This is a genomic window from Flavivirga spongiicola, from assembly GCF_030540825.1.
Lineage (GTDB): Bacteria > Bacteroidota > Bacteroidia > Flavobacteriales > Flavobacteriaceae > Flavivirga > Flavivirga spongiicola.
Genome location: NZ_JAUOEO010000001.1, coordinates 2,803,018 through 2,860,688, shown reverse-complemented (window position 1 = coordinate 2,860,688; position 57,671 = coordinate 2,803,018). Strand labels below are relative to the sequence as shown.

Below are 57,671 nucleotides of genomic sequence, written 5' to 3'. Positions count from 1 at the left end.
CCCTATTGAAGTCCAGGAGAAGATGGCAAAAACTATGGCCAATAGAAATATAACTATGGGGGTGTTTGTGGCTCATAAGATTCACTGGAAAGCACCTAATCTGGCAAGTGGCAATTTAGACAAGCGTCAAGAATTTTTAAACGACATTAAAACATCTATTGAGGTAGCTAAAAGAGTTCATGCTAAATGGATGACCGTTGTGCCTGGTCATGTAGATTTAAGACAAAATATCCATTACCAAACAGCTCATGTTATTGAAACACTAAAACAAGCATCGGCTATTTTAGAGCCCCATCAAATAACCATGGTATTGGAACCTTTAAATTTTAGAGATCATCCCGGTTTATTTTTAACAGAATCACCACAAGCATTTCAAATATGTAGAGCAGTAAACTCGCCTTCCTGTAAAATATTATTTGATATTTATCACCAACAAATCCAAGAAGGAAATTTAATTCCGAATATTGATACATGTTGGGACGAAATTGCTTATTTTCAAATTGGTGATAATCCTGGTCGTAATGAACCAACTACAGGGGAAATAAATTACAAGAATGTATTTAAACATATTCATTCAAAAGGGTTTAATGGTATTTTAGGGATGGAACATGGCAATTCTATAAGTGGTAAAGCTGGTGAATTAGCAGTTATTGAAGCTTACAAAACATCTGATAGTTTTTAAATATTAAAAAATGAAAACAAATCGTAAAACAAACAACAGAAGGTCTTTTATTAAGAAAGCTGCTTTAACATCCTTAGGAATTTCTATTATTCCTAGACATGTTATGGGTCAAGGATTTATTCCCCCAAGTGACAAACTAAATATAGCTATTATAGGTGGTGGTGGTAAAGGTTATTCTGATGCAGTAAACACGTGGAATAATGGCGCTTCTAATATTGCAGCTATTTGTGATGTGGATTGGAATCAGTCAAAAAGATTGATGGATAAATTTCCTAATGCTTTAAAATATCGCGACTATCGCAAGTTGTTTGATGATATAAAAGATATAGATGCTGTTACAGTTTCTACACCGGATCATACTCACGCTGTAATAGCCATGGCTGCCATAAAATCAAACAAACATGTATATGTACAAAAACCACTGACTCATAGTATACACGAAGCCAGAATGCTTACAGAAGCAGCTAATCAATATAAAGTAGTTACTCAAATGGGTAATCAAGGTGCTTCTGGAAATGGTGTTAAACAAATGATCAAATGGTTTGATGAAGGTAAAATTGGTACGGTAAAGAAAGTTCATGTTTGGACGAATCGGCCTGTTTGGCCTCAAGGCATTGAGACACCTGTAGATAAGCCAGCATTGTTGGACGGTTTGGACTGGGATACCTGGGTAGGACCTGCAAAAATGGTCGACTACCATCCGTTATACCATCCGTTTAAATGGCGTGGCTGGTGGAATTTTGGTACAGGAGCTTTGGGAGACATGGGATGTCACTTAATGGACCCTCCTTTTAGAGTATTAGGATTAGGCTACCCTACCGAAGTTGAAAGCAGTGTAGGTGCTATTTTTAAAAAAGATTGGACACCTGAGTATTTACCTGAATCTTGCCCACCTTCTTCAAGAACACAATTAAAGTTTCCTGCCTCAGCTAAAAATGCATCAGAAATTACATTAACTTGGTCTGATGGTGGCCTAAGACCATTTCATCCAGACTTGGTCCCTGCAGATCATCCTATTGGGGATAACGACAGTGCTAATGGTGTCATCATGATTGGAGAAAAAGGCATCATGACCTGTGGCACTTACGGAAGATCTCCTAAAATTTATTTTAATAATGGCGAACTCTTAACTTTTAAAGATACGGAAGAAAATAAACTACCAGAAAACGGGCATCATACCTCTTGGGTTGAAGCTTGTAAAGATGGTTTCGGTAAAACGAAACATAAAGCATTAACGTCTTCATTTAATTACGCAGGTCCTTTAACCGAGAGTGTTTTAATGGGCAATCTTGCTATTAGAAGTTATAATTTAAGAAAACCCAAAGGAAATAGGTTTGAATACCCTGGACGTAAAAAGTTATTATGGGATGGCAACAATATGAAGATCACAAATTTTGATGAAGCCAACCAGTTTGTAAAAAGAGCCTATCGCAAAGGTTGGACTTTATAACGTACCAATAAACCAATGAAGTCTAATCAACCATTAAGTAAACAGAAAAAAATTATTAATTTTATTCTATGTGCCCTCTTCATCATTTTTGCTCTTTTACAATTAAATGATCCTGATGGTATTTTATGGTTTTCTATTTATTTTATTGTGGCAATCACGTGTCTATACAATAGTTTTAAACCTATTTCTAGACCATTTTTAATTCTAATACTTATCGCTTTATTAGCCTATGCTGCATTTCATTTCTCATTATTTATTGATTATTTAAAAACAGAAGATAAAGAAGAAATTTTTGGCGAAATGGTTTACGATAAACCTTATTTAGAAGGTACTAGAGAATTTATAGGGCTATTAATAGCAGCTTTAGGCATCATGTATCAAATAAAGATTAGAAAAAGGCAGTAATTAATCGATACTATTGAATTATCTCTATTTTTTTTATGATTCAAGCCTTACTGTTTTTCAAAGAAAAATAAAAACTTAAAATCTGTTTTTCAAATTAAAATATGAATAAAATTATAATACGTTTTATGCTTACAATAACAAGCATGTTTTGTAATTCTGTTTTTTCTCAAAATAATATTAGCGGAGAAGTAAAAGATAGACATGGCAATGCTTTAGAAGGTGCAAATATAATTTTAAGCTCTTCAAATTATCAAAGTACAACTAACACTGAGGGATTTTTTAAAATTGAAAATATCACCTCTAACAACTATAAAATAACAATATCACATTTAGGGTACAAAACAATTGAGCAAACTATTGAATTAAAAGGAAAAGACATAACACTTTCTTTTGTTTTAGAAGATGATTTGCTAAGCTTACAAACCATAGTAGTTACAGGCACTTTTGATTCTAGAATGCAATTAGAATCTAGCACCTCTGTAAGTATCCTAAATTCAAAATCAATTCAACAAAATTATCCGCAAGGAACTGCTAGCTTACTTCAAAACATTCCTGGCACATTTACAGATGCATCTGCTGGCGAAGTTTATACAAAAGTATATACACGAGGTATTTCAGCTTCTGCTGAAGATGATACGGGTTGGTATTATGTGTCTCTTCAAGAAGATGGACTTCCTGTTAGTCTCGTTCAACATTCATATTATAGTCCAGATCTTTTTCATCGTTTAGATTTAACCACACAAAAAGTAGAAGCACTAAGAGGTGGAAGCTCTTCTATTACAGCACTCAATGCGCCTGGAGGTATCTATAATTTTATATCGAAAGGTATTAGAAACGAATTTGGTGGTGACATTCAATTAACAAACGGTTTTCAAGGAGAAGGAAATTCTCTACACAAAATAGACGCTAATATTGGTGGTCCTTTAGGCAATAATTGGTTTTTTAATGCAGGTGGACATTATAGGCATGATGATGGTGCTCGAAATACAGATTTCCCATTCAGTAAAGGCGGTCAATTCAAATTTAATGTCATAAAAAAGAATGCTAATGGGTATCTGAAATTTTATGGTAAAGTATTAAACGATAAAACAAATAGATATACTGGTGTTGCTGCTGTAAACTGGAACAACCCTACTCCTGCTTTTGGGCAAGATTTCGGGTCAACCTCGCTATTAATGCCTAGTTTTAATGCTAATATTCCTGATGGGAGAAACCTCACTCAAGGCGCATCAAACAGCTTTGATCCTTCACAAGGAGTTCACGCAAAAGATTTAGCCTTCGGGTTTGATATATATCAAGATTTAGGTAATAATTGGTTATTAAAAAATAACATAAAATTCTCTACTAAAGATGCCAATTGGCAAACTTCAATAAGCAATGCATTTGTTTCTTTAAATAACCCACTAGCCTATTTTATTAGTGGCGCTGGTTTCCCAATTGGTCAGGTTGTTTTTAAAGATGCACAATCAGGCATAGAGCTTGCACGTCTTAACAACGCAGGAATTTTAGCAGGACAACCTATAGAATATTTAACTAGTAATGCATTACCCAATGATGCCATTATGGGAACTTCTGCTTGGTACAAAGAAAACAAAGCAGATGAATTGATGAATCAATTTACATTACAAAAAAAATTAGAAAACCATAATATTACAACAGGTTTTGCTTTAGGGTTTTCTGATACATCTTTATTCACTCAAGGGAGTTTTGCTTTTGTAACATACGAGCCTAACCCAAGGCTACTTCAAGTAACACTTGAGAATCCAGGAGATCCAGTAATTCAACTATCCGACTCCAATGGTATTAGTAATTATGGTGGCTTATTTTTTGTAAATTCCAGAGCGAAAGTAAGTCAAATATCAACTTTTATTAATGATAGATGGAAAGTTTCTGATGCTATTCATTTAGATTTAGGATTACGTTACGAGACCATTAAGCATAAAGGCAGTAAAGATCGTTTTGCTCCGTTTACACAAGATGGAGGTTTAGATGGGAATAATAATACAGCTTATGATAATGGCATTTTAGCTCCAACAGGTGAAAAAGATAATTTCAATTACAATTATAGCTACTTATCTTTTTCAGGAGGTATTAATTATAAAATTGATGATGATGGCGCTTTATTTGCTAGGTTTTCTCAAGGAAATAAGGCTCCAGAATTAAATTATTATTTCAATAACTTCTCTAATGTACCCATTAACAAAAAAGGAGAAATACAAAAAATAAATCAGGCAGAAATAGGTGTTAAGTATAATCTTAAAAACTTCTCTTTTACAAGTACACTATTTTGGAGTCAGCTTAAAGATATTGGTATTGCAAATTTTGAATTTGATTCTAGTGATAATAGTATTTTTTATACCCCAATACAGTTTAACACTTCAAGAACTATAGGCTTAGAGTGGGAAAGTGTTTATTCGCCGGTTCAAAATTTCATCCTTCGTTTTAACGGAATCATTCAAAATCCAAAAGCCACTGAATGGAAAGTTTATGATGCAGCAGGTTCGGTTGATACAAGTGATGACAGTATTATAGATTATTCAGGAAATATATTACCATTTAACCCTAAGTTAATGTTTAATCTTAGTAATGAATATCAAAAAGATAAAATTTCAGCATTTATTAAGTGGCAATTTATGGGCAAACGCGATGGCAACGTTTCTAATGGTTTTAAGCTTCCCGCTTATAGTATCTTTAACGTTGGTGCCGGGTACCAAATAACCAAACAATTATCAGCAGACCTATTGGTAACAAATCTTTTTAATTCAGAAGGGTTAGCCAACTTTTTTGGTGCTAATAGTTTTGGTGCTAATGCAAATGGAGCTACACCAGATTTTATAGCAGCCAATCCAGATACTAGTTTTGTGGTTTTTCCTGTTTTGCGTAGAAGAGCCTTATTAAAATTAAATTATAGCTTTTAGTATATATATTAGATAAAATAAGCATCTATAAAATCTTAAAAAGCCTGTTGAGTTTTTACCTTTTCAGGCTTTAATATTTAAAAACGACTCGTGCGAAATCGTTTTCCCGTTAATAACTTTTTGATTTACAGCCACTTTTCAGTAGATCGCCTCTGTTTTTGCACAAGTTTTTAAATTAGATTTGTAGACCTTGTTTTATCTCGAATGTTATTATCAAGATTAAGGTAAAAGAAATAACTTAAAATAAGCTTAAACATGAAACCGAAAACAACTATGAAAAGCATCGCTGAAGAGCTTGGTGTTTCTGTTTCTACGGTTTCAAAAGCATTAAAAGACAATCCGAGAATAAGCAAAGAAACTCGAGAAAAAATACAAGCTTTTTCTAAATTACTTAACTACCAACCCGATGCACGCGCCATAAATCTGCGTAAAAATGTTTCTAAAGTTATTGGGGTTGTTATTCCAGAAATAACAAATCATTTCTTTACAACAGTTATTAAAGGCATTGATTATATGACAAAAAAACGAGGCTATCAAGTAATGATTTGTTTGTCTAATGAATCCTATATAGAAGAAGTAAAGAACATAAAACTTCTAACTTCAGGCAGTGTAGATGGGTTATTAATTTCTATTTCTTCGGGCACACAAAAAAAGGGAAATTACGACCACCTATTTAACATAAAAAACAATCAATTACCTATGGTTTTATTTGATAGAACTGAAGATTTTATAGCCTGTGATATGGTAAAAGCTGATGATGTAGGTGGGGCTTATAATGCCACAAAAACGTTAATTAAATCTGGCTGTAAACGTATTGCTCTAATTAACTTTAAACCTTATATCAATATTGGAAAAGAACGCAGAATGGGTTATTGCATGGCACTAGACGAGTTTGGCATCAAAGAAAATAATTCATTACTTTTTGAAGTCGATGAAGAAAAAGATCTTTTTAAACAAATTGAAAAGGTCTATAATTTAAACCCGCTCCCAGATGCCATTTTTGCTGTTAAAGAAGATTTCGCAGCCGTTGCTATAAAATTGGCCTTAAAAAAGGGTTTAAAAATACCCAAAGATATTTCATTAATAAGTTTTGTAAATGGTTTAATTTCTGAATACTCATCGCCTTCTATAACAGCTGTTATTCAACATGGCTATAATATGGGGAAAATGGCGGCAGAATTATTAATCGATAGAATTGAAAACAAAACCTCGGAAAAACCTTATGAAACTAAAGTCATTGCAACACGTTTAAAACATCGAGATTCAACAAAAAAAGCAAACTAATTTAGCTATGTATTTACTGGGATTAGATATTGGTTCTTCATCTATCAAAGCAAGCTTATTACAAGCTTCAGACGGTGTCGTAATTGCGCAAAATTTCGAACCTAAAGACGAAATGAATATTATTGCTCATCACAATGGTTGGGCTGAACAAGATCCAGAACTTTGGTGGAACTATGTAAAATCAATAGTTCCTAAATTAATAGAAGATGTACAAATTGATAAGTCGCTTATAACTGCTATAGGAATTTCTTATCAAATGCATGGTCTCGTTTTAGTCGATAAAAACAAACAAGCTCTTAGACCATCAATTATTTGGTGTGATAGTCGTGCATCAGAAATTGGTAAAGAAGCTTTTAATACTTTAGGACATAATTATTGCTTAGAAAATCTTTTAAATTCTCCAGGTAATTTTACCGCATCAAAACTAAAATGGGTTAAAGATAATGAGTCTGAAATTTTTGAACGCATATATAAAATAATGCTTCCAGGTGATTTTATTGCTATGAAATTAACAGATAAAATCACTACTACTGTAAGTGGCTTATCTGAAGGTGTTTTTTGGAATTTTAAAGAAGATAAAATCTCGCAGACACTTTTAAGCCATTATGGTCTAGAAGACACATTAATTCCAGAAATTCATGATACTTTTAGTTCGCATGGAACAATTACTAACGAAGTTGCAAATCAATTAGGACTTCCCGTTGATATTCCTGTTTCTTACAAGTCTGGAGATCAACCTAACAACGCCTTATCTTTAAATGTATTGAAGCCTGGTGAAATTGCGGCAACTGCAGGGACCTCTGGTGTTATTTATGGAGTTGTTGACGATATAAAACCCGATTTACAATCACGTGTTAATGTATTTGCTCATGTTAATCATAAGGTTGAGCAACCACGATATGGCGTATTAGCCTGCATTAATGGCACAGGAATATTAAATGCGTGGCTTCGGAAAAATATAACCAACGGATTAAGTTATTCTGAAATGAATGAATTAGCAACAACTGTGGATATAGGATCAAATGGGTTGCAAGTGTTTCCTTTTGGGAATGGTGCAGAACGAATTTTAGAAGATGCAAATATTGGTTGCACATGGAAACATCTTAATTTTAACATACACAAAAAAGCTCATTTATTACGCGCAGCGCAAGAAGGTATTGTCTTTTCTTTTCAATATGGAATTAACATAATGAAATCCATGGGATTAAAATTAGATGTTATTAAAGCAGGAAATAGTAATATGTTTCAAAGTAGCATTTTTAAAGAAACTTTGGCTACTCTATCTGGAGCACAAATAGAGATATATGATACAGATGGTGCCATTGGCGCAGCTATAGGTAGTGGTATTGGTGCTGGGATTTATAAATCTTCAGACGAAGCTTTTAGCCGTTTTCAAAAATTAGAAACAATTCAACCAAATAAGAAAATGCAATCTAAATTAAAAGATGCCTATCAAAATTGGGAAAAAGAATTACAAAAAAATAAAATAATCTATAACCAAAAAAACATATCAAAGTGAGCGCATATTTTCCAAAAATTAATAAAATTAAATTTGAAGGAAGACATTCTAAAAATCCTCTTTCTTTCAAATGGTATGATGAAAACCAAGTCATTAATGGCAAAACAATGAAAGCCCATTTAAAGTTTGCTGTTTCTTATTGGCATACCTTCTGTGGCGAAGGAGGAGATCCTTTTGGTCCAGGAACAAAAATATTTCCTTGGGATACAACTAATAATGACCCTTTAACCGTTGCAAAACATAAAATGGATGCTGCTTTTGAATTTATTGATAAACTTAGCATTCCTTATTATTGCTTTCATGACACTGATTTAGTAGGCGATGGAAGTGTTTTTGAAATTGAAAAGCGTTTACACAAAATAGTACCCTATGCCCAAAACAAGCAAGCAGAATATGGTATTAAATTGCTTTGGGGTACGGCAAATGTATTTTCTAATCCTCGATACATGAATGGTGCTGCAACAAATCCAGATTTCAATGTATTAACTAAGGCTTCGGTACAAGTCAAAAACGCTATTGATGCCACTATAGCACTCGGAGGTTCTGGCTATGTATTTTGGGGAGGCAGAGAAGGTTATATGTCGTTGCTTAATACCAACATGAAAAAAGAAATAGAACACTTAGCTATGTTCTTAACCAAATCAAGAGATTATGCCAGAATTCAAGGTTTTAAAGGCACATTTTTTATTGAACCCAAACCCATGGAACCTACCAAACATCAATATGATTTTGATGCAGCTACCGTACTAGGCTTTCTTAATAAATATGATTTGAATAATGACTTTAAATTAAACTTAGAAGTTAACCATGCAACATTAGCAGGACATTCTTTTGCACATGAACTGCAGGTGGCATCTGATGCTAATATGTTAGGAAGTATTGATGCTAATAAAGGCGATTATCAAAATGGTTGGGATACTGATGAGTTTCCTACCAATATATATGAAGTTACAGAAGCGATGATGATAATATTGCAAAACAATGGATTTGAGCACGGTGGTATTAATTTCGATGCTAAAACAAGACGAAATTCTACAGACATGGAAGATTTATTTATCGCACATATTAGTGGTATGGATACATTTGCAAGAGCCCTTGTAACTGCAGAAAAAATACTCTCTGATTCTGTATATCTAGATATGAAGAAAAAAAGATATGATTCGTTTAACTCTGGACCAGGTAAAGATTTTGAACAAGGCAAACTCAGTTTGCTAGACCTAAATATGCTAGCTTCAAAGCATGGGGAACCAGAATTGAAAAGCGGCAAACAAGAATTATTAGAGCAATTAATAAACAGCTACATATAACAACAAGTATTTAATTAAACTTAATTTTTTTAAAATGAAACCTAAATTAATAAAACCCCTTTTGATTCTAATCGTAACTATTATGTTGGGATCATGTAGTAGAAAGGAGAAAAGAATACTTGTTTTTAGTAAAACTGAGGGGTTCAGACATGGTTCTATAGAAACTGGAATAAATGCATTAATAAAACTAGGTGAAGAAAATGATTTTAAAGTCGTTGCTACTGAAGACTCTACTTATTTTGTAGAAGATTCATTAAAACAGTTTTCTGCAGTAGTTTTCTTAAATACAACAGGCAATATTTTAAATTACGAACAGCAAGCCGATTTTGAACGCTATATACAAGCAGGCGGTGGCTTTGTAGGCATACATGCTGCTACCGACACCGAATATGAATGGCCTTGGTACAACAAACTTGTAGGTGCTTATTTTGAAGGGCATCCAAGAATACAAGAGGCAACACTTAATGTGGTAGATAAAAACCACAAATCAACCATGAACCTTGAAGATACTTGGGTAAAAAAAGATGAGTGGTACAATTTTAAAAACATCAATCCAGATATTAACGTACTAATTACTATAGACGAAACCACTTATGAAGGTGGAACTAATGGAGAAAACCATCCAATCTCTTGGTATCATAATTTTGATGGAGGTCGTGCTTTTTACACAGAAATGGGACATACCAATGATACATATACAAATCCTTTATTTTTAAATCATTTATTAGGAGGTATTATATATGCTATTGGTAAAAATAATTTAGATTATAGAAAAGCAACATCAGATCGTGTACCACCAGAAAATCGTTTTGTTAAACAAGTTTTAGATCTTAACCTTAATGAGCCTATGGAGTTGGATGAATTACCTGAAGAAGGTATTTTATTTATTGAGCGCCGTGGTGCATTAAAATTATTTGATTTTAAAACAGAACAGACCGAAACCATTGCTCAGATAGATTTGTTTTATGGAAATGAGGATGGATTACTTGGTTTAGCAGTAGACCCAAACTACAAAAGGAATCATTGGATTTATTTGTTTTATTCAGCTCCTGGAGATGAACCATTGCAATATGTATCTCGCTTTGATCTGATTGACAAAACATTAATTCTTGATTCTGAAAAAATACTCCTCAAAATTCCTACTATAAGGGAATGCTGTCATAGTGGTGGCGCCTTAGAATTTGGTCCAGATGGAAACTTATTCATTACTTCAGGGGATAACACAAACCCTTTTGAATCCTCTGGCTATACTCCTATTGATGAGCGCCCAGAACGCGCATTATGGGATGCCCAAAAATCAGCTGCAAATACAAATGATTTAAGAGGAAAGATATTAAGAATTAAGCCTGAAAAAGATGGCACCTACTCTATTCCTAAGGGAAATTTGTTTCCTGAAGGCACACCAAACACCAAACCTGAAATTTACGTCATGGGTTGTAGAAATCCTTTTAGACCGTCTATTGATAGTGAAACAGGATATCTCTATTGGGGCGATGTTGGTCCAGATGCAGGAACAGAAAATCCAAACAGAGGGCCCAAAGGCATGGGTGAGTTTGACCAAGCAAGAAAAGCAGGGTTTTGGGGCTGGCCATATACTAGAGGAAATAATCAAGTATATAACGATTATAATTTTATAACTCAAGAATCGGGAGCAAAATTTGATCCCAATAATTTAGTCAATGATTCCCCAAACAATACAGGTTTAAAAGAACTGCCTGACGCACAAGAATCATTAATCTGGTATTCTTATGATAAATCAGAAGAATTTTCGTGGCTGGGAGTTGGTGGTGTAAACCCAATGGCAGGACCAATTTTTCATGCTTCAAATCATCCCAATGCAAAAGACAATAGTTTTCCTAAATATTTTGAAGGAAAACTTATTGTATATGAATGGATGAGAGATTGGGTTTATGTAGTTACACTTGATGAGAATCATAATTATAAAAAAGCAGAACCGTTTATGCCCAATACCGAATTCTCGCATCCTATGGACATGATTTTTGGGAAGGATGGTACTTTGTATGTTTTAGAATATGGTCAAAAATGGAATTCTCAAAACTTAGATGCCCGCTTAAACCGAATATCTTATATAAAAGGAAACAGAAAACCCATAGCAAAAATCATTAACGATAAAGAGGTTGGTTCAACACCATTGACTGTTCAGTTCTCAGCATCAGAATCCTTAGATTATGATAACGATAAGCTAACTTACAAGTGGTCTTTTACTAATGATGAAGTACAATCAACAGAAGTAAACCCTTCATTTACCTTTAATGAATCCGGGACTTATACTGTAAGTTTAACAGTGACTGATCAAAAAGGAGAAACGAATACTACGGAAACTAAGCTTTTGGTAGGTAACGACCCGCCAGAACTAACCATCCAAATAGACCCTGAAAACACATCCTTTTGGGATTATAAAAAAGTAAACTACACGGTAACTGTAACAGATAAACAAGATGGTAGCACTACAGATGGTTCTATTGATACCAATAAAATAAAAGTCACTTTAGATTATATTCCTGAAGGAAACGATTTAATAAAGGCCACTTTAGGGCATCAGCAAAACACAGTCCCAGAAGGCAGAAAACTTATAGATGGAAGCGATTGCAAAGCCTGTCATGCCGAAAAAGAAAAGGTAAATGGACCTAGTTATATCGAGATTGCAGAAAAATACACATCCGATGATGCTGGTTATTTAATCAGTAAAGTTATAAAAGGAGGTACTGGTGTATGGGGAGAAACTATGATGTCTGCTCACCCACAATTAAACCAGGGTGAAGTTGAAAAAATGATTAAATACATATTATCACTAAAGCCAGATAACACTCCTGCAAAAAAGCAATTGCCAATAAAGGGCTCTATAACATTTGATAAACATATAGGGAGTAAAAATGAAGGCATGTATGTCTTAATGGCTTCTTATTTAGACAATGGCAACGAAGACCAACCAGAATCTAAGCTATCTACTAGGGAGCAAATTATTTTTAAAACACCTAAAATTGAAGCTGAAGATGCTATTGAGAAAAGTAATGGCCTTGGAAGTTGGAGTGCTGATGGACAAAACCTCGTAGGTTCTATTGTTCATAATTCATATTTAAAATTTGACACGCTACCTTTAAACGGTTTAGAAAGTATAAAACTATCTGCGTTTTTTGCAGGCAACTATGCTTATGAAGGTGATGTTGAAATTAGAGAAGGATCGCCTAACGGAAATCTTATTGGTAAAACCCACTTAAAGTATTTCAACAAAGATAAAGGCCTCATGAAGTATTATAAAATACCTGTAAATCCAAAAACTGATAAGGCTTCACTATACCTTGTATTTAAAAATGAGACCGATAAAGAACAATATATCGCAAATATGAATTGGATATTATTGAATTATAAACGCTAGTCGTTATTATAAATCAAAAAAGGGTGTCAATTAAAATTGACACCCTTTTTTATTGAAAAATATTAGTTACGTGTAAAAATTTTGAAATCTAGTGAAGACCCTATTTTTAAACCATCACTTCAAAGAATTAATCCAAGCTGCTATTTTAAGAGCCTCTACCTTTGGAACCTGAGGCATTGGTGCCATAGGTGTTGCGTACTCTGGCCAGTTTTTAGGCTGTGGATTATAAATAAGTTTCACCATTTCCTCATCAGTATAATTACGTTTTGCAATTAATTTAAAAGAAGGCCCGACGAGTCTTTTTTCCTTATGGTGACATGCCACACAGGTATTATTAGTTAAAAGAGGTTGTACTTGCGCATCAGTTAAAACAGTTTTCCTTTTTTTGGTTGCTGCAGTTTTGCTAACTCTAGGTTTTTTAACCACTTTCTTTTTAATACTAGATGATCGTTTTGTTGAAAGCTGAGATAATTCTAGCCTGTCACCTTCTGCTATATTATTTAATGTATAGTAAAATGTTGGGTGTAAAGTTAACTGACCAGATTCTTTTTCCTTAACACCTGGCAAGGTCATTTCGTGCACATAAAATGGTCTTAAATTATCTGTTACAATACGAACCTTGTAACCATCTTCACTAACTTTAACACCTTTTAAATTAATAGTTTCCAAATTTGCTTGTGGGCTACCATAAGCAGCATGATATTTATATATATAACTTTTGCCTTTGTAAGAATCCAAATCTTCAGCAGAACTTTTATCAACAGGCTTTGTGAACTCTATCTCAAAACCATCAGGCATCGATTTTACTGTTTTCATTTCAAAAGGAACGCGACCTGTCCATGTAAGGTATTCTAAACCAGAATTTGTAGTTCCAGCCGATCCCCAACCTCTATTGGTTTCCCCAACAAAAAGGTTTCCGCTTTTGTCAAAATCCATACGCATCACACCAGACTGAAAGCCCGATCTAAAATCGAAAGCAACGCCTTGATATTCTCCTTTTACTTTTTCAAGAACCACACGCATTATTTTACTCTGCCCCATATCACCTATTAATACTTGTCCGCTGAATGGTCCAAATTTACCTTCAGTTTTATCTACTTTCACTTCCGAATTTGAGATTCCTAAAATTCCATGTGGTAAAACTACAGCTGGCAATTGCATTTCTGGAAAAGATTCTTTTGCTTCATAAACAAAATCTGGATCTTCCTCATCAATAATATTTTCAGGCTTTACGTAGCGTCCATTTTTTTTAACTTGACGCATATCTATTTTAGCATAAAATTCCGCTTCAGTAAGTTTTATAGGAGAATCTTTATGTCCACTCCATTTAAGTCCAGCAGGGTGTGCAGTAACCACTCCTTTAGGCAAATGCCATAACCCTCCAGAACCAACCCAATCTCCTTGGTTATCAGTATAGAACAATTCTCCATCAATAAGGCCATAACCAGCAGGAGAACGCATTCCTGTTGCCCAAGGTTCCATACGTCCGTCTTCATAAATTTTCATCGTCCATCCTCGCCATGGCACACGACTTTCTCCTCGCCACCATTCTTCACTTCCAAAAGCGACATTGGCAGTTACAAAAAATGCATCATCTGGAGCTAAAACGGGCCCAAAAGAATATTCGTGATAGTGTGTTGATAATGGCCATGCATAAATGGTTTGATAAACATCAGCAATTCTATCTCCATCTGTATCTACAAGCTTAGTAAGCTCTCCTCGCTGAGCTGTATATAATGCCCCATCTCGATAGGCTAACCCTAATGGTTCGTGCAGCCCTGAAGCAAACTTTATAAATTTAGATGGGGTGCCATTACCCATGGTTGGGTTTTCAATAATCCAAACATCGCCACGTCTGGTACAAACGGCTATACTTCCATCAGGAAGCGACAATACGCCTCCACCTTCAACTTTAATACCTTCGGGAGTAGGCACTTTAGTTATACGATAATAATCTTCCTCTTTAGGAGTATTTTGAGCGATTATAATTTGAGTAAAACCAATAACAACCAGTATGATTACGATTTTAATACTATTATTAACTTTATTATGAATTATTTTGTTCATCATGTCTACCAAATTATTTCATATTTAATTTTACTACCATCAACAGGAATTATCAATTCTGTTTCTCCATTAACTTCTCGTACTACTGGTGTCTGACCCGTTAATACCTTTACATAATATTGCTGCTCTTCTACAAGATAAGAGCCGTCAGTCATTTTTTTCACTTTGCCAGAAGCTAATTTGCAAAACCAGTTTGTTAATCCAGATTTTGAAAATTGAATATCATTGACAACATAATTATTGTTGCTATCTAATGTTATCCTATTTTCAATATCAACATCTTTATATCGATATTTAAACACTGGTAACTCAGAAGCTTTATCAATTGTATAACCTTTAGGAACGAAATCCGGAGCTATTCCTGTATCTGGAAAAGCTTCATTCAAACTTGAAAGTTGAGCTATAGGCTGGTTTAAAAAAGTCCATTGTACAGCTCCTTTTGGTTTAAACGATCCATCCCCTCTACTATGCCACATGGGTGTTGCATCAACAAAATCGCCACGCCAAACTCCAACAAGGTTTCCTGCTCCTAAATCGTAAACATAGTTTACGCCTTCAGGTGTGCCTACACCTATGGTGTGCGATAGGCGTTTTCCATCTCCATTAAAACTCACAAAAGCTCTTAACAAGCGTGGTTTAGAATCTGGTTGAACAAAAATTGGAGATACCGTGTTTATGTTTGGAGGGTAAGAATCGTAGGTATGAAAATCTTTCGAATTTGTCGATTTACTCTTAATTGATAGTCCTAACCGTGGCGCTCTCCAACCAGCAGATTTAATATTGATTAGAAGAAACTTATGTTCTCCTTTTGTTAATTTCATATCTCCTTTTAATAACCCTTGTCCGCTCGAAGAATTATCTTCTACAATTTTTTTGTTATCAACAATTAATTTAACACCTCCTGTGTAACCAACATTAATAGTGTAAGTATCTTCCTCTCCAATACTTAAATTCCCTATATACATGATGCCATATTCATCTTCTTCGCCGGTACTAAGAACATCAATATTATTAGCCTTACCAGACGATACTTTAGCTCGATCATTTAATTCGTCTAATCCTTTAAAAGCTCCTTTGTAAGTAACGTATGAAAGCGATGCTAGTGATACCGAAGATTCTTTTAGTAATTGGTATTTAAAATTCCTAATTGCAACTGGCCCATGGTTTCCTTGAATTAACAAAGGTCCTTTTGCTACTTCGTTCTTTTCAATTGGACCGCCGGTATATGTTGAAACCTCAACATTACTATGAATTCGAACACCATTTAAATCTACTGAAATAAATTTGGCATTTGAAATTTTTTCACCAGCCTCATTAAAACGTGGTGCTTGAAAATGTACTTTATATTTTTGCCATAATCCAGGAGCTTTTGATGCATTACTAGTTGGTGGAATGCCTCTAAAAATTTTATCTTCATCTGTTTCCCAATTATTATGAAATCCACCCATATCAGAACCTAAGGGATTTTTAACACCCCAACTATCTTTTAACTGCAATTCATATCTGCCTTGAAAATAAATACCAGAATTTGATCCTTTTGGAAGTAATACTTCTAACTCCAATAGTAAATCTCCATGTTCCCAATTGGTAACTAGGGCATCATTTTTTTCTTTATCATTTATATTTAAAAGAATGCCATTCCCAGGAGTTGACTCAATTGCTTTAAACGGCTCTACAGCATTCCTTTTTTTCTTCCCTCTTCTCCTTTTCTTTTTTGAATCGCGTTCTTCTTCTTGCTTACGATGCACATCAATATGCCTATTTACCTTTACATCGCCTACAATTTGCCAATTTCCAGCCTGTACTTTAAAGTCGTTTAAATTGTCAAGTTCTACTTGTTCTTGAGCAGATAAGTAAAACCCAAAAAGAACAGCAATTATTAAAAGTTTGGTTTTCATAAATTACATCTAGTTAAATCATCTAATTTAGTTATTTATCTAAATATTAATGTTCAGTATTATTCACTGAAAAAAATTGCACTAAATTATAAACAAAAAGTCTGAGGTTTTAAATCTCAGACTTTTTGTTTACAGACGGAAAGTTTTTTTAATTTACTCTACAATAAATTCACCTTTCATGATAGCATAATGCCCTGGAAAACCAGATAAAAAATCGTATCGAAAACCTGTCTGCCGACAGGCAGGCAAATAAATTTTCGACAAAAAAAGCTTCTCGATACAAAATTCTTCCAGAATTTCACTCGAACTGACATAAATTTTCTTATCCAAGATTTACGTTAAACAAGTTAAATTTTTAAACTTTTAAACAATGCTTCTAATTTTGGATCAGATGGGTCTGGTGCATCGTTATCAATGATATTTCCACTAGGGTCTAATAAAATGAATCTAGGAATTGATGAGATGTTGTATTTATTTATAAAGCTAGATTCAAAAGCATTGTCTGCAATAAGCTGTATTCCTGTCAGGTTCTCTTTTGCAACCAATTCTCTCCATTTTTTATAATCTCTTTCCTTATCAGCAGAAATACTAACAAACAGAATATTTTTGTTATGATATTTCTTTTCGATTTTTTTCAAGTAAGGCATTTGCCTCATACAAGGACCACACCAAGTTGCCCAAACATCTATAAATACGTATTTGCCTTTAAAGTCTTCTAGAGAGGTTGTTCCTCCATTATAATTTCTATAATTAACAAATTTTGGAGACGGATTTCCTTTTGCTGTTGACTGTAAGTTTTGATAGACCTCTGTCATCCTTGACGCATAAGTGCTGTCTGCTGCTACAATAACATACTTTTGAAAATAGGCGTCCATATCTTCTACTTTTCCCATCGCCATTTTAACACTTCCAAAAATTAAACCGTTTCTAATAGCACTATTCTTAATATCTTTAGCTGCTTCTAAATAAGCAAACTCACGACTTATGTTATTTGCTTTAGCAATTTCTATCGATTTTACTGTCATGTACACTTTAAGCAAACCTCTATATTGCTTTGATTTTAAAAAATCCTCTTCATTCTCTAAAGACAACATTTTTAACTCATTCAATATGTTTTGCGAAGGCTTATATGAATTATTATCAGTCATTATATGATTGCCAACATACTTTTGTACAAAGTCTAAGTATAGATATTCGATTTCTCTTTTTTCTTTTGCTATGTAATCTTCAGGCAAATTTTTAGTTTTGGTTAAATTGTCTAGCATTTTATCTCTATGAGACTTCATCGTTTTTAAAAAGGAGGATTCATCCTTATCATAAGCACTAATTCCTTCATTGTAAAACCCTTGCTTTAAAATAGCTCGCTTTCTTTGATAAATACTTTTTTCAAAACCTTTTCCTCCTAGCTTTAAAGATTCATGTACATTATCATCATCAAAATTAATAACAATGTTGTTTCCTTGTTCTAGATCAAGATACACTTTAGACTTTCCTGTAGATAGCACATAATTTCCTTTGTCAACTTTAATTGTATCTTTAAAAGTCCCATCCATATTAAAGGATATATCTTTTTTCAAAGAGCTGCCATGTGATAAAGACATTTTATGACTAGTATCTACATTGAGTATCTTTCCTGATAATATGACATAATCTACAGGAGCCTTCTTTGTTTGGCAACTTGTAAAGACTAATGTAAGTATGACTATTATGTATAAATTTTTCATTAAATTCTTTTTACTAAATACTATACTTATTAAACAACTCTTTCAATCTAGGGTAAGAAGGTCTTGGTGCGTTTGCACTAATAATTTTTCCCTCTGGATCTAGTAAAATAAAAACAGGAATGCCTCTAATTCCATAGTCACGAATAAATTTTGATTTAAAATCATTATCAGCGATGAGTTGTACACCTCCAAGCTTTTTATCTTTTATCATTTTCTTCCATTTATCTATGTATTCATGGCTATCTAAAGCAATACTAACAAATTCGATATTTTTACCATGATACTCTTTTTCTAGTTTTTCCAAATGAGGTATTTCATCAATACATGGCTTACAACCTGTTCCCCAAATATCTATGTATACATATTTTCCTCTAAAATCATCTAAAGAGGTTGTTCCTCCTGCATTATTTATATAATTAAAAAACTTAGGTGAAGGTCTACCTTTACTCGTTTTTAATAGTGATTTATAACTTGCGGTAATCTTATATATTTTCGTAGAATCTGTCTCAAGTGTTAGATATTTTTTATAATAAGCTTCTATATCATCTGTGCGAACTAACCCGCCTCTTACTCTAGCATTTAGTAAATCTGCTTTAATAGCCTCGCTTTTTACCTTTTCAATTGTTTCAAGATATGCTATTTCCCGGTCTATATTTTTTTCTTTAGCTAATCTTTGAGATTCTTCATTATAATACTTTTTAGCCAAAATTTTATAAGCTTCTGAAAATCCATAGTCAGATTCATCTGTATAAATAATCTCATTTAATTCATTTAGAAAACCTTCAGAGAGCTTAGAAGTAATATTTCTATAATTTTTACGCGCTTTCGAATAATTAAGAAGGCTCACTAAATATTCAAAATGAAGATTTTTTTCTTCACTTATGGAATAATTTTGAGGTAAGTTTTTGGCTTTTTTTAGGTTTTGTAACATCGTTATTTTTCTTGCTTTTATTGCTCCTAAAAACACGTTCTCTTCTACACCATACTTTATCTTACTGGAAAAGTTCACACTTTCTTTTGTAAATAGGTACTCACTAATTTCAAACCCTTTACCATTAAAGTTTAAAGTGTTTTTGACGTCTTGATCATCAAAATTTATAACGATATTGTTTCCTTTGTTTAAATGAAGAAGTGCTCTAGATTTTATAGCCCCTAGACTATATAAGCCATCTGGAATTTTTAAGGTATCATTAAAAGTACCGTTCTGATTTAATTTAATTTTTTTTATTACAGAACGTCCTTTATTTAACTTAAGACTATCGATATTATTTGCATTAATAATTTTTCCTGATAGCACAACATAATCTACAGGAATTTCTTCTTTGCAGTTAGTAACAATTAAGGCAAGTAATAGTATTAGACCTAATTTTTTCATTATATTAATTTTTGTTAAAATTTATGATTGGAATTTTTAAATTCAGAGCAATGTTTTATAAACTTAATTCTGTAAGTATTTCTTTTAGCTTAGCGTTAGAAGGTCTTGGTGCTTGTGAATCCACTACTTTTCCTTCGGGATCTAATAAAATAAACCGCGGAATGGCCCTAATCATATAATCTGATATAAATTTTGAACTAAAGCCATTGTCTGCAAACAATTGAACACCTCCAAGCTCTTTTTCTTCTACCATTTTTTTCCATGTTTCATGAGCTCTCTTATGATCTACAGAGATACTTACAAATTCAATATTCTTGTCATGGTATTCTTTCTCAATCTCCTTTAAAAATGGTATTTCTGCTTTACAAGGACCACACCAGGTTGCCCAAACATCTATATACACATACTTCCCCTTAAAATCATCTAAGGACGTAGTGCCTCCAGCATAATTCTCGTAATCTGTAAATTTAGGAGACGGGTTCCCTTTGCTTACCAACGACAATTTATCATAGCTTTTAGTTATGTTTTCTATATGCGTACTATCTGTAGCAAACGACATATACGTTTTGAAATAATTTTCTAAGTCTTTGGTTTGTGTAATATTCAGTTTTGCAGCATCATAAAGCAAGTCGTTTCTAATAATATCATTTTTAATCTCACCAACCGCTTGAAGATAAGCTATAAAAAAATTCACCTTTCCTTGTTTAAGTATTTCTTGCGATCTTTTATTGCAGCGCATTTTCACTAAGGTCTGGTAGTTTATTGAAAATAAATAATCTTCTCCATTTTCATATGATAAACCATCTAATTCTTTTAAAAATCCTTCAGAGGTTTTAAACTTTTTATTTTTTGTATAAGACCTATGGATGCCTGGATACCTATCCAAATTTCCTAAATACTCATAATGTATATCTCTTTTTTCCTTTTCAATATACTCTTCAGGTAAACCTTCAGTGTTTTCTACATGAGTTATTAAGGAGTCTTTTGCTGATCTAATCAATTTAAGATATGCTGCTTCTTCTAAACTGTACATCTCTGATTTTTGTGTTAACAACCTGGCTTTCATTTCAGATTTCTTCTTAATATATGCGATCTTTTCAGAACCTTTCCCGCTAACTTTCAGCGTGTTTTCAAAATTGTTATTATCAAAATCAACTTTCATATTATCGCCTTTGTCAATATGAATTGAGGTTTTATTTTTACTTGTTGCCAGCGTATAAAATCCTGATTCAACCTTTAAGGTATCTATAAAAGTGCCTGCCTCTGTTAATTCTATATATTTTACTAAAGAGCGCCCTTTAACAAGTGCTATTCTACCTCCAGTTGTATTCGTTATTTCTCCTGTTAAAATGGCATAATCGACAGAGGGTTGTTTTTTACAACCCATCATTATTATTACTAAAGTGAAAAGGAGCACCAGACTTAGTTTTTTCATTATATTCTATTTTGGTTAATGTTTTTTAGTGAATTAAATTATTTGAATAGTAAAAAATAACTTTCATTCGTGACGTAAAGTCCTTAATTTACCCCTAGATAATATGGCTTAGTTTTTTTAATATTTTTAAAAGAGGATTATAATTGAAGAAAATGTATTCATTTCATTAATGAATTTTACAAACAAAACCATACACTTATCATGCAATCACCGCACAAGAGTCTACAGATATTTTAGAGAAATTACCTGATAATTATAAGAAACGTAGTCCTAATTATATTGATGATTTCTAAAAAGATTCGAAATTGATTATCAAAGTAAAGAAATATGATACTTTCAAAAATATTTTAAAATTTTAACCTTTTGAAGACTTTTCTAATAAGGATAAAAAACAAATCACCGTCTTCAAACCCGGCACGTATTTTCTTAAAGGCCGTACTCATTAGTGACTCTACAGTCTTAACAGAAATTTCCAATTTTTCTGCAATCTCTCTATGTTTATAGCCTTCTTGTTTGCTTAATAATAAAACTTCCTTACACCGAGGAGATAATGTATCTACAAGAGTCTTTATTCTATCAATTTTTTCTTGAAATTCTGACGAATCCTCTATGTCTATATGCTCAGTTAACATATCATATTTTAGGGATTCCAGATACTTCTCTTTTTGTTTATCCTTTCGAAATTCATCTATATAATTGTTATATACAGACCTATATAAATATGATTTTAGAGACGTATTTATAGTAATGTTATGCCGTTTTGTCCATAGTTTTATAAAAACACTCTGGACAATGTCTTCTGCTTCTGGCATTTGTTTAACGAATTGTATAGCATAATAACACATGGGTTTGTAATGTAAATCAAAAAGCATTTGTAATGCTTTATCGTCATTTTGTTTTATAAGTTTCCATAAAACCTTTTCATCCATATGTATTATTTTGAGAGAATTAAAAAATACTTCTTTTGCAAATATTAAAAAAAAAACTAATATTTATATAGGGGTAAATTAAGGACTTTACGTCACAAATGAAAATTACGAAATAAATTTAAAGCTGCTGCATGAAAAAATTAGTTATTAAATATTTAACCGATACTATTTCAGAAACAGAATTAAAATCTCTGATAGAATGGGTGCAGCATTCGAAAAAAAACCAAGATCAATTTAAAATATTGCTAAATGCCAACCATAAACTTGATATGGCAAATAGGCCTATAGATGCTGAAGCAGCTTATAAAAATCTTCTTAAAAAGATAGAAGTTAAACGCATACCGATAATAAAAAGCTATCAAACCGTTTTCAAATATGCAGCAGTAGCCATTATTTTTTTAGGAATGGCTTATTTCTATCAGCAAGGCTATGTTGAAAGTGAACCAAAGCTCGTTATCCCTGATGAAAGCATTACATTATTACTAGATAATGGAGATGTTAAAATTCTTAATAAAGGAGAAACCATTCAAGTTACTGATGTTAAAGGCAATATTCTTGGAACCCAGAAAGGAAACCAATTAGTGTATAATAAGGAACTTAAAGTAGAAACATTAGTTTATAATACAATAACAGTCCCTTATGGTAAACGTTATGAAGTTCAGTTGTCTGATGGTACTCATGTACATTTAAATGCTGGTACTTCATTAAAATACCCAATTAATTTTATAGAAGGGAAAAAAAGACAGGTGTTTTTAGATGGAGAAGCTTATTTTGATGTATCTAAAGATGTCAATAATTCATTTGTAGTAAACACAAATGAAATTGATGTAAGAGTATTGGGAACGCAATTTAATATATCATCTTACCCCGAAGACGAAAATGTTACTACAGTATTGGTAGAAGGCTTAGTAAGTTTATACAATAGTAATGAAGATTATAACCCGGAAACAGCAACACTTTTAGATCCAGGGTTAAAAGCAAAATGGAATAAGAAAACAAATCATATAGAAATTACAAAAGCTGATATAGAAATGCATACGGCTTGGATAAATGGCAAAATTATATTTAGATATACACCGTTTAAAAATATCATAAAAAAATTAGAACGCCATTATAACGTAGAGATTATTAATAATAACAAAGCATTAGATGATCAACTCTTTGCTGCCAGTTTCGATATTGAAACTATTGAGCAAGTTCTTGAATCTTTTAATATTAGTTATGCTATAGACTATAGCATTAAAAACAATCAAATAATAATTAATTAAAAAGACTGCCTGTGAAGAAATAAACTTATACAATAAACAAAATTGCTAAGATCTACAAGGTATTTATTTTCTCTTAAAAACAGAAAAAAAACACCAAAAAAAAATTGGAAGATGCTACGAACATCTCCCAATGGTATTGTAGTGATTAAATTAATTAACCACATATAACATATAACAAAAATATGAAAAAAGTTATTAAGTTAAAGAGCAATCCCTCTTTTTCATTAAAATTTGACTTAAAAATGAAACTTACTACACTCTTATTGATAGTTTCTTTATTTCAGCTTCAAGCTAATGAAGCATATAGTCAAAAGAATAAAATTACTCTAAACCTTGAAAACGTAAGTGTTGAAAATGTATTAAATAAGATTGAACAACTTACAGAATTTAAGTTTTTATATAATTATAGTGAAGTAGATTATAAAAAAATTGTCTCAGTAAATGCTAAAAAGGAGAGAGTTTCATCTATTCTAAAAAAATTATTTCTAAATTCTGATGTTTCCTTCAAAATTTTAGAAAAACAAATTGTACTAAAGCCAGTAAAACAGCTTTTAAATGTACCCCAACATAAAGTATCTGGTAAAGTTGTAGATAAAGACAAGGTACCGATTGCAGGAACAAATGTTAGGATAAAGGGCGCTAAAAAAGGTGTTGTGACTAATTTTGATGGAAGTTATTCAATTATCACAGATGAGCAAGCAACATTAGTATTTAGCTATTTAGGATATATTTCTCAAGAAATAAAGATAGGAGGTCGAAATAAGATTGATGTTATGTTACAAGAAGACATCTCTAAACTTGACGAAGTTGTTGTTACGGGTATTGTTACTAGAAGTAAGGAAAGTTTTACCGGTGCAGTAACAACTGTAAAAGGAGAAGAATTAAGAGCTATTGGTAATTTAAATTTAGTAGAGAGTTTAAAAACGATAGATCCTTCCTTTATTATATTTGAAAACAGGAGCTTAGGGTCAGATCCTAATAATTTACCAAATATAGAAGTTAGAGGGCAAACAAGTATTTCTACAGATAACTTAAGAGATGAATTTGGGAATGATCCTAATCAGCCATTATTTATTTTAGATGGATTTGAAACGTCTTTAAGAACTATTGTCGATTTAGATATTAACCGTATTGAGTCTGTTACCATTTTAAAAGATGCTTCTTCTACGGCGTTATATGGTTCTAATGCGGCAAATGGTGTTATTGTTGTAGAAACTAAAAAACCTAAATTAGGTGAGCTACAAGTTAGCTATTCTTCAGATTTTAGAATTGAGATGCCAGACTTATCAGACTTTAACTTAATGAATGCCAGCCAAAAGTTAGAATACGAAAGGCTATCGGGGTATTGGGATCGTGGTGTTAGCACTACGTCTTCTCAATTTGATAGAGGCAAGCATTATAATGCTGTTTTAAAAGAAGTGACTCGAGGTGTCGATACTTATTGGTTAAACGAACCTCTTAGAGTTGGTACCACTTTAGGGCATTCTCTTTCTGCTAGTGGGGGAGCTGAAGCTTTTAGATATGGTGTAAGTTTAAATTATAGAAAACAGCAAGGACTTATGATTGGTTCAGATCGTACTACCTGGGGAGGTAATATAAGAATGAACTATCGTAAAGGAAAATTAAACATTTCGAACAACCTTAGTATAAATGGTGCAGAAGGGCTTGATTCACCATACGGGTCTTTTGCTGCATTTTCCAGAACGAATCCGTATTTCAGAAAAACTGATGAGAATGGAAACATTACAAAATACTTAGACATAGAAGGATATTTTGCTAATGATGGTGTATTTATTGATAACCCATTATACCGTTCTACTTTAAATAATTATGGTAAAAATAATAGTCGAAATATAGCTAATAATTTACAGGCTATTTTAAGTTTTTCTAATCAGTTTAGAATACAGGCAAACCTCCAGCTTTCTTCAGGTCTTAACACTAGTGAAAATTTCGTATCTCCACAAGACCCTTCATTTAGAGAAAGTATTATTAGTGAGCGAGGTAGATATACTAATACGCGAACCGATAGATTTACATACAGAGCCAATATTATGACGACTTATGCTAATGTTTTTGCAGAAAAGCATAGACTTACTACCAATATAAGAGGGTCTGTAGAGCATTCTAAAAATAAGCTGCTAGGTATAGGTGCTTTAGGGTTTCCTGTAGGAACTAACGGTAACCCAGCATTTGCTTATGATTATATACCAGAATCATCTCCAAATACCTCAGAAAGAGTTGATAGACGTGTAAATATATTAGGGAGTTTAAACTATTCTTATGATAATATTTATTTATTTGATGCGACCTATCGTTTAGATGGTTCTACAGTTTTTGGTTCTAGTAATAAATATTCTCCTTTTTGGTCTGTTGGTTTAGGTTGGAATTTGCACAATCAATTTAATATGAGCGATAAAATTACGATGTTTAAGTTGAGAGGAAATATTGGTTCAACAGGAAACCAAGGCTTTGCTGCATTAAATACTGTAGCTTTATATCGTTTTATTAATGATGTTAACATTTTTGGACAAGGTGCTAAACTACAATCAATAGCAAATCCAAATTTAAAATGGCAGAGTGCTTTAGATACCAGTTTTGGTTTAGATATCGCTTTTAAAAACAGAATAAGTACAACCATAAACGGATTTGTTAGAAGATCAGACCCTTTAGTAGCTAGTATTAACTTACCTTCTTCAACAGGAGTTTTTCAATACCCCATAAATGTTGGGTATTTAGATACAAAAGGACTAGAAGCCAGTATAAGATTTTCACCTCTTTATAAACCAAACCAAAAGTTAATTTGGAATTTAAGATTAACAATGGCTGCAACAAAATCTGAATATGGTGGTTTTGGCGATTTCCTTAGAAGTTTAGATGATGCAGGAAGAGCTGCAATAACCGGTAGTTCTGAAACTGATAATATTCTAGAAGCTATAGAAAATGGCACGGCCTCTAGATTTTTATTACGCTATAGAGATGGGTACAGTCCAAACGATATGTGGGCATTAGAATCTTTAGGGATCGATCCAGGAAACGGTAGAGAAGTGTTTTTAACAAAAGATGGAGAAACAACTTATGAATATGATATAGAAAATGAGAAGGTTATGGGGAATAATAGACCTACTGTTGAAGGTGTATTTGGTACAGATTTTCGTGTTGGAAACATCTCTTTGGGGCTTAATTTTCGTTACCGTATAGGAGGAGATGTCATTAACTCAGAATTATATAACAAAGTAGAAAATATCTCTGAAGGCCAAAGAATATTTAACCATGATGTAAGAGCCTTAACTGAAAGGTGGCAAGAACCGGGAGATGTTGCTAGGTTTAAAGCGATTGATCAATTTGATAACACTAGAATTTCTTCTCGATTCATTCAAGAGGAAAATGTACTTATAGCAGAGTCGTTTAATATGGCTTATGATTTTAGAGATACTCAATGGGTTAAAAGTCTTGGTCTAAGCCAATTGAGATTGACTGCGTTTATGAATGATATTTTCCGCATATCTTCTATAAGAACAGAACGCGGTATTCGTTACCCATTTGCACGAACTATTTCTTTAAAACTAAATGCTAATTTTTAATTATAAATATTAAAAAAGATGAAAAAATACTTAAAAAATATTACGGCAGTATTAGTAGGATGTATTTTATTTACTTCATGTGATGACTATTTAGATGTAAAGCCAGAGAATCAATTTTTAGAAGACGGTATGTTTTCTACGCCTTCTGGAACCCAAACAGTTTTAAATGGGATTTATTTAGATATGACTTCAGGGTCTCTTTATGGAGGAGGGTTAACTATGAGTACTGTTGATATTTTCGCACAGCTTTACAACACAGATACGTCTACTCCACATAAGTATAAAGAATATAAAGATATTAATTATACAGCAAGTAATGTAAGGGGAGCTTTGGATAATATATGGACTTCTGCTTATGTAAATATTTTAAATATAAATAATTTTATAAAACAGGTAGAAGCTCGTGATAACCTTTTACCAGAAAAGGAAGAAAACATATTATTAGGTGAGGCCTATGCATTACGAGCCATGCTTCATTTCGATTTATTAAGACTGTTTGGTCCAATATATGTTAAATCACCAGAAGACCCCTCAATTCCTTATAATGTAGATGTACAAAGTACTATTACTCCTTTATTAAAGGCAAGTGAGGCTATGGAAAAAATTCTTGCAGATTTAACGAGTGCTGAAACATTTTTAGAAAATGATCCTATCAGAGAATTTGGTAAAATAAATGTTTCTCAAGAAGAACAGTTAGATTCTGATGACCCATTATATAAGTATAGAGAATCAGATTTTTATAGGTTTAGAAATAAAAGGATGAATTATTATGCAGTAAAAGCATTACAGGCGAGAGTTAATTTATATGCAGGTAATAATACTGCAGCATTAACAGCAGCCAAGTTGGTTATAGAAGAAGCTTCTGTGTGGTTTCCTTGGACACCTTTTAAAGAGGTAATTTCTGCAGGAGCTAACCCTGATCGTATTTTTTCTTCAGAAATAATTTTTGGATTAAATAATAATGATTTGTACAACCAACAAAGAGATTTGTTCGCAGCTTCTTTAGATGAAGTTGGTATTTTAGCTGCTAAAAGTAAATTAGATTTCTTTTTTGAGGGTAATGACAATGATTACCGTAGGTTATCATCGTGGGCATTGCCAGTATTAGGAGAACATTCGTTTCCAACATTTTTCAAATATGCAGATGTACATGACCCAAAGATGGGCTTTAGATTTTTTCAGCCTCTTATAAGAATGAGTGAAATGTATTTAATTGCTGCAGAATTGGAAGCTAATGAAGCAGATGCTTTAACTTATCTTAACGCACAGAGATTTAACAGAGGGATTCCTGATATAGACCCTGGAGCAGATATTCAAGAAGAAATCCTTAAAGAATACAGAAGAGAGTTTTATGCAGAAGGTCAAATGTTCTTCTATTATAAAAGAAAAAACATTTCTGAAATTCCTAATGCAAACTCTTCTAGAACTATAGAGATGGGAGATGCAGAATATGTTGCACCACTACCAGATTCAGAATCTAATTATCGCAATAATTAAAATTAATTATCATGAAAAATTATATCAAAAAAATTGGTATCATGTGTCTTGTAGTATTTTCTATAATGGCTTGTGAAACAAAAGAAACTATGGTTTATGAAGGGAAGGATGTTATTTATTTTTCTCAAGCTCTAGAAAGAAGATTAGATAGCATTCCTATAAGCTTTGCTTTTGACTTAGAAGAAGTTACAGACAAAATAGTAGACGTTAAAGTTCGCGTACAAGGTTATACCACATCGTATGATAGAATAGCTAAAATAGAGGTTCTAGATGATCAAACAACTGCCACTGAAGGTGTACATTTTAACTTACCAAGGGAAATAACAGTCCTTAAAGACAGTGTTTATGCTGATATTCCCGTAGAGTTTATAAGAACTGACGATATGGAAACGGAAATTTTTAATTTAAAGTTTAAATTGGTTCCTAATGATCATTTTGAAGTTAAGGTTACTGGAGATCAAACTTCAAGTAATTCTAAAACAAGTAGACCAGTTGTTTATGATGAATTTGAGATTAGTGTTTCAGACCAATTAGTAGAACCGAGTATATGGAATAGGTTTATGGTGTATTTATTGGGTGATTTTTCACGTAAAAAAGTATACTTATTTGCAGAAGTAAACGAAATAGCAGTTCCCGATTTTAGCAGGTTCCCTAATTTGTCTACAATTTTTAATCAAACAGCTAAATTTAAAAGTTATCTAAATGCTCAAAAAGCAGCAGGAACACCGGTTTTAGAAGATGATGGGACCGAGATGATTGTACCATGATAGTACGTGTACGGAATTAAAAATAACATAAAAAATAATAAAATGTTTAAAAATATAAAAAAACAAATAGCGTTAATTTTTTGTACTAGTTTGTTGGTGGTGTCATGTTTGGAAGATGAAGGAAATTACGTTTATACAGAAGTAGATGAAATAACATTTGAAGGTGTAGAAGAGTCTTATTCTATAGCTAGATATGATGATTTTAAAGTCACTCCAGATTTAAAACATACAAAAGATTCCAATAATTATACTTATAAATGGTTCATTGATGATGGGGGCTATGATTCTGAGATAATAGCTGAGACCAAGGATTTAGATATTGAGAATTTGGATTGGGCTCCGGGTAAGCATGATATTTATTATGTTGTAACTGATGAAGATACGGAAATAGAATACGAATATCGTTTTACGGTAGAAGTATTAAACCCTTTTTACGAAGGTTGGCTTGTTTTAAGTGAAGAAAATGGAGGGTCTCGACTAGATATGATTTCTTATTTATTTGAAGAATATACAGTAAAGAATGATGTACTTAGTATTGCCAATTCCGAATTAGAATTATCAGGAGTTCCAGAATCCCTTATGATATATCAATGGGATCGTCGTGTTCTTGGTATTTATATTACTACTTCAGGAAATGGTACGGTTAGACTGACTCCAAATACATTCGAAACGTTTAGAACTTTAAGTAGTGAGTTTGCATCAGATCAGCCAGATGATCTTAAAGCAGATAATCTGGTTTCACCATATCCAAATTATGGATACGCTGCGGCAAATGGCAATATATACCATTGGTTTTCAGTTTGGCATATTAGATATAACCAACCTATTAATATAATTGATGGTACGCCTTTTGTAGCGTCTCCTTATATTGTAAAAGGTGCTCCTTTTAGTACAACAGGTTATGATGATACAAATAAAAGATTTGTTAGATTTTCTGGTTTTCGAGCATCATCTGGTTTAATGGCTCCAGAGGCTAGTACATTATTTGATTATGATACAGGAAAAGACCTGATATATATGACGCAAAGTAAATACAATGGTACCAGAGCTTTTGCTTTTTTGAAAGATCCAGTAGATTCAAAACATTATCTGGCAATATTTTCGCCTAATAAATATACACAGTATCATTATGGTGAAATTACGGCTACAGATTTTGATCAGGCTACAAGTTATGCAGTTAGCCCGGATTTTGGCTATATTTTCTATGCAGTTGGAGGCAAAGTATATCAATATGATTTTACTCAAGATAAAACGACATTGATGATAGATAGACCTGAAGAAGTAACCTATTTAAAATTCAATGAGTTTAATAAAAGTAATGATAGGTATGATTTGTTGAGTAGTCAATTAGTTGTTTGTACTCATAATGGTTCTGCAAATGGTGGTGTAGTAGAGTTTTATGATGTACCACCTGTAAATGGTCAAATTACTTTAGAAAGTTCTTATTCTGGATTTGGAAAAATCAAAGGAATAGGGTATAGAGACAGATAGAAAATTGACTAATCCTAAATAACTGTTACAGGTTTATACAAAGATAGTTTTTAAATCTCTGAGAGTTTCGGCTCTTGGAGATTTCTGTTTTTATAGGTTCTGATTCTAATATTTTTTTGTCCATGCATTTGGTTTGGTGTTAGACCAATGCGGTCTGTATTGGCAAATAAAAGTAATCCTTGCCAGTTCTATACTTGGTTTAGTTATTTCTAGAATGAGTATCATTTTTTGGTTTCAGGCACTGTTTGTATATTTATCCGCATATGCCAAAATTACTTTTTAAGTTTATGTTCTTCCTAAAAATTCTAACACTAATTTTAATCTGTTTTATTCTAGCCCTTCTCCAGAACGATCAGATATTGTATTAGATGGTTTTGAACATGGAGCCTACAAAAATTGAAACATTCAAAAGAGTTTATATATAAAGCACATATCAAAAGATTCCCTTAAACCTAAGATTGAAAATGTTCGCGGTAAGTTTGTTGCTGCCTCATTTTTAGATAACGATACAGCTAATTTGTATCCAGAAAAAAATCACGTCAAAATATAGGAAATAGCTAAAGCACCATTCACTTTCTCCAAGCGTCTTCTGGCTCGTTCTCTAAAAATGTATTCAATACATTTTCTTTACATTTCGTCCTGCGCTTAAAGCTTCGTTTTGCATCTCCACTCCTGCACTCATTATTTCTAAATTTTGACCTTTTAAACTGCGTCTAAATTTCAAGTTAGATGTATGTTTCCGTTTTCAATAACATCTTTTCTTGATACTTTAAACCATATATAAGATTTCATCTTAATCCCGCCTTTAACTGGCTATGAACACTGCTATCAAATACTGAGACTCGTAGTATATCTAAAACCCTACAATTCCAAATTCTACACTTCTTAGATCAACCAAATTTTTGATTAAACATAACTTTTGAGCATGATCCTAACTTTTCTTATCTGTTGTTTTTAATATTTTATTTACAACGGTTTTTATATGTGCTAACGAAATAGCCAATGAGCTTACTCTGTTTCTACGAGCAATGTTAATACCTATGACTTTCCCTTGTAAATTAATTACTGGTGTACCACAATCACTAGGTAATATAGACATATCGTGTGTAAAAGCCTTAGGGAAATCATCTCTTATTTTAGTAGTTTTTATACCTCCTGCCACATGATTTTTCATATAATCTACACGTTTTCTACCCAGCACCACTTCTATATCTTTCTCAGCCCCACCTCTTAAAATGGTAGCAATTACTTTTTCATTCGGCTTTGTTTTAGAAAGCGCTCTACGTAAATCCTTTTTTATGTTTATTGCTACCTCATTAAATTTTACAATCTCATCTCCTGCCAATATACCTGCTTTATTCGCTGCTTTTCCTTCGATAGTTCTTTTTACGATAACATTCTCTTTTTCTTCAAATTCAACTCCTAAATCTCCAGTATCTTTTGTCTTAATTTTTCTTGATTCTAAACCAAAGATACCAGACCAGGCAATATCACCTTTACTTGAAACTGTACCTAATAACTGCCCAGCTTTCTCTGCACTATTTATATCTAAATTTATAGCATTTAATTTTTCCCTCGTTTTTATTTTTAACACAACAAGGTCATTAACAAGATCCCTACCAACCATTTGCGCTTGTATTTTATTTCCGTTATGTAAAGTACACTGTATTGAATTATTTCCTATTTGAGATGACTTTGCTATAATATAGCCCTTCTTATTAATAAGGGTTCCTTGGGTTTTAAAAGCATCGCCATCTAATATACTTTCAATAGCAACAACAGCTTTATCAATGTCGTTTCTTTTTTTAGATAAAACCTTACTAATAGTTTCTTTACCTCCTTTTAATACAAACGGTTTTTCTTTTTCAGTTACTTCAACAGCTGTACTTTTATAACGGGATTTAATATTCCCAAACGATTCCCCATTAACTAATTTATCCCAATGCTTTTTCACATTATAAACGGAGGCATAATAATTTTCATTAATTGCACTATTAACATAGCTACAAACTCCTATGACTTTCCCATTTAAATCAAATATTGGTCCTCCAGAATCTCCAGGCATCATGATACATGATGTTTTTAAATAATCTCCATTAGTTACTCCTTTATAAAAACCTATTCTTCCAATAGGAGGGCGTTCTTTTTCATCAGATGCAGGATGGCCCAACATTAAACAAGCCTCATCTTTAGCTAAATCTATAGGGGTTCCTAGCTCCGAAAAAATAAACTTCTTATCAGATTCTATTTTCATTAATCCATAATCGGCTATCTTATTTTTCCCTAAACAAGTCGCCGTATATACTGTGCCATCATAAAGTCTTATTTTTCCTTTTCTTTTTTCAACTGCAGCAACAACATGAGCAGCAGAAAGAACATAACCATCTTCCGATATTAACACGCCAGTCCCTGCAGCACTCCCAACCTCTACTCGTACAGTACTTTTTAATAGTTTATCATAAATATCTAAAACCTGTTGCTGTATTTCTTCTACTCTTTTTTCATCATTGTAAGTAGTAGACTGTGCTATTATTGTATTACATCCTCCTCCAAAAAACAGAAGAAATATTAAATAGCTAATCATTAAAATACTATTTCTTTTTTGCGGCAATAACTTCATTATTTTAAATTTTATGATTCACTTAGTCTATGACGTATGAAAACTATTCCCCCACTAGTAGTAAAATGTTAAATAAATAATTTCTTACTACTAAAAACAAGATCTTATATTTGTTTTTCTTGAAGCTTTAAAGGTGTCTAGTTTTATTTATTAACTGTTTATTTTTGCTTTTTTTAATATTGTTTCTACAACTTTTTCCACATGCCCTAACGGAATAGCCAATGAACATGTTCTACTTCTTCTAGCAATGTTAATTCCTAAAACTTCTCCTTGTAGGTTAATTACTAGTGTACCACATTCATGAGGCTGCAAAGGCATATCATGAGTAAACGCTTTAGGAAAACCATCTTTAATTTTACTAGGTTTCACATTGCCTGCAACATAATTAGATCTGGTTTTTTTATCTTTTCTTTTATCCAATATAACCTCTATATCTTTTTCAATTTTATTTCTTAAAACCTTAACAATTACTTTTTGATCTGGCTCGGTTTTAGAAAGTGCTTTAAACAAGTCACGTCTTGCATTAATTGGCATTAAATTAAATTGAATAATTTTATCCCCTACCAGTAAACCTGCTCGATTTGCGGCAGCTCCTTCAATAACATTTCCTATAATGACACTGTCTTGCTCTTTGTTAAATTCAATTCCTAGATATCCTTTATCCTTTGTCTTAATTTTTCTTACTCCTAAGCCTAAAATTCCAGACCAAGCAATATCCCCTTGACTTGAAACAGTTCCTAGTACTTGCCCTGTTTTTATCTCCTTATTTAAACCTAAGTTTATGGAGCTTAGATTTTCTTTTGTTTCTAATTTTAACACAACTAGATCATTAACTTTATCTCGTCCTACTGGATATGCTTGTACTTTATTTCCATTGTTTAAAGTACAATATACCTGAGTGTTTCCTATTTGTGAGGACTTTGCTACTATATAACCTTTTTTATCAAAAATGGTTCCCTGAGTTTTTATAGAATCCCCTTCCACTAAACTTTCAATGGTAACAATAGTTTCATGTGTTTTATTTTTTTTCTTTGACAATATCTTGACAAAAGTATCTTTACCTTCCTTTAACACAAATGGGCTTTCTTTTTCAACAGCCTCAACAATTGAACCACTATATGCCGGCTTACTATAATCAAACAATTCACCACTTACCAACTTATCCCAATTCTTTTTTACATTATCTACAGAAGCATAATAGTTTTCATCCATTCCTCTAGTTATATAGCAATTAACACCTATCACCTTCCCGTTTAAATCGAACATAGGCCCTCCAGAATCTCCTGGCATCATAATACAGGAAGTTCTTAAATAGTCACTATCTGTTATCCCTTCATAAAAACCTATTCTGCCAATAGCAGGACGTTCTTTATCTGAAGGACTAGGGTGCCCGAACATTAAACAAGCTTCATCTTTAGGTAAATTTGACGCGACTCCTAACTCTGCATACACAAGCTTTTCAGTAGGCTCTATTTTCATTAATCCATAATCAGCGACACCATCTTTTCCTAGACAAGTTGCCATATATACCGATCCATCATAAAGCCTAACTTGGCCTTCTTTTCCTCCAACGGCATCTATAACATGAGCTGCAGTAAGAATGTAACCGTCTTCCGATATTAAAACAGCACTCCCTGCAGCTTCTCCTAGTTCAACCCTTACTGTGCTTTTTAATAGCTTATCATAAATTTTTAAAACCTGTTGCTGTATTTCTTCTACTCTTTTTTCATCATTGTAAGTAGTAGACTGTGCTTTTATTGTATTACAACTTCCTCCAAAAAACAAAAGAAATACTAAACAGTTAACCATTAAAATGCTATTTCTTTTTTGTAACAATAACTTCATTTTTAAAATTTTATGATTCATTTAGTCTATGACGTATAAAACTATTCTCCCACTAGTAACAAAATGTTAATTAATTGCTAATTAACTCAAATGAATAATAAAATTTTAAAATGAAATCCCTTATGACTTTAGAGAAAACTATAGTCTTTTTCCTAAACTTACTATATTAGACTGGTCATTAAGTTGCGAGATTTAGAGTTGCATAAATTAACTTTTGATCATAAAGAAAAGAAACAGAAATCACAGTTTAGAATTAAAGAAACAGTTAAAAAGTATTTAAAAAGGTGATGACATCTTTTTTATATACTCCACAACTTTTTGTTTTGTGCCGTAAAAAAATCAAAATGTTGTACCTATGTTGTACCTGAATAAAAAAAGCCTTTACAAGATATCTCGTAAAGGCTTTAGTACTGAAGACGGGACTTGAACCCGTACGCCCTAATGGGCATTGGATTTTAAGTCCAACGTGTCTACCAATTCCACCACTTCAGCATTGGTATATTTTAAGAAAGTATCAGAGCGAAAGACGGGATTTGAACCCGCGACCCCCACCTTGGCAAGGTGATGCTCTACCCCTGAGCTACTTTCGCAGTCTTTTTATGAACATACAATATCGCTATTGCGGATGCAAATTTAAAATATTTCTATTAATTGCAAAGCCTTTTAGTAAAATAAATTTTATTTATTTTACGCATGCTTTTTCTTAACTAACATTCGCTTAATTTCATTAAGTTTCATAAGCGCTTCAACGGGCGTAAGTGTATCAATCTCAATGTGTAATATTTCATCCTTGATATTTTCCAATAATGGGTCATCCAAATTAAAAAAACTTAGCTGTATCTCATCTTCTATGGATTTAACCTTATCCGTTAATTCTTCACTAGAATGAGACTTCTCTAATTTCTTTAAAATTTTATTAGCTCGATGCAATACTTGTTGCGGCATACCTGCCATTTTAGCGACATGAATACCAAAACTATGTTCACTACCTCCTTCAACCAGTTTTCTTAAAAAAAGCACATGGTCTTTTAATTCTTTAACTGATACATTAAAGTTTTTAATGCGATCGAATGTTTCGGTCATTTCATTTAACTCATGGTAATGCGTTGCGAACAATGTTTTAGGTTTTGCAGGATGCTCATGTAAATACTCGCTAATCGCCCAAGCTATTGAAATACCATCATAAGTACTTGTACCTCGACCTATTTCGTCAAGCAACACCAAACTTCTATCTGATATATTATTCAGAATAGAAGCAGTTTCATTCATTTCTACCATAAAGGTCGATTCTCCCATTGAAATATTATCGCTAGCTCCTACCCTCGTAAAAATCTTATCCACCAGACCAATACGAGCTTCTTTCGCAGGCACAAAACTCCCTATTTGGGCCAATAGCACGATTAACGCCGTTTGGCGTAAAATAGCCGACTTACCAGACATGTTAGGTCCCGTAATCATAATAATCTGTTGAGCAGTCCTATCTAAAAACACATCATTAGCAATATAAGCTTCACCAATAGGTAATTGTTTTTCTATGACAGGGTGTCGACCATCTTGTATATCTAAATCAAAAGAGTCATTAATAATAGGGTATACATATTTATTATCTTTTGCCAGTTGAGCAAATCCACATAGACAATCTAATTGCCCAACTAGGTAAGCATTTTGCTGCACTGCTTTTATATATTGGTTCATCCATGCAACCAATTCTGCAAATAACTGTTGTTCAATCGCCTGAATTCTATCTTCTGCCCCTAATATTTTAGCTTCATATTCTTTAAGTTCTTCTGTAATATATCTTTCGGCACTTACCAGTGTTTGCTTTCTAATCCATTCTTCAGGCACCTTGTCTTTATGGGTATTGCGTACCTCAATATAATACCCAAATACATTGTTTGAGGCTATTTTTAGAGACGTGATGCCTGTACGTTCACTTTCACGTTCCAGCATTTTATCTAAATAATCTTTTCCGGATTTTGACAAACCTCTCAATTCGTCCAATTCTGAAGAAAAACCAGAAGCAATGCTATTTCCTTTTAATACATTTACGGGTGCTTCTTCATTGAGTGTTTCTTTAATTTTTTCACGAAGCACCTCACATCCCTGCAGTGTATCACCAATCATTTTAAGCGATTCGTTATCACAATTTGACGCTAACGATTTTATGGGTACGATGGCCTCTAAAGAGTTTTTAAGCTGAATAACTTCACGCGGGTTTACCTTTCCTGTCGCTATTTTAGAAATGAGCCGCTCTAAATCACCAATATGTTTAATATGGTTCTGAATTTTTTGAAGCATGGTATGTTCCTTAGTTAAAAAACTTACCACTTCATGACGTTGTTTAATCTTATCAACGTTTTTTAAAGGCAATGCCAACCAACGCTTCAATAACCTGCCGCCCATAGGCGAAATGGTTTTATCAATCACATTTAAAAGCGTCACGGCATTATTATTTGTCGAATTATAAAGTTCTAAATTCCTAATAGTAAATTTATCCATCCACACATATTCATCTTCAGCGATTCTGGAAATGGATGTAATATGTTGCAGTTTGTTATGTTGCGTTTCCGACAAATAATGAAGAATAGAACCCGACGCAATGATGCCTTCGTACAAATCTTCAATACCAAAACCTTTTAGTGTTTTAGTATCGAAATGCTTTATTAATGTTTCATAGGCATAATCGGTTTGATAGACCCAATCTTCCATATAAAACGTATGAAAATCGTTCCCAAACGTTTCATTAAACGTCGTACGCTTTTGTTTAGAAACCAATACTTCACTAGGCCTGAAATTCTGTAGTAACTTATCAATATACTCTGCATTACCTTGTGAGGTTAAAAACTCACCTGTAGAGATATCTAAAAACGAAATACCTATATACTTTTTATCAAAATAAACCGAACACAAAAAGTTATTGGATTTTGATACTAAAACCTCATCGTTTAGTGCCACCCCAGGCGTTACTAGTTCTGTCACACCACGTTTAACAATCGTTTTGGTTTGTTTAGGGTCTTCCAATTGGTCGCAAATAGCAACACGTTCACCTGCCTTAACCAATTTAGGTAAATAGGTATTTAATGAATGATGAGGAAAACCAGCCAATTCGGTTTCACTTTCACTGCCAGCACCACGTTTGGTTAAAATAATACCTAAAATACCTGCCGTTTTAACCGCATCTTCTCCAAATGTTTCGTAAAAATCGCCAACACGAAACAACAATAAGGCGTCTGGATACTTAGCCTTAATTGCATTGTATTGTTTCATTAAAGGAGTCTCTTTTTTTGCTTTTTTCTTCATTTAATCTTTTTTTCATTTCCGTGAAGACGGAAATCTACCAATGGTAAAATGGTTTTTAAGTGTTATTTTTGCAGATATTGTAAGATTGCTAATGTAGTATTATTTTGATTTTTTTTAAAATGGATATATTAGAAGTTATCTACAATTAGCTTAAGATTTCAACAATAATTAAGTCAAAAGCAAGAATGCAATTGTCATTGCGAGGACGAAGGACGTCGCAATCTGAGAAGAGAAGTCAAATTAAACAGGTTATTAACAGTCACACCTCTTATAATGATGTGAGACGATAAGATTCCCTCCTTCGAGGGAATGAAAAAAAAAGAAAACGATTTTCGATGCGTAAACTAAAAAATAGTGAATTAAACCGATTGAGTGTTGATAATTTTAAATCGGTAAAAAAAACACCAATTATCATTATTTTAGACAACATTAGAAGTCTTAACAATATTGGTTCTGTATTTAGAACCAGTGATGCTTTTTTAATTGAAAAAATTTACCTCTGTGGCATAACAGCTAAACCACCTCATAAAGACATTCATAAAACAGCACTTGGAAGTACCGATACGGTAGACTGGGAATATGTTGGAGACACTATGCATTTAGTTGAAACGTTACAGGCAGAAAACATAAAAGTATGTGCTATCGAACAAGCAGAGCATGCTACCATGTTAAATGATTTTAAACCTGAAGCTGACACGACTTACGCGCTGGTTTTTGGTAACGAAGTAAAGGGGGTCACTCAAGATGTTGTTAGTACTAGCGATGTGGTGATTGAGATACCTCAATTTGGCACCAAGCATTCATTAAATATTTCGGTGAGTTGTGGTGTTGTGGTTTGGGATGTCTTTTCTAAGTTGAATAAATAATCGAACCATATAATACTATATATCAACCAATTATATTTTAATTACATCTTGAAAAAATAACCTTTTTTTAATATATCAGTTCTAGTTATTTTTTAATAAAAAATCGTAACGAGAATTTTCTACGATTAATTATTAGTTATTTTTGAACCATTATTCATGGCTATTCTTTTGTTTATAAGCAATCTATAATCTGGCCTTTTACTATTGTTTAAATCAATGAATAATTCAGAATGGCTAGTTCTAAAATAGACATTAGAAAAAGAAGGATTTCTATACCAGTTTTCTAAATTTTCATTATTATCATTAAAGTTTAAAAAAACACTTCCATTACAATTGTTAAAACATATATTTTTAAATTGTATCCTTGCCAAACTAGCATCATTAACTTTGATGTTTTCATCAAGTATTACTGCTTTACTAAAACCAGATATGATACTTTTGTCGATTTTAAAATTTGTGTTTTCACCTATATATATAGATTCCCTTATTAGACCTGCTTCAATTTCATAATCTAAGTTTTTAGTATCAGTTAAAAGTGTCACGTTTTTTGCTATTACTGCTGTTCCTTTTTTAGTAAAATCGACCTCTTTAACACTGTTATAGGAAACTGCGTTAATACATCTAGATTCACCGGATGATATATAAGGTGACCGAACTGCTAATGAGTTATTTATATTGCATACTGCCCCGTAACTAAAATTATAATCATTCCCTTTAGATTTATATGAAACCATTTTGTTCAAGTTAACTGCTCCACCAATAACGTTAAAGGAATTGCCCGCAGAATAGCTTACCATGACATTATTTATTGTAGTTTTTACCCCTACTCCTCCTAGCAATAAAGCATTGGAAACATTAGATCTTTTCGTTTTTCCTCCTGCATATTCCACCCTTACATATGATATATATCCAGAGTTCTCTTTTAAACTTTTCCCTCCAAAATTTGTGTATTTATAGTTTGAGGGTTCAATTTCCGCATAAAAAGAAGTTCCTGAACTTTTCTCAAGTTTGTTAGTATATCCATCTCCAAGTATTATTACCCCTCCCCAATCTCCTGCTTTCTTGGTCATTTTATTTGAAGTAAAAACAATAGGATCGGTTAAAGTTCCTTCAGCTATTATAGCAGATCCTACAGTAATAGTAAGCGTTGCTTTCGATTTGGAATCTCCCATAATCACTGTTCCTGGTTCTATACTAAGAATGGCATTATTTGTAACAAAAACATTGCCTATCAACAAATAAGTATGTTTTTTATAAAGTGTTATATCTTCTGTTATATTACCAGTTAATACGTGAGTGCTTTCTCCATAATCCACTGTATTGGGGCTAAATTCTGTCCAGGCATTTAGCCAATTATCAGTACCCTTTATACCTCTTTCTTGTTGGGCACAAACACTTCCTGAAACTACTATTAGCAACCATACTATTTTAGTGAAATTCTTCATGATAAATAATTTTTTATTAAAATCGTCTTTATTAGACTTCATAGAATCTTATTAGCTTTTAACAGAAAAACTGTTTAAAAAACTATGATCCACCAAATACATTTCTTTAGTTCGCTTATTTTGAATTAACACTCTCTCTTCATTAGTGTATAATTTCTTTTTAGCTATACGTAAATTTAGAACAGTCTTTTTTGATATTAATTGATCTTTCAAAAGCCTATTGGTTGGTGTGCTTAATACAAAATATTTGCCTACAACCATGAAATTCCCTGTTATCTCTTCGGGTGGCACTATACTATTTTGTATCGTATAACCCTTATTATTCTTTAGGTTCTTAATATCTTTATTTTTCTTAGTATTGGATAATTTCTTTCTTAAAGCGACAATTGACTCATAGGCAGGTTTTTCTGGAACTTTAATATTATTATCTAATTTCAATAAAATCTTGCTTAAATGCACTTTCATATCCTCTGGATTTAAACTAAGAAGCAAAAACCCAGCCTTCATATGTTTATTTATGTAGTTATCAGAATAAAAAAGATCTTTAATATGATGCTTTGAAGCTAGAATTTGTGCTTCTTTTAAAAGTGCTACTTTATTTCTAAAAGGCTTACTTGAGCTGTTAAAAGCAACAACTTTGCTTTTAATAGTGGATATATCATTAAATTTATCAAGAGCCTTAGAATAATCTGTCGTTTTAGAAATACTATCGGCCTTTACCTTCTCTAACTCACTTTTTAATTTAGTATATTCTGGATTTACCAACCCCTCCATTTTCACATAAAAGACGCCATAAATTTCTGAAGTAGACTGCCCTTTTAACGTTTGTTTCCTAGTGTTAAGCCTGTTAAATTCGTAGTGATTTTCTTGAGCGTATGTGTTACATACTGTAAAGAATATAAGAATTGACCATATGAAAATAGTTTTCATAATTTATAAGTTAAGTTTAATAAAAGTAAATGAGGGTGCAGTCAAATGTATATACTAACCTTCTATAACCTCAAAAAAAATCGCTTAAATACGAATTTTTATGGTTTAAATAGCTTATAACATCACATTCAGCCATATAAATAAGAGGCTTTATTATATCAAAAAAAAAGATAAAATGACATCTAATTATTAATTATTGACAGTAAATTTACATGCTTAATAAGCTCACAACAAACTTATAAATTGTGGTTAAAAAAATAAAGAAACCCTGGCCCATTAAAGACGTGATGACACAGATTTATGAGATGAAACTCTGGGGAGGTACAGCATTCGATTTTTATTCTGGAGCAGGTTCACACGATCCAAGAATCATAAATCCATATTTAGATACTTTAATTACCTTTTTAGAATCTCACAACAAGCCTTTAGTAGTTTGCGATTTAGGTTGTGGCGATTTTAATATTGGCAAACACTTAACTAGATATGCCCAAAAATATATTGCTATAGATATTGTTGAGAAACTTATTGAAAGAAACAAAAAGTTATTTAGAGAAGACCATTTAGAGTTTCGTTGTTTGAATATTATAACAGATGAACTTCCATCTGGAGATTGTATTATATTACGACAAGTATTACAGCATTTGTCTAATGCAGAAATACAAAAAGTAATAAAAAAAATAGCTGTTGCTTATAAATACATCATTTTAACCGAACATGTACCATTGGATGACTTTATTCCTAATAAAGACATTATTTCCGGGCAAGGTATTAGACTAAAACAAAACAGTGGTGTTAACATATTAGAGGCTCCTTTTAACTTAAAAATTAAAGAAGAAAAAAACTTGGGGGAGCATATTCTAGAAAATAATAAAGGGCGTATAGTAACGACATTGTATAACGTATTTTAATTCATATCTTTTTTTAATAAAAACCTCGTAAATTTAAAAACCAAACAAAGCAAGTTTAAGCTCCTTGTCTTTTATTCGGGATTTTTTCCAAGCAAAAAATTAAATGAATGAAAAAAATAGAAGTAAAAATTAACCCTAAAGTTGAATCGGTTTTCAACAATTACCCGGATTCGGTTAGAAAGAAAATGAATAGCCTGCGGGAATTGATTATAGAAACCGCTAACAAAACAGAAGGCATAACAAACCTGGAAGAAACACTAAAATGGGGAGAACCCAGTTATCTAACCAAAAAAGGTAGTACTATTAGAATAGATTGGAAATCTAAAAACCCGAATCAATATGCGATGTATTTTCAATGTACTAGTAGGTTAGTTTCTACATTCAGAACAGTTTATAAAAATACGCTTGATTTTGAAGGTAAAAGAGCCATCATTTTACAGCTAAAAGAAGATCTTCCTAAAGAGGCACTAAAAAATTGTATTGCTACTGCATTAACTTACCATAAAGTAAAGCATTTACCTTTATTAGGGATGTAAAAGTATATTCTATAATTGTTAATTTTAAAAGCTTGATACACAATTTAGCGAAATAATTAAAGGTTTACTTTTTGACGGGTATGAAGAATTAGCGATCATTTTATCTCACGGTTGTGTCTCATGAGTATAAACGTCTTCCAAATTTAAAATTAAGAAGACTCCCATTCACATATAAAACCAGTAATTGGTAAACGCTCATCTGCCACAGTATCTCCCCATCTACCATTTTTAAACCTTTCTCCCGGCCAACCTATAACAGACCAATCTTCTTTTCCTTTCCAATTATCTGGCTCTTCTGGCGCCCAATGCTTGTAACCCATTTTGCTTCCATCTCTCCAAAGCCATTCGCCCTCCACTATCTCATCAGATGCTCCTATCCATAAGCATTTTCCAGAACTTAATTTAAAAATAAAATCATCGACTTCTTTACTCTTTATTGAGGCCAAAATCCCCCCTAATGCCTCACATTTTTTTACAGCTTCATGCCAAGAACATTGATTGTCATACACCTTGTAATAATGCCCTTTAAACAAAACGGCATCTGAAGGTATTTCCTGTGCAATAAGCTGACAACTAAAAAATGAGATTAAAAGTAAACAAAAATAGATGGTTAAATTTTGTATATCTTTCATATATAAATATTATGAATTGTGAAAGATATATAAAAAAGTAATGAAAGTTAATTTACACACAAAAATATTCCATAAATAAAAATGCTTTAATATTTTTTATGTATCTATATAAAGAATAAAATGCAATTAATATGAATAAATTTAATGACTTTTAACCTACTTAAAAACAATGGGTTTTAAGCTATAATATATTAGAATTAATTTGGAGAAAACTGACTTATTTTTGACAGCATTACTTTTTAAAATGCTTTTAATCAATGCGCAAGTAGGAATAAACACAACATAACCTGACAGTAATTCTATCCTTGATATTGTAAGTACGGACAGGGGCGTTTTAATTCCACGATTACAGCTATTTAATATTGATAGGAACACAAAGCGCGGTCTTTATGTTTGATAGAATGAAATAGATTCATATGACACCAAATTAGTCTTAAAATGAAGAACTAGACGCAAAAACATATATCAAAAAGGTTGTTACTTGCTTGGTTAGCTCTGGTTTTCTTCGGAAAATCTTGACCAAAAACGACAATTTTCCATAAACAAATAGGTCTATTCCTTATAAGTCTTCTACTTATTTCATATTTATATCCTAAACAAGGTTTTGAAAAAAGCTTATCCAACTTTTCCTTATTATTGGGCAAACTCTAAAATTTTGAAATTGTATGAATAGATAAAGAAATGAAAGTTCTTTTCTGGTAGATAAACATTTTAAAAACTTCTGTAATAAAAAAACATATGGCGCTTTAAGCAGCCCCATATGTTTTAGGTGAAATGAAATCTTAATTCTAATTAAAAATAATTAAAATTAAGCGCCTAATATTTTTAGGTTTTTAGCTTTCTGCTCTTCAGTCCCATTTAAAAACGTATTAATAAAATGATCTACAGAACGCCATCCTACCCATTTATTAAGAATCTTCTTCTCTTCGTCCATTTCAATATAAAATGGAAAACCTCCAACTTTATACTTTTTACATAAATCTTTTCCTTCAGGGTAGTCAGCACTAATTTTTAAGAGTATATGATCTTTATTAACCTTTTCCATAACTGAGGTTTTCTCCATAACAGCTTTTTCAAAAACCTTACAAGGTACACAACCTGTAATTGTAAAATAAAGCACTACTTTTTTATCTTCTTTTGCAGCAGTTTCGAAAGCTTTTTCTACTGTAGCCTTAATACCGTCTTGAGCATTGCTACAAATAGCAACAAACATAAGTAAAGGAATAATTATTTTTTTCATTTTTTGTGTTTAAATATTTAAGTCAAAAATATATAGTTTATAATATTAAAAAATACGCTTTAACATTTTTTTATACATCAACACAAACAAAAACAACCATAAAACACTAAAAACAAAATACTTAACAAAAGAAAGATGTATTTTTATCTTTTTTATAACTTATTAAATAATGTAAATTATAAATGACAAACCTCAAAGTTCAAGTTAGCATTATACTATAATTCAGGCTTATTTTTTTAGAAGTGACTGCTAGAGTATAATTTTAGTTAGTTAATATAGTAATTAACAAAATATCGTTTTTATTATTCTATAAAATCACTTACAAATCTCACCTAAAACCCATAAATAATCCGCTCGATTCTCCACAAAATCCCTGTCAGAAACATCAATAATCTTAACGTTAAAATCAGTTTGAGATTTTAAAAACCCTAAATAGCCTGCATTAATTTTTTCCAAATAGTCATCATCAATATTTTGTTCGTAATCGCGCCCTCGCTTTTTTATATTATGCCGTAAACGCTCAGTGTTTTGATATAAATAGACATACATATCGGGTTTTGCAATTTCTTTATACATTAAATAAAATAACTTTCTATACAGCTTAAACTCATCTTCTTGCAAGGTGATTTTTGAAAAAATAAGTGATTTAAACACATCGTAATCACTCACAATAAAATCTTTGAACAAATCGAGCTGCGATAAATCATCTGATATTTGTTGGTAGCGATCTGCTAAAAAAGACATTTCTAAAGGAAAGGCATAACGAGCAGTATCTTCGTAAAATTTAGGTAAAAAGGGATTATCAGCAAAACGCTCTAAAATAAGTTTCGCATTATAATCGTGAGCTATTTTATTTGCTAAACTAGTTTTCCCTGCACCAATATTACCTTCAACGGCAATGTAATTATACTTTGAAAAATCAAAGGCTTTCCTTGGGTTTTTCAACCAAATACTAACAGGTTCTAAAACACTCTCATCTTCACATTCAGCCAACAAAACGGATACTTCCTTATCAAGTTTGGGGTGCCTAATTTTAGACGCTACATCATTAAGCGGTAATAGTACAAACTTACGTTTCTCCATTTCTGGATGCGGTACTTGAAGCGTTTTAGTTTCAATAATACGGTCTTCAGCAAAAACAATATCCAAATCTATAATGCGTGCTTCGTAATCTTTCGATCTTCTAATGCGTCCTAAATCAGTTTCGATATTTAATAAAGTTTGAAGTAGTTTTTGAGGTTCTAAATAACTTTCTAAAACCAAACAAGTATTAAAAAAATCGTCACTTTCAAACCCAAAGGCGGGTGATTTATAGACTTTAGAAATCAGTTTTATGTTACCAGCTCTAACATGTATCAAATCGACCGCATTTTGGAGATTTTTAAATTTATCTCCTTTATTACTTCCTAAAGCGATATGAAATGTTTGTGGTTTTATCATAAGTATTGGCAAAATAACTAAAACAATTTTTATTCGTTTATATTTACTCTAAGGATTTATTCACAAATTGTCTTGATGTAGTTCAAAAGTTTCGCAACGCTCAAAATAGACATGAACTAAGTTAGCATGTCACTTCGAGTGATTTTTCGAAACTAAATGAAGAAAAATTGTATCGAGAAGCTTTTTACGATAAATATGAAAATTTATTATGTCTATATCTTAAAATGTTCCGACAATAGCTATTATACTGGTATAACATCTAATTTAACGAAACGAATAATAGAGCATAAAGCTGGAAAACATATAGATAGTTATACTTATAAACGTAGGCCAATAGATTTAGAGTTTTATGCAGAATTCACAAATGTTGATTTAGCAATACAAACTGAAAAGCAAATTAAAAAGTGGTCCAGAGTTAAAAAAGAGGCTTTAATTAAAAATGAGTTTGAAAAGCTTCCTAATTTAGCTAAAAAGAAATTTAACAAACTTTAGTTCTCGATACAATGCTCCTGCGTCGCATCACTCGAACTGACAAAGTAATATTTATTAACAAATTTATGACATTAAGAGACAAACTTGCTGCCCAGCGTATTTACATACTTCTTGGAGCTTTATTTATAACATCGTTAGTGGTGTCTAACCTCATTTTTCAGAAGTTTTTTTATTGGTATCCGCTTGATGTTGAGATTTTTGGAAGCAAACTTTTTGAAATCTCTGTTGGCATATTACCTTATCCTATTACCTTTTTAATTACCGATTTAATTAGTGAAATTTATGGTAAAAAGCGCGCTAACGATGTGGTGGTGACTGGTATTTTCGCTTCGCTTTTTTCGCTTTTAATAATCCTGGTTGCAGACCTTGTTCCGGCAACACCCTGGTCTTACGTTAAAGACGATATGTTTAAAACAGTGTTTGGTAATTCTATCATTGCTGTATTTGCAAGTATGCTCACCTATTTATTTGCACAGTTTGTAGATATTCAGATTTACCATTTCTGGAAACGACTCACCAAAGGCAAACACCTTTGGCTACGAAATAACTTTTCTACATGGTTCTCGCAATTTGTTGACACTTTTACAATTGTTACTTTATTATGCTCATTTGGCATTATTGATTGGTCAAATTTTAAAGGCTTATTAATTAGTGGGTTTTTATTTAAAGTTTTTGTTGCAGCTTGCGATACCCCACTTTTATATTTAGGTGTTTATTTATTCAGAAAACGTTTCAACTTAAAAGTGAACGAAGAAATTGATTTGCTTTAAGGTTTTATAAAAGTTAACTAATAATACCATTTCTCATTTGAAATGACGATTAAAAGTAAGCCACGATAATAGTATTTTTTTTATACATATTACGCAACCTATTTTACCCATTTGCATCTTATAAAAAGGGCTTATGAAACTGCATTTAAAAATAATATCAATTTTATAGTTCCAACGAAAATTAACATTAAATAAAAATAAGTATCATCTTTTTAACATCATTTTTACGTATATTCATACGTTATTTATATATTATTATATAGCAGCCCATTAAACCTATTTTTAATTAATAATTAGAAACGAAAAAAACCTACGAAATGAAAAAAGCTTTAAAAATATCAGGCATTACTTTGCTCATCATACTAGTTCTTTTAATAGCTATTCCTTTTGCTTTTAAAGGACAAATAAAAGATATGGTGAAACAATTTATAAATGAAAACCTGAATGCCCAAGTAGAATTTAGCGACGTAAGTTTAAGTTTTATAAAAAGCTTTCCCCAAGCACATGTCTCAGTAAACGATTTGGTTATAACCAATTTCGAACCCTTTAAAGGTGAAACATTTGTAACCTCTAAGAACATTGCACTTACTATGTCGGTTAAAGAATTATTTAAAACAACAGGCGAAGATCCTATTGTTATAAATTCTATTACTGTAGATGAAACCTTATTAACTCTTAAAACAGATAAGTTTGGTAATACCAATTTTGATATTGCTAAAAAAGATAAAGAGCATGTTTCGACGGAAACAGAAACTAGTAGTTTTTCTTTTGATATTGAAAATTACAGCATCAACAATAGTGCTTTAGCATATATAGATGACGCATCTAAAACCACCATTTATATATCAGAACTTAATCATGAAGGTAGAGGTATCTTTTCTGCAGAAACCTCTGAACTAGATACGAAAACCGAGGCAAATATTAGTTTCACTATAGATAGTAGTGCTTATTTAAGTAACAATCCTATTAAACTAGATGCCATAATAGGATTAGATCTGGCTAATAGCAAATACACCTTTAAAGAAAATAAAGGTTATATAAATAAGCTGCCTTTAGAGTTTCATGGTTATGTACAGCAATTAGAAAACAGTCAAGAGATCGACATTACTTTCAAAAACCCGGAAACATCTTTTAAAAATTTCTTAGCGTTAATTCCTGAAGCGTATTCAAAAAATATTGAGGGCGTTCAAACTACTGGTGATTTTGAAGTTAAAGGTATTATTAAAGGCATAAGCTCAGAAAAAACTATTCCTAATTTAGATATTAGCATCACATCAAACAATGCCTCTTTTAAATACCCCGATTTACCAAAACGCGTGGAAAACATTACCATAAATACAGCTATAAAAAATACTACTGGAAATGTTGATGATACTTATATTGATATAAAAGCACTGAATTTTAGAATTGATAGCGATGTATTTAGATCGTCTGCCACTTTAAAAAATATGACGCAAAATATGTTGGTAAATGCCAATATTGATGGTATTTTAAATTTAGCAAACCTAACAAAAGTGTATCCCGTTGAATTGGAAAACACTTTAACAGGCACTCTAAAAGGAACTATAAATACGGCTTTCGACATGAAAGCCATTGAAACAAATGCTTACGAACGCATAAAAAATAATGGCTCTGCGAGCATTAGTGATTTTGTATTTTCTTCAGAAGACATGGTTAATCCAATTCATATTTCTGAAGCGAATATGACTTTTAACCCTGAGACCGTATCACTTAGTAATTTTAAAGCCAGAACAGGTCATAGTGATTTGAATGCTACAGGAACCATTAAAAATTTACTAGGTTTTTTATTAAGTGATAACACATTACAGGGTTACTTTAATTTGAATTCTACTTTTTTTAAAGTAAATGATTTTATGTCTGAAGAAGATAACGCCTCAGACACCAGTGATATAACCCAAGATACGGAATCATTGAAAATTCCGGATTTTTTAGATTGCACTATTAATGCCAATGCAAAAACGGTCGTTTATGACAATCTAAATTTGAAAGACGTAAAAGGCACGCTTATAATTAAAGATCAAAAAGTGACGCTTAAAGACATGACCTCCCATATATTTGATGGTACTTTGGCTATTTCGGGTGACATTTCTACAAAAAATGAAACACCTACCTTCAATTTAAATTTAGGTGCAGATGGCTTTGATATTTCTCAATCTTTTAAAGATTTAGAACTATTAAGAAACTTAGCGCCTATTGCTAAGCTAATTCAAGGAAAACTAAATACCAATATAAATTTAGCGGGCGATTTAGATGACGAGCTCTTTCCAAAATTAAGTAGTCTTTCCGGTGATGCCCTTACTGAATTATTGGCTACTAAAGTAAACGCAGATCAAGGTGAATTATTTAGCAAATTAGAAGGTTCTTTAAGTTTTATAGATTTTGATAAATTAGATTTGAAAGACCTTAAAACAAAATTAGAATTCGCTAATGGAAAAGTGAACGTAAAACCTTTTCAATTAACATACGAAGATATTACTATAGATGTTTCTGGTTCTCATGGTTTTGATAAAAATTTGGATTACAGTGCCGTTTTCAATGTGCCAGCGAAGTATTTAGGAAGTGATGTTAATCAATTACTTGGCAAAATTAATAACGAGGAAGCAAAAAACATAAGTATTCCTGTTACCGCAAACATTGGTGGAACCTATATACTCCCCTCTGTAAAAACTGATTTAACAAGTGGTGTTAAGAACCTGACAAATCAACTCATCGAAATTGAGAAACAAAAATTACTTAATCAAGGTAAAGGCAAAGTAACAGACTTAATTAGTGATGTTATTGGCGGCAATAAAAGCAAAACTGATTCCATAAAAAAGGAGCAAAACAAATCAGTTAAAGATGTTTTAGGAGGCATTATTGGAAACGATAAAAAACAAACGGATTCTACTAAAACAAACGCAACAGAAACCACTGTAAAGAATGTTCTTGGCGGTTTATTAGGAGGTAAGAAGAAAAAAGACTGATACAAAAAAATAAAATCGTATTTTTGCACAGTTATTTTAAATAAATCCTTTTTTATTAGGATACTAATTTAAAAAAGGGCAACGTATTTAGGATAACCCTAAAACGAATAAATTTAAAAATTGTATATGCTAAAGATTATTATTAAAGATGGTGAAAATATAGAGCGTGCCTTAAAACGCTACAAAAGAAAACACAGAAACATCAAAGTTATGCAAAACTTGAGAGATGGTCAATTTTTCACAAAACCATCTGTTAAGAGGCGTCGTGAAGTTCAAAAAGCTGCGTACATTCAAAACTTAAGAGACCAAGAAGATATTTAGCATTACTAACCAATAAAAAAAGCCGCATTTATCTTTTACAACAAATGCGGCTTTTTTTATTGAATTCATTATACCAAAACTTATACCAGTTATTAATTGAAATTACCATAAAAGAAAATGATGGTTTTTTCTTTATGCGAATTACAAAAATAAAGCATAGCCTCAGTTTATGGTTTCTTTTTTTAATGAAGTAGAAAGGAAAAAGGGCGTTTTATTAAGGTAATTTCAATTGGTAAATGGTATATATGTAAGCTTTCAAGTCTATTTACTACAAAAGGCTTATGGTTTTAGTTTATTTATTAATTGGCATTTTGGCAGCGATTCTTGGCGCACTTCCTTTAGGCGCTTCTAACATTGCGGTTATTAACACAACCTTAAAACAAAACGCAAAGAAAGCTTTTAAAATTGCTATCGCAGCTGGAGTTGCAGAAGTCATGCTATCATATTACGCACTACATTGCAATGTGCTTGTGAAAGATTTTTTTAATAATAACTTATGGGTACAAATAATGGTTGCTTTTCTTTTACTTATTGCAGGCACCTATTTAATCTTTAAAAAACAATCTGAAAAAAAACCTAAAAAAAGAAACATAACGCAATCAAAATATGCAACTGGTTTTTTTCTTGGCATATTAAACCCTCCCGTTTTAATCTACTGGGTCATCGCTTTTGGTATTATAAATAACAATGACATCATGCTATCATTGCAGTCATCACTTTCTGTATTATTTTTATTCTTTGGTGGAGTGTATATAGGCAAATTACTTACCCTTTATTCTTATAGTAGATTTAGCTTATTAATTAAAAGTAAGGTTCAGAATATCTCCCTTATTATCAATAAAGTTACTGGTGTTTTATTAATTGTTATTGCTTTTGCACAAGTAGTCAAGTTGTATGTAATTTAGTTTGAGTTCAAGATAGTTTTAATATGCCCCTCATTGTTTGATAAATATTGCTTTGTCATCCTGCAAACTATTGTGTGTACACATCATCTTAAAAAAGACACGAATGACACAAATTTACATGAATCCTAGCCTTTATGGGCTTGAAGTCTATCAATAGACAGATTAATTAGTCCACGCTTATTGCATGGCAGGAAAAACCCGTGATAGTTGTGTCCAACTTTTATTGTTCAATAGCAGTGTACGTGTACATACAGTAGATTCCTATGAAGGCATGAATCTACTAGTTTGCAAAGTACTTTATGCATAACAATATCTATACTAAAACTTCTATATTTGAATAAGGAAAGTAGCGATAAAAATTCTAATATTTAAGTGGATTCCTGCTTTCGCAGGAATGACAAATAGCCACATACATCCTGAATATTACTTATATTATAGAAATCAAATAAATTTAATTAATAGCAATATTAACAACCAATCCCTCATTAGCACGAATATTAAAAACGGTTTCATCTTCAAAAATGAGGTATTGTCCTTTGACTCCAACTAATTTACCTGAGTACTCTTGTTGCTTAACTATATTTAAACTTTTAGGCTTTTCAGGGTATTTATGTACCGGAAACTCCAAATGAGTTTCTGTGTTAGTTTCAATAAAATAATCTTTAGCTTCATCAGGAATATATTGCTTTAAACGCTCTCGCCACGCTACTAAATTTTCATCTTCAATATCATTTTTAAGCATTTTTCGCCAATTTGTTTTATCCGCCACATAATCTTTTAAAGCAACTTCGGTAATGCCTGCTAAATAACGATTAGGAACCTCAACAATTTCAATAGCTTCATGGGCTCCTTGATCTATCCAACGTGTCGGTACTTGATTTTTTCTTGTAACACCTACTTTCACATTACTAGAATTTGCTAAATACACAATATGTGGTTGTAATTGAGCTCGTTTTTCAAATTCCAGATCGCGATCTTCCTTACCTAAATGTGCCGTACTTAACTCAGGACGCATAATCCAATCGGCGGCTTGTGGTACTTCGTAAAAACACTGTTTATCAAACCCTTGCCTATAAATAGGTTTATCTAATCCACAGTTTAAACATTGATATTTAACAAATTGAATGGTTATACGCTTATTCAATAATTGATTCATGTTTAAAAAATCGTTTTCAAACACCAAATAATATTGAATCGGGCTAGCAAACTCAGTTTCCATTTTTGTTAAAACACCTTGGTAAGTCATAAAAAAAAGTCTTATTTTTAAAATCTTAAAGATAAAATAAATATGCCAATACCTATAGTAAATTCGATTGCTTCTTGGTTTCTTAAAAAACGATTCCATCAAATAGAATTGTTTTTAAAATACCCTAACGAAGTACAAAACGAGTTACTATTAAGTCTTATTGACATTGCTAAAGACACAGAAATTGGCAAAAAATACGACTTTGCTTCTATAAAAAACTATAGAACATTTTCGGAACGGATCCCTATTAAAAACTATGATGGTTGGCAAGATGTTATTGAACGTTCCCGAAAAGGGGAGTCCAATATTTTTTGGCCCAGTCCTATAAAATGGTTTGCAAAGTCCAGTGGTACTACCAGAGCAAAAAGCAAATTTATTCCAGTGAGCACAGAATCACTTGAAGATTGTCATTATGCAGCTGGCAAAGATTTATTATGCATGTATCTTAATAATAATGAAGATTCTCAATTATTTACAGGCAAGAGCTTACGCTTAGGAGGAAGTAAAGAATTATACAAAGAAAATGGCACCGCATTTGGTGATTTGTCGGCTATTCTAATTGATAACATGCCTTTTTGGGCAGAATTTAGTAGTACGCCGAGTAACAAAGTATCACTAATGAGTGATTGGGAGCATAAAATGCAAGCTATTGTAGATGAGACTATAAATGAAAATGTGACGAGTCTTGCCGGTGTACCCTCATGGATGCTCGTACTGCTTAATAATGTTTTAGATACAACTGGAAAACAAAGTCTTCATGACATATGGCCGAATTTAGAAGTCTATTTTCATGGAGGGGTTAGTTTTGCACCGTATAAGGATCAGTACAAAAAAATTCTTCCCAATACTGATTTTAAATATTATGAAATTTATAATGCTTCGGAAGGCTTTTTTGCCATTCAAGATCAAAATAACTCCGATGAATTATTATTGATGCTTGATTATGGGATTTTCTATGAGTTTATCCCTATGGATATTTATGACACTTCTGAAGAAAAAGCAATCCCTTTAAGTGACGTCAAGCTAAATCAAAATTATGCTGTAATAATTACCACAAATGCTGGGTTATGGCGTTATAAAATTGGAGACACCATTAGGTTTACATCATTAAACCCTTATAAAATAAAAGTATCGGGCAGAACCAGGCATCATATTAATGTTTTTGGAGAAGAACTTATTATTGAAAATGCGGAAAGCGCTTTAAAAAAAGTGTGCAAGCGTACTAAAGCCGAAATCGTAGATTTTACAGCTGCTCCAATATTTATGGAAGGCAAAGAAAAAGGAGCTCATGAATGGCTTATTGAATTTAAGACACCTCCAAAGGACATCCTTTATTTTAATGAGTTATTTGACAATGCTTTAAAAGCATTAAATTCAGACTATGAAGCTAAACGCTACAATAACATCACGCTTAATAAACCTAAAATTAATATAGCCAGAGAACATTTGTTTTATGATTGGTTAAAACAAAATAATAAACTAGGGGGTCAACATAAAATACCTCGACTTTCTAACACCAGGGTATATATTGATGAACTACTAAGCTTGAATAAACATAATTTGTAGTTCTTTTTTTTCGAAGAAAAGTATTTGTAGCTCTTTTTTTTCGAAGAAACGCATTTAAACGATTAATATTGTGTTTTATTTTTAAAAACTCTACTTTCCAAAGTTTTAAACTGAATTTATAGCTTAATAAACCAACACCCCCTAAGATGAAAGCTTATTTTTTAGTTATTATATGGCTTCAATCTATCTTTTTATTTAGCCAAGCTACAGGAACCAATGGTTTTCAATTTGAAGTTTCCGATACAGATATTAACACTAATTTCTCAGAGATTGGAACTGGTTTTTTTAAGGGTAAATTAATCATGGTATCTTCTAAAAAAATTGGTGTATTAGCCAAAATAGACCCCAATACTAATGAAGCCTACAAAGAGCTATATTGTTTAGACACTTTAGGCAATGGTGTTTTAGCTAACCCCTTGTTATTCTCAAGAATTTTGAATACAAACGACAGCGAAGGTCAAATTTCTTTCTCGCCAGATCAAAATACTGTATACTACTCCAGAAGTAGTAAAACAAACTCTTTGGAATTTAAACTTTACAGAGCTATTTTAGAAGAAGGCTCACACGGTAATTGGATTAACGAAGAGTTATTAAGTTTTAATAGTAAAAATGTGTCAATAGAAAATCCTTTTGTTAACTCTAAAGGAGATAAATTATATTTTTCTGCTAACATGCCTGATGCTATTGGCGGTTATGACATCTATGTTTCAGATATTAATTCTGATGGAACATTAAGCACTCCTAAAAATTTAGGAAAAAAAATAAATACAACTTTTGATGATAAACACCCATATATTTCTATGGATAATGCGTATTTATTCTTTGCCTCAAAAGGTCATAAGAGCATAGGAGGATTTGATCTTTTTACTAGTAAAATTTTCGACAACAGATATACTGCTCCTAAAAACCTTGGTAATACTATTAACACAGAATATGGTGAAATTGCTTATTTTAATGCAAATAAAAGCACAGGTTATTTTTCATCCAATAGAAAAGTAGCAAATAGCCTTGATATTTATTACTTTACCTCTAACCATATCAAGCAAACCTTAGAAGGTAAAATTTTGGATTTTAACACCAAAGCTATATTACCAGGCACCATCGTTATTCTAAAAGACAAAAATCAAAAAGAGGTAGATCAATTAATAACAGGCAAAGATGGCACCTATGTATTTGACGTAGCACCATTAGAATCTTACACAATTACAACTAAAAAAAGTAGCTTTAAAGATACTTCATTTGATTTTACATCGTCTAAAAGCGAAGAAACAACTTATAATAAAGATTTAGAAATAACTCCCACAGATCCTGTAATTGCAGAGGTAAATAATGAGCTCCGAATTATGGTTGAAAATATACACTTTGACTTTGCAAAGCATCATATAAAAGAAGAATCGCATATTACCTTAAATAAAATAATAAAAGTACTTAATGAGCACCCTAAAATAAAATTGGCAATTAATGCTCATACCGATAATATAGATACCGATGCTTTCAACTTAAACTTATCTAAGAAACGAGCTAAATCAACTTTAAATTATTTAATTAAAAATGGTATTGCAAAAAATAGATTATTGTCTAAAGGCTATGGGGAAAGAAAACCATTAATTGATTGCAAAAATCATTGCTCCAAAGAAGATTTGCAAACTAACAGGCGTGTTGAATTTGTTATTTTAAATGCTTCTCCAGAAAACACCTTAAATACAAGTAACCAAACAGGAAATTATCATATCATAGCTGGTTCATTTCGTATTGAAAAAAATTGTGTTAAAATGATCGAACATCTAAAAGCTGAAGGTTTTATTAGTGCAAGAAAAATTGGAAGAAATAAAAAGGGATTATTTCTGGTAGCCTATGCAAGCTACGAAAGTAAGCCTGAGGCTATAAAAGCATTAGAAACTATTAGAATAATAAATAATGAAAAAGCCTGGTTGAAATTTAAAAAATTAGATTAGCTTTCATTCTTTTTCTAGAAAGATATTCATGGAATATGAACTCTAAAATTTACTAAGTATAAATTCTTGATATTTTAATTTTATCGATAACAAACTCAATCATAAGGGATTACAACTTACAATTCTTAAACTCACTTAGGTTATCTGTTAAACTTAAATGACAAAGGCATTTTTTTACTAGAACTTTTAATAAAGTAATTATATAAACGGATTAAATAGCTATTCATCTAAGAAATTTTTTCAAAACTTAGGTGGTGGGTTATATTTGGTATCCAATTAATTATAACCTCTCAAAACCCTCTAAAGATGAAAACTAAATTATGTTTTTTCATTTTCCTTATTTCCAATATTGTACTTAGCCAAGGATCTTCAAATTTAATAGCATCGAATAATTTTTCATTTAACAATTCATCTTCATCAAAATCTATTGATGCTAACGGATTTGATTTTGAACTTTTAGACGCTGGCGTTAATACTAAATATTCTGAAATTGGTTCAGGTTTTTTTAGAAATAAGCTTATTATGGTTTCCTCGAAAAAACTTGGAGGTTTAGCAAAAATAGATCCAAATACTAATGAGGCATATAAAGATTTATTTTGTTTAGATATTAGTAAAAATGGGGCGTTAAGCTTACCATTATTATTCTCCAGAATACTTAATACCAAAGATAGCGAAG

At 32.0% G+C, this 57,671-nt stretch carries 39 protein-coding genes and 2 tRNA genes (2 of these 41 only partly in view); 24 read left to right on the top strand and 17 right to left on the bottom strand.

Going from position 1 to position 57,671, the window contains the following annotated elements; genetic code table 11:
- The 8 genes from Q4Q47_RS11455 to Q4Q47_RS11420 all read left to right on the top strand — a co-directional run.
- Window positions 1–682 carry the 3' portion of a hydroxypyruvate isomerase family protein gene (locus Q4Q47_RS11455; protein WP_303306792.1) on the top strand. The gene continues 248 nt to the left of window position 1, outside the view, so 682 of the gene's 930 nt are visible here — the last part of the coding sequence; its start codon lies off the left edge, out of view; the stop codon is at window positions 680–682.
- Between the two features lie 10 nt (window positions 683–692).
- Entirely contained in the window at window positions 693–2,132 is a 1,440-nt protein-coding gene (locus Q4Q47_RS11450) for a Gfo/Idh/MocA family protein (protein ID WP_303306791.1), read from the top strand.
- Between the two features lie 15 nt (window positions 2,133–2,147).
- Window positions 2,148–2,537: a transmembrane 220 family protein gene (locus Q4Q47_RS11445; RefSeq protein ID WP_303306790.1), complete on the top strand. Its 390-nt coding sequence runs from the start codon at window positions 2,148–2,150 to the stop codon at window positions 2,535–2,537.
- Window positions 2,538–2,638: 101 nt separating this feature from the next.
- A complete protein-coding gene (locus Q4Q47_RS11440) occupies window positions 2,639–5,455 on the top strand; it encodes a TonB-dependent receptor (protein WP_303306789.1) in 2,817 nt (938 codons plus the stop codon).
- A 255-nt stretch (window positions 5,456–5,710) separates the two neighbouring features.
- The gene (locus Q4Q47_RS11435; RefSeq protein WP_303306788.1) at window positions 5,711–6,739 is read left to right on the top strand and encodes a LacI family DNA-binding transcriptional regulator; all 1,029 of its coding nucleotides are present in this window, start codon (window positions 5,711–5,713) and stop codon (window positions 6,737–6,739) included.
- Window positions 6,740–6,746: 7 nt separating this feature from the next.
- The gene (locus Q4Q47_RS11430) at window positions 6,747–8,258 is read left to right on the top strand and encodes a xylulokinase (RefSeq protein WP_303306787.1); all 1,512 of its coding nucleotides are present in this window, start codon (window positions 6,747–6,749) and stop codon (window positions 8,256–8,258) included.
- On the top strand, window positions 8,255–9,565 hold the full coding sequence (gene xylA, locus Q4Q47_RS11425) for a xylose isomerase (protein WP_303306786.1): 1,311 nt from the start codon (window positions 8,255–8,257) through the stop codon (window positions 9,563–9,565). The genes Q4Q47_RS11430 and xylA overlap by 4 nt, the downstream gene beginning before the upstream one ends.
- 34 nt (window positions 9,566–9,599) lie before the next feature.
- Complete coding sequence (locus tag Q4Q47_RS11420) at window positions 9,600–12,962, top strand: ThuA domain-containing protein (RefSeq protein ID WP_303306785.1); 3,363 nt, start codon at window positions 9,600–9,602, stop codon at window positions 12,960–12,962.
- Between the two features lie 114 nt (window positions 12,963–13,076).
- On the opposite strand, the gene Q4Q47_RS11415 is transcribed toward Q4Q47_RS11420, so the two are convergent.
- The 6 genes from Q4Q47_RS11415 to Q4Q47_RS11390 form a co-directional block, all read right to left on the bottom strand.
- Window positions 13,077–15,032, bottom strand: a complete 1,956-nt coding sequence (locus Q4Q47_RS11415) for an auracyanin family protein (protein ID WP_303306784.1) — start codon at window positions 15,030–15,032, stop codon at window positions 13,077–13,079.
- Between the two features lie 2 nt (window positions 15,033–15,034).
- Window positions 15,035–16,927 (bottom strand): 3-keto-disaccharide hydrolase, encoded by a 1,893-nt coding sequence (locus Q4Q47_RS11410; protein WP_303306783.1) that lies wholly within the window; start codon window positions 16,925–16,927, stop codon window positions 15,035–15,037.
- Window positions 16,928–17,274: 347 nt separating this feature from the next.
- Complete coding sequence (locus Q4Q47_RS11405; protein WP_303306782.1) at window positions 17,275–18,651, bottom strand: TlpA family protein disulfide reductase; 1,377 nt, start codon at window positions 18,649–18,651, stop codon at window positions 17,275–17,277.
- Window positions 18,652–18,664: 13 nt separating this feature from the next.
- Window positions 18,665–20,026: a TlpA family protein disulfide reductase gene (locus Q4Q47_RS11400; RefSeq protein WP_303306781.1), complete on the bottom strand. Its 1,362-nt coding sequence runs from the start codon at window positions 20,024–20,026 to the stop codon at window positions 18,665–18,667.
- 55 nt (window positions 20,027–20,081) lie between these two features.
- Entirely contained in the window at window positions 20,082–21,461 is a 1,380-nt protein-coding gene (locus Q4Q47_RS11395; RefSeq protein ID WP_303306780.1) for a TlpA family protein disulfide reductase, read from the bottom strand.
- Window positions 21,462–21,808: 347 nt separating this feature from the next.
- Entirely contained in the window at window positions 21,809–22,390 is a 582-nt protein-coding gene (locus Q4Q47_RS11390; protein ID WP_303306779.1) for an RNA polymerase sigma factor, read from the bottom strand.
- A 131-nt stretch (window positions 22,391–22,521) separates the two neighbouring features.
- Here Q4Q47_RS11390 and Q4Q47_RS11385 point away from each other — a divergent pair, with 131 nt between their 5' ends.
- From Q4Q47_RS11385 to Q4Q47_RS11365, 5 genes are all read left to right on the top strand, one after another.
- Window positions 22,522–23,658: a FecR family protein gene (locus Q4Q47_RS11385; protein ID WP_303306778.1), complete on the top strand. Its 1,137-nt coding sequence runs from the start codon at window positions 22,522–22,524 to the stop codon at window positions 23,656–23,658.
- Window positions 23,659–23,840: 182 nt separating this feature from the next.
- Window positions 23,841–27,239 carry a SusC/RagA family TonB-linked outer membrane protein gene (locus Q4Q47_RS11380; RefSeq protein ID WP_303306777.1) on the top strand — a complete coding sequence of 1,133 codons (3,399 nt, stop codon included), beginning with the start codon at window positions 23,841–23,843 and terminating at the stop codon, window positions 27,237–27,239.
- Between the two features lie 18 nt (window positions 27,240–27,257).
- Window positions 27,258–28,736, top strand: coding sequence for a RagB/SusD family nutrient uptake outer membrane protein (locus Q4Q47_RS11375; RefSeq protein WP_303306776.1), 1,479 nt, complete (start codon window positions 27,258–27,260; stop codon window positions 28,734–28,736).
- Window positions 28,737–28,747: 11 nt separating this feature from the next.
- Window positions 28,748–29,503: a DUF4843 domain-containing protein gene (locus Q4Q47_RS11370; protein ID WP_303306775.1), complete on the top strand. Its 756-nt coding sequence runs from the start codon at window positions 28,748–28,750 to the stop codon at window positions 29,501–29,503.
- A gap of 42 nt (window positions 29,504–29,545) precedes the next feature.
- On the top strand, window positions 29,546–30,994 hold the full coding sequence (locus Q4Q47_RS11365) for a PKD-like family lipoprotein (protein WP_303306774.1): 1,449 nt from the start codon (window positions 29,546–29,548) through the stop codon (window positions 30,992–30,994).
- A gap of 931 nt (window positions 30,995–31,925) precedes the next feature.
- On the opposite strand, the gene Q4Q47_RS11360 is transcribed toward Q4Q47_RS11365, so the two are convergent.
- The 5 genes from Q4Q47_RS11360 to mutS all read right to left on the bottom strand — a co-directional run bounded on the left by Q4Q47_RS11360 (window position 31,926) and on the right by mutS (window position 38,759).
- Complete coding sequence (locus tag Q4Q47_RS11360; protein WP_303306773.1) at window positions 31,926–33,578, bottom strand: trypsin-like peptidase domain-containing protein; 1,653 nt, start codon at window positions 33,576–33,578, stop codon at window positions 31,926–31,928.
- Window positions 33,579–33,764: 186 nt separating this feature from the next.
- Window positions 33,765–35,459 (bottom strand): S1C family serine protease, encoded by a 1,695-nt coding sequence (locus tag Q4Q47_RS11355; RefSeq protein WP_303306772.1) that lies wholly within the window; start codon window positions 35,457–35,459, stop codon window positions 33,765–33,767.
- A gap of 408 nt (window positions 35,460–35,867) precedes the next feature.
- A tRNA-Leu gene (locus Q4Q47_RS11350) sits at window positions 35,868–35,951 on the bottom strand.
- 26 nt (window positions 35,952–35,977) lie between these two features.
- A tRNA-Gly gene (locus Q4Q47_RS11345) sits at window positions 35,978–36,049 on the bottom strand.
- Between the two features lie 97 nt (window positions 36,050–36,146).
- On the bottom strand, window positions 36,147–38,759 hold the full coding sequence (gene mutS / locus Q4Q47_RS11340) for a DNA mismatch repair protein MutS (protein WP_303306771.1): 2,613 nt from the start codon (window positions 38,757–38,759) through the stop codon (window positions 36,147–36,149).
- A gap of 335 nt (window positions 38,760–39,094) precedes the next feature.
- Between mutS and Q4Q47_RS11335 the strand changes: the two genes are divergently transcribed.
- Window positions 39,095–39,625 (top strand): RNA methyltransferase, encoded by a 531-nt coding sequence (locus Q4Q47_RS11335; RefSeq protein ID WP_303306770.1) that lies wholly within the window; start codon window positions 39,095–39,097, stop codon window positions 39,623–39,625.
- Between the two features lie 125 nt (window positions 39,626–39,750).
- On the opposite strand, the gene Q4Q47_RS11330 is transcribed toward Q4Q47_RS11335, so the two are convergent.
- Window positions 39,751–41,112, bottom strand: coding sequence for a hypothetical protein (locus tag Q4Q47_RS11330; RefSeq protein ID WP_303306769.1), 1,362 nt, complete (start codon window positions 41,110–41,112; stop codon window positions 39,751–39,753).
- Between the two features lie 9 nt (window positions 41,113–41,121).
- Window positions 41,122–42,000, bottom strand: coding sequence for a hypothetical protein (locus Q4Q47_RS11325; RefSeq protein ID WP_303306768.1), 879 nt, complete (start codon window positions 41,998–42,000; stop codon window positions 41,122–41,124).
- 245 nt (window positions 42,001–42,245) lie between these two features.
- Here Q4Q47_RS11325 and Q4Q47_RS11320 point away from each other — a divergent pair, with 245 nt between their 5' ends.
- Both Q4Q47_RS11320 and Q4Q47_RS11315 read left to right on the top strand, forming a co-directional pair.
- Window positions 42,246–42,908, top strand: coding sequence for a class I SAM-dependent methyltransferase (locus Q4Q47_RS11320; protein ID WP_303306767.1), 663 nt, complete (start codon window positions 42,246–42,248; stop codon window positions 42,906–42,908).
- Window positions 42,909–43,015: 107 nt separating this feature from the next.
- The gene (locus Q4Q47_RS11315) at window positions 43,016–43,444 is read left to right on the top strand and encodes a DUF1801 domain-containing protein (RefSeq protein WP_303306766.1); all 429 of its coding nucleotides are present in this window, start codon (window positions 43,016–43,018) and stop codon (window positions 43,442–43,444) included.
- A gap of 149 nt (window positions 43,445–43,593) precedes the next feature.
- On the opposite strand, the gene Q4Q47_RS11310 is transcribed toward Q4Q47_RS11315, so the two are convergent.
- The 3 genes from Q4Q47_RS11310 to folK form a co-directional block, all read right to left on the bottom strand.
- Window positions 43,594–44,076 carry a lectin-like protein gene (locus Q4Q47_RS11310; RefSeq protein WP_303306765.1) on the bottom strand — a complete coding sequence of 161 codons (483 nt, stop codon included), beginning with the start codon at window positions 44,074–44,076 and terminating at the stop codon, window positions 43,594–43,596.
- Window positions 44,077–44,884: 808 nt separating this feature from the next.
- Entirely contained in the window at window positions 44,885–45,316 is a 432-nt protein-coding gene (locus Q4Q47_RS11305) for a thioredoxin family protein (protein ID WP_303306764.1), read from the bottom strand.
- A gap of 315 nt (window positions 45,317–45,631) precedes the next feature.
- Window positions 45,632–46,756, bottom strand: a complete 1,125-nt coding sequence (gene folK / locus Q4Q47_RS11300) for a 2-amino-4-hydroxy-6-hydroxymethyldihydropteridine diphosphokinase (RefSeq protein ID WP_303306763.1) — start codon at window positions 46,754–46,756, stop codon at window positions 45,632–45,634.
- 195 nt (window positions 46,757–46,951) lie between these two features.
- Here folK and Q4Q47_RS11295 point away from each other — a divergent pair, with 195 nt between their 5' ends.
- The 5 genes from Q4Q47_RS11295 to Q4Q47_RS11275 all read left to right on the top strand — a co-directional run bounded on the left by Q4Q47_RS11295 (window position 46,952) and on the right by Q4Q47_RS11275 (window position 52,228).
- A complete protein-coding gene (locus Q4Q47_RS11295) occupies window positions 46,952–47,248 on the top strand; it encodes a GIY-YIG nuclease family protein (RefSeq protein ID WP_303306762.1) in 297 nt (98 codons plus the stop codon).
- 65 nt (window positions 47,249–47,313) lie between these two features.
- Window positions 47,314–48,018 carry a queuosine precursor transporter gene (locus Q4Q47_RS11290; RefSeq protein WP_303306761.1) on the top strand — a complete coding sequence of 235 codons (705 nt, stop codon included), beginning with the start codon at window positions 47,314–47,316 and terminating at the stop codon, window positions 48,016–48,018.
- A gap of 317 nt (window positions 48,019–48,335) precedes the next feature.
- Window positions 48,336–51,002 (top strand): AsmA family protein, encoded by a 2,667-nt coding sequence (locus Q4Q47_RS11285; protein ID WP_303306760.1) that lies wholly within the window; start codon window positions 48,336–48,338, stop codon window positions 51,000–51,002.
- Between the two features lie 126 nt (window positions 51,003–51,128).
- Window positions 51,129–51,323 carry a 30S ribosomal protein S21 gene (gene rpsU, locus Q4Q47_RS11280; RefSeq protein WP_274182812.1) on the top strand — a complete coding sequence of 65 codons (195 nt, stop codon included), beginning with the start codon at window positions 51,129–51,131 and terminating at the stop codon, window positions 51,321–51,323.
- Between the two features lie 281 nt (window positions 51,324–51,604).
- A complete protein-coding gene (locus tag Q4Q47_RS11275) occupies window positions 51,605–52,228 on the top strand; it encodes a LysE family transporter (RefSeq protein WP_303306759.1) in 624 nt (207 codons plus the stop codon).
- Window positions 52,229–52,679: 451 nt separating this feature from the next.
- On the opposite strand, the gene Q4Q47_RS11270 is transcribed toward Q4Q47_RS11275, so the two are convergent.
- Window positions 52,680–53,474, bottom strand: coding sequence for a DUF2797 domain-containing protein (locus Q4Q47_RS11270; protein WP_303306758.1), 795 nt, complete (start codon window positions 53,472–53,474; stop codon window positions 52,680–52,682).
- A 42-nt stretch (window positions 53,475–53,516) separates the two neighbouring features.
- Here Q4Q47_RS11270 and Q4Q47_RS11265 point away from each other — a divergent pair, with 42 nt between their 5' ends.
- From Q4Q47_RS11265 to Q4Q47_RS11255, 3 genes are all read left to right on the top strand, one after another.
- Window positions 53,517–55,040 (top strand): GH3 auxin-responsive promoter family protein, encoded by a 1,524-nt coding sequence (locus Q4Q47_RS11265; protein ID WP_303306757.1) that lies wholly within the window; start codon window positions 53,517–53,519, stop codon window positions 55,038–55,040.
- 146 nt (window positions 55,041–55,186) lie between these two features.
- Entirely contained in the window at window positions 55,187–56,995 is a 1,809-nt protein-coding gene (locus Q4Q47_RS11260) for an OmpA family protein (RefSeq protein WP_303306756.1), read from the top strand.
- Between the two features lie 306 nt (window positions 56,996–57,301).
- Window positions 57,302–57,671, top strand: partial view of an OmpA family protein gene (locus tag Q4Q47_RS11255; protein ID WP_303306755.1) — the beginning only. 1,229 nt of this gene lie beyond the right edge of the window; 370 of the gene's 1,599 nt are visible here — the first part of the coding sequence; it begins with the start codon at window positions 57,302–57,304; its stop codon lies beyond the right edge, outside the window.

Coding starts and splice junctions, on each gene's coding strand:
- Q4Q47_RS11450 (WP_303306791.1), top strand. CDS start 693: ATGAAAACAAATCGTAAAACAAACAACAGAAGGTCTTTTATTAAGAAA.
- Q4Q47_RS11445 (WP_303306790.1), top strand. CDS start 2,148: ATGAAGTCTAATCAACCATTAAGTAAACAGAAAAAAATTATTAATTTT.
- Q4Q47_RS11440 (WP_303306789.1), top strand. CDS start 2,639: ATGAATAAAATTATAATACGTTTTATGCTTACAATAACAAGCATGTTT.
- Q4Q47_RS11435 (WP_303306788.1), top strand. CDS start 5,711: ATGAAACCGAAAACAACTATGAAAAGCATCGCTGAAGAGCTTGGTGTT.
- Q4Q47_RS11430 (WP_303306787.1), top strand. CDS start 6,747: ATGTATTTACTGGGATTAGATATTGGTTCTTCATCTATCAAAGCAAGC.
- Q4Q47_RS11420 (WP_303306785.1), top strand. CDS start 9,600: ATGAAACCTAAATTAATAAAACCCCTTTTGATTCTAATCGTAACTATT.
- Q4Q47_RS11415 (WP_303306784.1), bottom strand. CDS start 15,032: ATGATGAACAAAATAATTCATAATAAAGTTAATAATAGTATTAAAATC.
- Q4Q47_RS11410 (WP_303306783.1), bottom strand. CDS start 16,927: ATGAAAACCAAACTTTTAATAATTGCTGTTCTTTTTGGGTTTTACTTA.
- Q4Q47_RS11405 (WP_303306782.1), bottom strand. CDS start 18,651: ATGAAAAATTTATACATAATAGTCATACTTACATTAGTCTTTACAAGT.
- Q4Q47_RS11400 (WP_303306781.1), bottom strand. CDS start 20,026: ATGAAAAAATTAGGTCTAATACTATTACTTGCCTTAATTGTTACTAAC.
- Q4Q47_RS11395 (WP_303306780.1), bottom strand. CDS start 21,461: ATGAAAAAACTAAGTCTGGTGCTCCTTTTCACTTTAGTAATAATAATG.
- Q4Q47_RS11390 (WP_303306779.1), bottom strand. CDS start 22,390: ATGGATGAAAAGGTTTTATGGAAACTTATAAAACAAAATGACGATAAA.
- Q4Q47_RS11385 (WP_303306778.1), top strand. CDS start 22,522: ATGAAAAAATTAGTTATTAAATATTTAACCGATACTATTTCAGAAACA.
- Q4Q47_RS11380 (WP_303306777.1), top strand. CDS start 23,841: ATGAAAAAAGTTATTAAGTTAAAGAGCAATCCCTCTTTTTCATTAAAA.
- Q4Q47_RS11375 (WP_303306776.1), top strand. CDS start 27,258: ATGAAAAAATACTTAAAAAATATTACGGCAGTATTAGTAGGATGTATT.
- Q4Q47_RS11370 (WP_303306775.1), top strand. CDS start 28,748: ATGAAAAATTATATCAAAAAAATTGGTATCATGTGTCTTGTAGTATTT.
- Q4Q47_RS11365 (WP_303306774.1), top strand. CDS start 29,546: ATGTTTAAAAATATAAAAAAACAAATAGCGTTAATTTTTTGTACTAGT.
- Q4Q47_RS11360 (WP_303306773.1), bottom strand. CDS start 33,578: ATGATTAGCTATTTAATATTTCTTCTGTTTTTTGGAGGAGGATGTAAT.
- Q4Q47_RS11355 (WP_303306772.1), bottom strand. CDS start 35,459: ATGAAGTTATTGTTACAAAAAAGAAATAGCATTTTAATGGTTAACTGT.
- mutS (WP_303306771.1), bottom strand. CDS start 38,759: ATGAAGAAAAAAGCAAAAAAAGAGACTCCTTTAATGAAACAATACAAT.
- Q4Q47_RS11335 (WP_303306770.1), top strand. CDS start 39,095: ATGCGTAAACTAAAAAATAGTGAATTAAACCGATTGAGTGTTGATAAT.
- Q4Q47_RS11330 (WP_303306769.1), bottom strand. CDS start 41,112: ATGAAGTCTAATAAAGACGATTTTAATAAAAAATTATTTATCATGAAG.
- Q4Q47_RS11325 (WP_303306768.1), bottom strand. CDS start 42,000: ATGAAAACTATTTTCATATGGTCAATTCTTATATTCTTTACAGTATGT.
- Q4Q47_RS11315 (WP_303306766.1), top strand. CDS start 43,016: ATGAAAAAAATAGAAGTAAAAATTAACCCTAAAGTTGAATCGGTTTTC.
- Q4Q47_RS11310 (WP_303306765.1), bottom strand. CDS start 44,076: ATGAAAGATATACAAAATTTAACCATCTATTTTTGTTTACTTTTAATC.
- Q4Q47_RS11305 (WP_303306764.1), bottom strand. CDS start 45,316: ATGAAAAAAATAATTATTCCTTTACTTATGTTTGTTGCTATTTGTAGC.
- folK (WP_303306763.1), bottom strand. CDS start 46,756: ATGATAAAACCACAAACATTTCATATCGCTTTAGGAAGTAATAAAGGA.
- Q4Q47_RS11295 (WP_303306762.1), top strand. CDS start 46,952: ATGAAAATTTATTATGTCTATATCTTAAAATGTTCCGACAATAGCTAT.
- Q4Q47_RS11290 (WP_303306761.1), top strand. CDS start 47,314: ATGACATTAAGAGACAAACTTGCTGCCCAGCGTATTTACATACTTCTT.
- Q4Q47_RS11285 (WP_303306760.1), top strand. CDS start 48,336: ATGAAAAAAGCTTTAAAAATATCAGGCATTACTTTGCTCATCATACTA.
- rpsU (WP_274182812.1), top strand. CDS start 51,129: ATGCTAAAGATTATTATTAAAGATGGTGAAAATATAGAGCGTGCCTTA.
- Q4Q47_RS11275 (WP_303306759.1), top strand. CDS start 51,605: ATGGTTTTAGTTTATTTATTAATTGGCATTTTGGCAGCGATTCTTGGC.
- Q4Q47_RS11270 (WP_303306758.1), bottom strand. CDS start 53,474: ATGACTTACCAAGGTGTTTTAACAAAAATGGAAACTGAGTTTGCTAGC.
- Q4Q47_RS11265 (WP_303306757.1), top strand. CDS start 53,517: ATGCCAATACCTATAGTAAATTCGATTGCTTCTTGGTTTCTTAAAAAA.
- Q4Q47_RS11260 (WP_303306756.1), top strand. CDS start 55,187: ATGAAAGCTTATTTTTTAGTTATTATATGGCTTCAATCTATCTTTTTA.